Genomic DNA, 55,790 nt, shown 5'->3' on the forward strand with positions numbered 1-55,790 from the left:
GCTGCTGCCGCTGGTCGCACCGCTGATCTCCGGCCACTCGGACATCGCCATCGGCACCCGGCTGGCGCGCGGGTCGCGGGTGGTGCGCGGACCGAAGCGGGAGATCATCTCCCGCTGCTACAACGGTCTGCTGCGCTCCACGCTCGCCGTGCGTTTCTCCGACGCGCAGTGCGGGTTCAAGGCGGTGCGGCGGGACGTCGCCGAGCGGCTGCTGCCGCTGGTGGAGGACCGCGAGTGGTTCTTCGACACCGAGTTGCTGGTCATCGCCGAGCGCGCGGGGCTGCGGATCCACGAGGTGCCCGTGGACTGGGTGGACGACCCGGACAGCCGGGTGCACCTCCTGTCCACGGCCCTGGCCGATCTGCGCGGCATGGCCCGGCTCGGGCGGGCCCTGGCGGGCGGCCGGCTGCCGCTGTCCGCGCTGCGCCGCAGCGGCGGCGATCTCGCCGGAGAGCTGCCGGCGGGCCTGGCCCGGCAGGTGGTGCGCTTCGCCGCCGTCGGAGTCGCCAGCACCCTGTGCTACCTGCTGCTCTACACCGCGTTCCGGCCGGCGGCGGGAGCGCAGGCCGCCAACGCGCTGGCCCTGCTGGCCAGCGCGGTCGCCAACACCGCCGCCAACCGGCGGCTCACCTTCGGGGTGCGGGGCCGCGGCGGCGCGCTGCGCCACCACCTCAAGGGCCTCGCGACCTTCCTGGTCGGGCTGGCGCTCACCAGTGGCGCGCTGGCCGCCCTCCACCACGCCGCCCCCGGGGCCGGCCACCGGGTCGAACTCCTGACACTCGTCGCCGCCAACCTGGCCGCGACACTGCTGCGCTTCCTCCTCTTCCGGGCCTGGGTGTTCCCCGCCCGCCACGACGCCCGCCCCACTCGCCGTACAACGGGATCCTCATGAGCACCGTCGAGCTGCGCCGGCCGCCGTCCGGACTCGACGAGGCCCCCGAAGTCCCGCGCGGCTCCCGGGAGTTCCGCCGACGGCTGCGCGGGGCCGCCGTGCGCCACGGACCCGTGCTGCTGACGTACGGGGTGCTGAAGCTGGCCGGATTCGCCGTCTTCCTGTACCTGCTGGACTCCGCGGGCGACTTCCGGAAGAAGCACCCGCGATTCGGCGGCGGCGAGCATGCCTGGGACGTCCTGGCCAGCTGGGACGGCTGGTGGTACCAGCAGATCGCCCAGCACGGGTACGACCCCGCCCTGAAACCGGTGCCGGGCGCGACGGGCCTGATCACCCTGGAGGGCAACTCGGCGGCGTTCTTCCCGCTGTACCCGGCGCTGATGCGGCTGGTCTCGGAGTGCACCGGACTCGGCCTGTACGGCGCCGGCATGACGGTCTCCGTCGTCGCCTCGTTCGTCGCCGCCCTCGGCATCCACGCCGTGACGCGACGGCTGGGCGGTCACCGGGCGGGGCTGGTCGCGGCCGGGCTGTGGGCCGTCTGGCCCGGTTCGGGCACGGAGTGGTCGGGCTACTCGGAGTCCCTCTACACGGCCCTCGCCGCCTGGGCCTGTCATGCCGTCATGTCCCGCCGCTGGCTCACCGCCGGGCTGCTGACCTGCGCGGCCGGGCTCTGCAGGCCCACCGCCGCCGCGCTGGTCGCCGCCCTCGCGGTCGCCGCTCTACTGTCCCTGCGCCGGCGTGAGGACGGCGTCGTGCGTCCGCTGGGCGCGGTGGCGATCGCGCCGCTGGGCCTCTTCGGCTACCTGGCGTGGGTCAACTACCGCCTGGGTGACGTCAACGGCTACTCCAAGCTCCAGGACGGCGCCTGGGCCCACAAATTCGACTGGGGAGTCCATTCGTTCCACGTGCTGACGTCCGTTCCCGTCGGGCACTTCGGCTATCTCTTCGCGATGCCCTTCGAGGACGTCATCGGTGTCTGCGTGGTGCTGACGGTGCCGGTGCTGACCGTGCTGCTGCTGCGGCTGAGACCGCCCGCCGTGCTCGTCGTCTACACGGTGCTCTCGTACCTGATGGTGATGGCCACCCAGCAGTACTTCGGCAACGTCTCGCGCTATCTGCTCCCGCTCTTCCCGCTGTTCGCTCCGCTCGCCCTGGCCATGCGCCGGCTCAGATGGCCGTCCCTGGCCGCGGTGCTCGGCACGGCCGCGCTGGCCTCCGGGTCGTACGCGGGGTACGTACTGTTCGAACTCGGGGTGCCGTAGAACGGACTTCGGCCCTCGCGCGATGCCTCCGAAACATTCCCTTCACGCAGGAAGTATTTAGGGGTAACGACCGCTGCCTACCGTGCCTGCCTTGTCAGTCCCCAACCCGCAGCAAGGAGGCGTGGCATGAGTACCGAGCCACGACTGGCCGAGGTCACCGAGCCGGAACCGGCGCAGAAGGCAGCACCGGGCGCCGACCAGGCCGTCAAGGAGACCCTCGAGGACTACACGCTCCGCTTCGCGCCGCGCAGTTACCGGCGCTGGACCCCGATGGTGGTGGCGACGACCGCGCTCGGCGGCATCGCCTACATGGCCGACTTCTCCATCGGCGCCGGTATCGGTCTGGCCCACGGGACGGGCAACGCGCTGCTGGCGATCGCCGTCGCCGCCGTCGTCATCTTCGTGACCGGTTTCCCGCTGGCCTACTACGGGGCCCGCTACAACATCGACCTGGACCTGATCACGCGCGGCTCGGGCTTCGGCTACTTCGGCTCGGTCCTCACCAGCGTCATCTTCGCCAGCTTCACCTTCATCTTCTTCGCCCTCGAAGGCTCGATCATGGCCCAGGGCCTGAAGCTGGGCCTCGGACTGCCGCTGTGGCTGGGCTACTTGGTGTCCACGCTCATGGTGATCCCGCTGGTCGTCTACGGCATGACGGCGCTGAGCAAGCTCCAGGTGTGGACCACCCCGGTCTGGCTGCTGCTGATGGTCGGCCCGCTGGTCTACCTGGTCGCCACCGACCCGGGGACCGTCGACCGCTTCCTCGCCTACGCGGGTACCGACGGGGACGGCGGCGTCAACACCGCCTCCGTGCTGCTGGGCGCGGGCGTGTGTCTGTCGCTGATCGCGCAGATCGGCGAGCAGATCGACTACCTGCGTTTCATGCCGCCCAAGACCGAGGCGAACAAGCGCGGTTGGTGGACGGCCGTGGTGATGGCCGGCCCGGGCTGGGTGGTGCTGGGCGCGCTGAAGCAGGCGATCGGCGTGTTCCTCGCGGTCTACATCATCGCCGAGGTCGGCCCCACCGCGGCGCCGGAGCCGATCCAGCAGTTCAAGCACGCCTTCGACGCGATGATGCCGTCCTGGCTCGTCCTGCCGCTGGCCGTGGCCCTGGTCGTGATCAGCCAGATCAAGATCAACGTCACGAACGCGTACTCCGGCTCCCTCGCCTGGACCAACTCCTTCACCCGCCTCACGCGGCGCTACCCGGGCCGGCTGGTCTTCGTCCTGGTCAACCTGGGCTTCGCGCTCGCCCTGATGGAGGCCGACATGTTCAGCTTCCTCAACAGCATCCTGGGCTTCTACTCGAACTGCGCGATCGCCTGGGTGGTCACCGTGGCCACCGACATCGGCATCAACAAGTACGTGCTGAAGCTGTCCCCGCACGCCCCCGAGTTCCGCCGCGGCATGCTCTACGCCGTCAACCCGGTCGGGGTCGTCGCCTTCGTCGCCGCCTCCGCGCTGTCCATCGCCATGTACTTCCACGCGCTGGGCGACACGCTCCAGCCGTACTCCCCCGTCGCCGCCGCCGTGATCGCGTTCGTCCTCACCCCGCTGATGGCCGTGGTCACCAAGGGCAGGTACTACCTGCGCCGCACCGACGACGGCATCGCCGAGCCGCTGCTCGACGAGGACGGCAACCCCAGCGCCGTCACCTACGAGTGCCATGTGTGCCGGCAGCAGTTCGAGCGGCCGGACGTGGCCGCCTGCCGGACGCACGACGCCGTGGTCTGCTCGCTCTGCCTGAGCACCGACAAGGTCGGCGACCACGTCCTGCCGGAGGCACCCGCCGTCGTCTGACTCCCGAGGGGGCGGAGGTCGCGAGGCCCTCCGCCCCGGCGGCCCGCGTCACCGGCACGCCGGGACCCCGGTCGACGACGGCCTCACCCCGCACGGCGGTACCAAGTCGGTCTCGGGCTCCCTTCGCCGACCCCCGTGAAGGGGCGCTCTCGCGCACCGGACGGCATACTGATCTTGCGTTGCGCAGCTGTGGGCCGATGGTCGGAGAGGAGATGACGGGACGTGACCAGCGAAGGACCGGGCGGCGGAAGGGGAACGCCCGGCGAGCCGGACGGCACTCCCCCGATCCCGGACGACGTGTGGCTGAGGTTCCTCACGGACAGCGAGCACGCCATACGCGCCTCCGCGCCCCGGGAGCCTTCCGCGCGGGAGCGGGCGGCGGGACGGCGGCTCCAACCCCCGTACGCCGTCGGTGACCTGTGGCAGCCGGAGGACCTGTGGATCCGCGTGTCCTGGGGCGATCTGGACCGCCGTGCCAAGGTCCGGCGCGTGGGACGGATCGCCGCCACCGCCGCGGCGGTGGCTCTGGCGCTGGGAGCCTGGGCCCAGTTGTCCGCCGGCGCGGGCACGGACACCCGGCCGGGGACGGGTACCGTGCGGCAGGTGGAAGGGGCGACCGCGAGGCTGCCCACGGCCACTCCCTTCCCGTCGGGATCCCCCGTCCCGGCACCCTCCAGGTAGCGCACGCGGGACGGCTACGGTCCCGCACGGCCGACCAGCCCAGGATGAGCTCACAGGCCTGATCCGGGCGTTCGTCCGGGCGCGGCCCGCGCAGGCGAGTCATCAGGAACGCGCACGCCGACGAAAGGGGGACGGACATGAGCGCGCCCCGCCTCAGCAGTACGCCGTTGCCGGGCATAGGTGTCCGTTACGACCTGACGACCGGGGACAGCCGCCGGCTGTCCGTGGTAGCCCATCGCGACGGCCACCGGACCATCAGCGCCTATCGCGAGGACGACCCGGACGCCTGCGACCTGTCGGTGCGTCTGACGGCGGAGGAGGCCGCGATGGTCATCGACGCGCTGATGCCCGCGCACCACACGCCGAACCTGCTGTCCACCACCGACCTGGGGCTCGTCGCCGAGCGGATCGAACTGTCCGGCACCTCGCACTGGAACGGCCGGCTGCTGGGCGAGTCCCGGATCCGCACCGACACCGGCGCGTCCGTCGTGGCGGTGCTGCGCCGGGCCGAGGCGATCCCCTCCCCCGCGCCGGACTTCCGGCTCGCCGGCGGTGACACGCTGATCGTCATCGGGACCCGCGAGGGCGTGGAGGCCGCCGCCGCGATACTCGGGCGGGAGTGACCCGCCATGCACTCCTCCGCGGTCTTCCTGATCGAGTTCGGCTGCCTCATCCTGGGGCTCGGGCTGCTCGGCCGCCTCGCCGGGCGCTTCGGCTTCTCGCCGATCCCTCTCTATCTGCTGGCCGGGCTGGCCTTCGGCGAGGGCGGACTGCTGCCGCTCGTCGCCAGCGAGGACTTCGTCGCCATCGGAGCCGAGATCGGTGTCATCCTGCTGCTGCTCATGCTGGGCCTGGAGTACACGGCCGCCGACCTCGTCTCCAACCTCAGGACCCACTACCCGGCCGGGATCGTCGACGCCGCCCTCAACGCCCTGCCCGGTGCGGTGCTCGCCCTGCTGCTCGGCTGGGGACCGGTGGCGGCCGTCGTACTGGCCGGGGTCACCTGGGTTTCCTCCTCCGGCGTCATCGCCAGGGTCCTGGGCGAGCTGGGGCGGCTCGGCAACCGCGAGACCCCGGCCATCCTGAGCATCCTGGTCCTGGAGGACCTCTCCATGGCGGTCTACCTGCCGATCGTCACCGCCCTGCTGGCCGGGGTCGGCCTGGCCGCGGGCGCCGTCACGCCGGCCATCGCCCTGGGCGTGGCCACGCTCGTGCTCGTCCTCGCCGTGCGCTACGGCCGCCATGTCTCCCGCTTCGTCTCCAGCGACGACCCCGAGAAACTGCTGCTGGTGGTGCTCGGCGTGACCCTGGTGGTCGCCGGGCTCGCGCAGCGACTCCAGGTGTCCGCGGCGGTGGGCGCCTTCCTGGTGGGCATCGCCCTGTCCGGTGAGGTCGCCGAGGGCGCGTCGAGCCTGCTCGCGCCGCTGCGGGACCTGTTCGCCGCGGTGTTCTTCGTCTTCTTCGGCCTGCACACCGACCCCGCCGGCATCCCGCCCGTGCTGGTGCCGGCCCTCGCCCTGGCGGCCGTCACCACCGCGACGAAGATCGCCACCGGCTACTGGGCCGCGCGCCGCGCCGGGATCGGGCCCAAGGGCCGCTGGCGCGCCGGCGGCACGCTCGTCGCCCGCGGAGAGTTCTCCATCGTCATCGCCGGGCTCGCCGTCACGTCCGGCATCGAGCCCGCCCTCGGCCCGCTGGCCACGGCGTACGTCCTCATCCTGGTCCTGCTCGGCCCCCTCACCGCGCGCTGCACCGAACCCGTGGCGACCGGCCTGACCGGCCGGCTGCGCCGGAGGAGGACCACGTCCGGCGCACTGTCGGCACCTGCTCCGCCGGGCGCCCACGAGACCATCGACGACCAGGACATCGTCGGGCGCACGTGACCGACCCGGCCGGGACAGTCCCGCTCAGGCCCCCTGCGGGGCGACGGGGTACGGCGGTGTTCCCGTGCCTGGGTCAGCCCGTCTTCCAGCCGCGGCGTGTGTCGATCCGTTCCCATTCCGCGGCCCACTGGGCCATACGCCGCCGGTCCAGGGACAGCCGGGTCAGCCAGGCGGCGCCCAGGACCATCCCGCCCGCGAGGACTCCTGCCAGACCGCCGCCCACGGCCGTGTGGAGCCACGCCTCGCCGCCGGACACCGGTGGGATCGTGATGTCACCGCTCCTGTTCACCCACAGGGGGATCGTGCTCCCGGCGGGAGTCCTGGGCGGCACCCGCGCCTGCTCCGTGTGCGTCGAGCCGTCCGGCGCGGTCCACCGCACCTTGGCCCACACCCGGTGGTCGCTCGCCGCGCGGGCCGGTGACGGGCCCGGCGCGTCCTCGACGGCGACCGCGGAGACCTGACGGCTCTCCGCCCGCTGGTGTTCGACGGCCCGCTCGACCGCGCCCGCCGCCATCAGCCCCACGCACACTCCCGCGAGCAGGGCCAACACCCAGCCGACGAGCACGACCCAGGCTTCGACGACGTCGATACGCCGTTTGAGCGCGTTGCGCCGCCACCGCCACCACCGCACGGTCACACGCTCTGAGGTTTCCATCGGCCGACACCCCCTCGTGAGCACCGGCAGCACCCTTCCAGTGTGCGCCTGAATGCTCCTGTCGGCGTATCGCTCAGCCGGAGGACGCGGCGATCCGTGCCCGGTCGCTCTCGCCACCGGAGAGGAAGGACGCCACTGCCCGCCCTTCCTCGGCGACGGACTCGCGCTCGGCCCGGGAGAAGCGGCGCAGCGGGGTGACCAGGACGGTGTCCGCCTCGGCCCTCCAGGTCGCGGCGACCCGGCCGTCGACCAGGACGACGCGGGCGCCGTCGACCGACAGGCCGCGGTGGGCGTCGTCGATGATCCGGCCGCGGTCGTGGTAGCCGAGGATCGCGTTGTCGAACGCCGGCAGGAACCGCACCGGCGCGGGGGTGCCGGGGTCGGGGCGCGGCGCGTCGGGGAGGTCCAGCAGTTCCCGGCCGCGCTCGTCGCGGAAGGCGACCAGTTCCTCGCGCAGGGCGGAGACCGCGGCCGGCAGTCCCGCCAGTCCGCACCAGGCGCGCAGATCGGCCGACGCGGCGGGTCCGAACGCGGCCAGGTATCGCCGTACCAGTGTCTGTCCCACGGGATCGGAGTCGTCCGGGACCGGTGGGTCGATCTCGCGCCCCAGCCAGGAGGAGACCAGGGCGTAGCGCACTCCCGCCGTCGTGCGCCACAGGCCGCGCGGTGGCAGCTGCACCATCGGGAGCAGGCCGGCGACCAGCATCTCGCCCAGTGGCCGGAGCCCCGTTGCCGGCCAGCGGCCTGCGACGGCTCGCGCGAGGTCGCCCAGGGAGCGGGGTTCGCCGTCGGCCATGACCTGCCGCCCCGCCGCCGCGAGTTCGCCGAGGTCCACGCCCTCCAGTTCGCGGCGGTACGTGCCGAGTACCCGCTGGCGCAGCATCGCGTCGTGGCGGGCCCGCCAGGCCACGAGGTCGTCGGCGGTGACGAGGTGGACGGTGCGGCGCATGAGATGGGTCCGCACGACGCGCCGCCCGGTCAGCAGGTCCGACAGCACCGCCGGGTCGAACGCCCGCAGCCGGGACCAGAGCCCGATGAACGGTTCCTGCGGTTCCTGCGCCTGGAGACCGCCCAGGTGCGCGACGGCGTCGAGGACCGGCAGGTCGGCGCGGTCGAGGAGCAACTGCCGCGCGAGGGTGGCGCGGTTGAGCGCCCGGGCGTCGAGAACGGTCAACGGAGCACCTCGGCCTTCGAGTCGTGTGCCGACCCGTGGTTCGAGAGGCCCGGGCGGCTTGCCCGGCCACCGTCGCAGGCGATGCGGTCAGGCTGTGACCGCATCCGCCCTCAGCCACGCGGCCCGGCCCCCGTTGACCGCCGTGGTGAGCGGCTCAGCGGCGTTACGTGTGGCGGGGCAGGCGCGGTTGGCCGGATATCGCCGCGCTCCGCGCCCCTACCTTCCCTACCTTCCCTATAGAATTACTAGGAAAGTATTGACGGCCCCCTGCGGCGCTGCACAGGATGATGTTGCGTGCCTCAGACATCGACTTGAGGAGACCTCTGCCATGGGCGTTGCCCCTGCTCCGTCGGACTCCGACGCGGAGTCGGACCGGACCGGGCCCGGGAGTGCTCACTGGCTGCGCGTGGCCCGCGAGACCGCGGACGACCTGGCCACGGACGCGGTGGCCAGGGACCAGGCGGGCAAGGCCCCGTTCGACGAGGTGTCGCGGCTGCGCGAGTCGGGACTGCTGACACTCCTCGTACCGGCCGGGCTCAACGGAGGCGGCGCGGACTGGCCGACGGCGTACGCGGTGGTCCGGGAGATCGCCGCGGCCGACGGTGCGATAGGCCAACTGCTCGGCTGTCACTACTTCATGTCGTGGAGCGCCGGGTTCTTCGCCGAGCCCGCTCTCGCCGCCCGGCTGGAGCAGCGGTCCGCGGCTCAGGAATGGTGTTGGGGTGGTGGTCTGGCGCGTCAGGAACCGGCTCTGACGCTGGTCAGGGACGGGCAGGGGTATGTGCTGACCGGCCGGCAGAGCTTTGCCGCCGGCGTCCTGGTCGCCGACCGCCTCGCCGTGCGGGCGGTGCGGGCCGACACCGGCGAACCACTCGCCGTCGTGGTCGATCCCGCTCTGCCGGGCGTGGTGATCGACGGCGACGCCGACCCCTTCGGGCAACGGCTCGCGGCCGGCGGAAGCGTGGAGTTCGACGCCGTGCCGATCGCCGGCGACGACGTCCTGGGCTCGCTGGCCGCGGACGAGGACGTGCTGTCGCCCCCGACCGCTCTGGTGTCGCCGGTCGGGCGGCTCCTCTCGGTGCAACTGCGGCTCGGCATGGCGGAGGGAGTGCTCGCGGAGGCCCGCGAGTACAGCAGGACCGGCCGGTCCCTCTGGCACCCGGACTGGCCGGTCGGCTCACCTCAGGACCCGCAGGTGCTGACCGTGTACGGGGAGCTCACCGTGCTCACCCGCTCCGCGTCCGCCCTCGCCGACCAGGCGCGGGACGTCGTGCACGGCGGGCTGGCCCGTGGTGAGGACCTCGGCTACGACGAGTACGCGGAGATCTCCGTCCTCGTCGCCATGGCCGAAGCGGCCGCGTCCAGGGCCGTGCAGGAGTCCACCGCCCGTGCCCTCGACATCATCGGTGCCCGTTCCGCGTCCTCACGGCTGGGCTTCGACCGCTTCTGGCGCAATGCCCGGACCCACACGCTGTACGAACCCGTGGCCCACCGGCTCCGCGATGTCGGGGACTACTTCCTCAACGGTGCGCACCCTCCGTTCGTGCTCCCCGTCTGAAAGGCGTGCCCCCGCCTGAAGGCGTGCCTCCCGTCTGAAAGGACTGCGCACATGACCACCAGCACCGGCTTCGACGTCCGCCGGATCGGAGGCCGTATCGGCGCCGAGATCCTCGGCGTGGATCTCTCCGGCGACCTCGACCCCGCCCTCGTCTCCGAGATCAACTCCGCGCTCCTGGAGCACAAGGCGCTCCTCTTCCGCGATCAGCATCTCGACGACGCGGGCCAGCTCCGCTTCGCCTCCCTCTTCGGCGAGCTCACCACCGCCCACCCCACCGTGCCCTCCGTCGAAGGACAGCCCCAGGTCCTGCCCGTCGACGCCGACGAGGGCATCCGCTCCAACGTGTGGCACACGGACGTCACGTTCGTCCGTACGCCCCCGAAGGCGTCCACGCTGCGCGGCATCGTCGTCCCGCCCTACGGCGGCAACACCCTCATCGCCAACTCGGCCGCGGCGTACCGGGATCTGCCCGAGCCGCTGCGCGAGCTGGCGGACCGGCTGTGGGCCGTGCACACCAATGACTACGACTACGCGGCCCCGAAGAGCGAAAAGGCGGCCGAGTACCGCAAGCGGTTCGTCTCCCGCCCGTACCGCACCGTCCACCCGGTCGTCCGGGTCCACCCCGAGACCGGGGAGCGGGGCCTGTTCATCGGCGGCTTCGCCCAGAGCATCGTCGGTCTCGGCACGTCCGACTCCCGTGACCTGCTGCGCATCTTCCAGTCGTACGTCACCCGCCCGGAGAACATCGTGCGGGTGGCCTGGACGCCGGGCGACGTCGTCCTGTTCGACAACCGCATCACCCAGCACTACGCCCCCGACGACTACGGCGACCTGCCGCGCCTGCTGCACCGGGTGACCGTCGCGGGCGACGTCCCCGCCGGCGTCGACGGCACCCTCAGCCACGTCCTCGAAGGTGACGACGCCTCCCACTACACCCCTACCGTGGCCTGAGCCGCCGGCCGGGGACATGTCTCCCTGCCGGCGGCTCCGGCGCTCCGTCAGGCGTCGGCGTCGACGCGCGGGAGCGGGCCGCCCGCGGTGGTCCTGCCGGCGTTCGCCGACTCCTCGGAGAGCCGCTCCATGCCGCTGGTGTTCTTCAGCGGCTTCTCCCTGATGAACAGCACGGCGATCAGCGCGAGCGCCGCGAAGGGCGTGGCGACGAGGAAGAGTTCGGCGGTGGCGACCCCGTAGGCGTGCTCCACGATCTCCCGCATCGGCTCCGGCAGGGCGGTCATGTCGGGCACTCCCCCGTGCCCGGCCTGGCCTCCGCCCTCGACGGCACCGCCCGCGTCCTTCAGGCTCCTGGTCATCTCGGAGGCGACGCGGTGGGCCAGGATCGCGCCGAGCACGCTGGTGCCGATGGTGCCGCCCATGCTGCGGAAGAAGGACAACACCGAGGTCGCCGCGCCCAGTTCGGCCGCCGGTACGTCGTTCTGCGCGGCCAGCACCAGGTTCTGCATCAGCATGCCGACACCGATGCCCATGACCGCCATGTAGACGCTGAGGAGACCGAAGGGGGTGTCCCTCCCGATGGTGGACAGCAGTCCGAGACCGACGGTCATGGTGACGGCGCCCCCGACGAGGTACACCTTCCACCGGCCGGTCGCGCTGATGACCTGCCCCGCGACGGTGGAGGAGACCAGCAGGCCCAGGATCATGGGCAGGCTCATCAGACCCGCCATCGTGGGGGACTTGCCGAGCGATACCTGGAAGTACTGCGACAGGAAGACCGTGCCGCCGAACATGGCCACGCCGACGAAGAGGCTGGCGAGGGTGGTCAGCGCCACCGTCCGGTTGCGGAAGATGCCGAGCGGAATGACCGGCTCGGCGACCTTCGCCTCGACGGCGACCGCGAGGGCCAGCAGCACCACTCCCCCGCCGGTCAGAGCGGCGGTCTGCCACGACGCCCAGTCGAACTCGTTCCCGGCGAGCGTGACCCAGATCAGCAGCGCGCAGACACCCGCGACGATCAGGGAGGCGCCCAGGTAGTCGATCTTCGCCTCGCGGCGGACGGTGGGCAGGTGCAGCGTGCGCTGGAGCAGGGCGATGGCGAGCAGGGCGAAGGGCACGCCGATGAAGAAGCACCAGCGCCAGCCGAGCCACGAGGTGTCCACCAGGACGCCCCCGATCAGCGGACCGGCCACGGTGCCCACGGCGAAGACGGCGCCGAAGATGCCCGCGTACTTGCCCAGCCTGCGGGGCGGGATGATCGCCGCCATCACGACCTGCGCGAGCGCCGTGAGACCGCCGGCGCCGATGCCCTGGGCCACCCGGCTGAAGATGAGCAGCCCCACGTCGTGGGAGAAGCCCGCCAGCAGCGAGCCCACGACGAACAGGCCGAGGGAGAGCTGGAGCAGCAGTTTCTTGTTGTAGAGGTCGGACAGCTTGCCCCACAGCGGCACGGTCGCCGTCATGGCCAGCAGTTCGGCGGTGACGACCCAGGTGTAGGAGGACTGGCTGGCCCCGAGGTCGGCGATGATCCGGGGCAGCGCGTTGGACACCACGGTGCCGGCCAGGATGGCGACGAACATGCCCGCCATCAGTCCCGACATGGCCTGGAGTATCTGCCGGTTGGACATGGCGGACGGTGACGCCTCCACGGGCGCCGCTGAAGAATTCACATCATCTCTTTCACGCGGTCTTGGACAAGGACCGGGACGGGCCCGGGTCCCGGAGCGATGAACGGCTGCCTACCGGTCCGCGGGACCGGCCGGTCCCGCCGGAGCCGGAAGCCCCGCCGCCAGGTGGTCGAACGTCTCCCGGAAGACGTCCGCGAAGGCGAGTTCGTCCTGCCGGACGCACCAGTGCTCGACGGCGACCCGGACGGCCGCGATGCCGACGGCGGCCAGCAGACGGGGGTGGAGACCCAGCGCCCGCCTCCTGCGTTCGTCGTCCGGCGAACCGAGCCCGGCCCGGTCCCCGGCGAAGAGCGGCGAACCGGCACCCATGCGCTCGGCGAGCGTCTCGGCCAGGGCGAGTTCGTCGGCCATGTGGGCGCCGAGACTGCGTGCGAGCAGGTGCGGTGAGTGCCGTAGCACCTCGGCGTGCAGGCGCCACAGTTCCTGCTGCTGCTCGATCTCCGCCAGCTCGATGGCCACGGCGTCGCGCAGCGCCTCCAGCGGGGACAGTTCAGCGGGCGCCGCCAGTACGGCCTGCCGGACCCTCGCACTGGCGTCCGCACCGATCATGACGAAGACGTCGTCCCGGGCGTCGAAGTAGTTGAAGAACGTCCGCGCGGACACCCCGGCTGCCTCGCTGATCGCGTCGACGGTGACGTGCTCCGCGCCGTGCTCCGCGGCGAGCCGCACCGCGGCCGCCACCAGGGCGGCGCGGGTCGCCCGCTTCTTGCGCTCACGCAGCCCGACGCCCGCCGGGTTCCCCTCCGTCATGATTGCATGGTACGCAAAGATGCAGAGTCTGCAAAAAGTGCCCTCGGTGCCGACGGCGGACGGAGCCCGGATGGTTATGGCCGGGCAGGCCGGGAACGCGGTGCGCTGAACCAACCCGAAGCGAGGCCGGTGCCGCGATGACCGAGTACGAACGTTCACGCACGATGCCCGCACAGCCCGAGCAGGTCTTCGACCAGGCCGCGAACATCGGCCAGTTGGACAGCTGGCTGCCGGCGGCCCTGCACGTCGAGGCCGAGGAGCTGCCCGCCGTCACCGTGCACGAGGACCGCACGGACGAGGACACCTCCGCCCTGCTGCGTGCCCAGCGCGACCAGATGCGGCTCGAATGGGGCACCCGCGACCAGGGCAGCTACACGGGCTGGCTCCAGGTCGCCGGGATCGACGGCGGGGCCAGTGAGGTGACGGTGCACCTGTCGTTCTTCGACGGCAGCCACGACCCCGGCGAGACGACGGTCCGCGACGCCCTGGACAGCAGCCTTCGGCGCCTGGAGGAACAGGTGCGGCTGCGCGTCGACCACGCGGCCGGCTGATCCGGGGCCGCACCATGGCACGCGTCAAGCAGTACGCCGTCGCGGCGTCCGGGCAGTGGACCGACGAGGAGGAGGGCCGGCGCCGCCTGCCGTCCGGGGAGGTGCACGCCTGGGAGCCGGGGCTGAACCAGACCGTCTGCGGACTGTCCCTCAGCCGCTCCCGGCTGGCCCGCTTCCCTCATGTCACCTGGCTGGACACCTTCCCGGAGTCCGGCGGTGCGGCGGACCGGGTACGGCGCCAGTGCCCGCGCTGCGCCTCGGTCGCCGGGCGGCGTGGCCAGGACGCACGCCCCCGGTGGCAGCGCACCAACCCGAGGCCGTGACCGCCGTACAGGCACAGACGTGAACCTGCCGAAGGAGCGGGGCGGCGTTTCCCGCCGGGGCCGACGGGCACTCGCCGCGCCATGAATCAGAGTCGTCGTCCACCGATCGCCGACAGCTCTCTCGCCCTCCTGGCCAAGGGGTACACCTGGCTGCCCGACCGAAGGCGCCGCACCACCGCTCCGCTCGTGCGCACCCGGCTGATGGGACGGCACGCCGTCGCCCTGTACGGGCTGGAGGCGGTGCGGTTCTTCTACGACGAGCGGCATGTGGAGCGCAGGACCGCTCTGCCCGGCCCGGTGCTGAGCACGCTGTTCGGGCACGGAGCCGTGCACACGCTGGACGGGCGGGACCACCGCGTACGCAAGGAGATGTTCCTGTCCCTGCTCACCGGGGCGGAGGCGGTCGCCGGGCTGGTGGACCACGTCACCGCGGTGTGGGACGAGGCGGTGGGGTCCTGGTCCGGCCGCCGGGTCGTGCTGTTCGACGAAACGAGCCGCGTGCTCACCCGGGGCGTGTGCCGGTGGGCCGGAATCCCCCTCGCGGACGCCGACCCGGTGGCGCGGGACCTGATCGCCATGGTCGACGGTTTCGCCACGCCGGGGCCGCGCCACTGGCGGGCCCGGCGCGCCCGCGCCCGCAGTGAGGCGTGGCTGGGGCGCCTGGTCGAGGACGTGCGCTCGGGGTCCGTCACCGCGCCGGCCGAGTCGGCGCTGGACGTGGTGGCCCGGCACCGGGACGCCGACGGCCGGCTCCTCGACGCGCACACCGCCGCGGTCGAGCTGCTCAATGTCATCCGCCCGACCGTCGCCGTGTCCTGGTTCGTCGCCTACGCCGGTCACGCGCTGCGTCTGCGGCCCGGCCTCCGGGAACGACTGGGGCAGGACGACCCCGCCTACGCCGTGGCGTTCGCCCACGAGCTGCGCCGCTTCTACCCCTTCGCGCCCTTCGTCGGCGGCCGGGCCGTCACCGACCTGGAGTGGCGGGGAGAACCGATTCCGTCCGGCACGCTGGTCCTGCTTGACCTGTACGGGCAGAACCACGATCCCGCCCTCTGGGACGATCCGTACACCTTCGCACCGCAGCGCTTCCTCGACCGGCCGCCCGGGCGCGACGAACTGATCCCCCAGGGCGGTGGCGACCGCGCCGCCGGTCACCGCTGCCCTGGTGAGGACGTCACGGTCGCCCTGCTGCGGGGCCTCGGACCACGGCTGGCCCGGCTGGAGTACGACGTGCCCGACCAGGACCTGCGCATCCCGCTGACCCGCGTTCCGGCCCGTGTGCGCAGCGGGTTCGTCGTCGAATCCGTCCGCGCTCCGGCGCCTTCGGCCGGGGCCCGGGCGGACGGCATGGCGAGGACGGCGTCCTGAGGACGACCGGGGCCGGCCCGGGACGAGACGGCTGAGAACGGCCACGCCGCGCGATCCGCCGGGTGGGCGCGCAACGCGGCGCTGCGAGGTGCCGCTGCGCCCACCCGTGCCGCCCCCAGCGGCACGACTGCCCGCAGCTCTGGCCGGAGAACGTCCGAGCGCACCCGGGCACACCCACCCGCACCTCGCAGCACGTCCGTCCCAGCGGCACGACTGCCCGCAGCTCCAGCCGACTACATCGCGCCGTGCGTCGCACGCCGCCCGGCGGCCACGGCCGCGCCCGCCAGCGCTGCGGCGACGGCCGTCCTGCGCAGTGCGGTGCGCCGTCGGCCGCCCCAGCCGCCGTGCACCGACCCCTCCCCCTCGGCCGGTACGTGCAGCGTTCCGTGCGTGGCCGGGGCCTCCTCGTCGTGGGACAGGTGGGTTTTGTCCGTCTGCCGAGCCATGGCACGCTCCGCGAGTCCGGGTGCCACCCGGGCCTGGCGTACCAGTGCGCGGCCCGCGGGGCCGACCACCACTTCGCGACGCGGCCGGCCGGCGAGTCGCACGACGGCCCGGGCGACGCGCTCGGGGCTGTACACGGGCGGCATGGCCACGACCTTGCGCCCGGTGTAGTTGGCCGCCTGCTGGAAATGCGGCGTGTCGATGGTCGCGGGCAGCACCGTGCACACCTCGATGCCCTGCACACCCTCCACCCGGAGCTGCTGCCGAAGGCTGGAGCCGAGCCCGCGGACGGCGTGCTTGGACATGCCGTACGGGTGGCTGTAGGGCTGCGCCACGGCACCCACGATGGACGCGATGTTGATCAGCGTGCCCGTGCCCTGCTCCCGCATCACCCGCAGAGCCGACCGGGCCCCGTGCACGTAGCCCATGATGTTGACGTCCAGGACCTTGCGGAAGTCCTCAAGAGGTACGTCCTCGAAGCGACCGAAGGCGTTGACGGCCGCGTTGTTGACCCAGACGTCGATGCGGCCGAACTCCTCCACGGCACGCCGCGCCAGGTCCTCCACCGCCTTGGCGTCCGTCGTGTCGGTCGGCACGACCAGTGTCCGTGCCCCGCGGTGCTTCGCGCACGCGCGGGCCGCCGCCTCAAGCGCCTCCTCGCGTCGCGCGGCCAGCACCACGGCACACCCCTTGCGTGCGAATGCCTCGGCCGTGGCGCGTCCGATCCCGCTGGACGCTCCGGTCACCACCACCACGTGATTGCGCAGACCCATCCCGTACCTCCTCACGTCCGCCCGAGCCGGCGCTTCGTGCCCGGCTCCGCAGCGGGACGAGTACCCGGCACCGCCGAGTCCCCCCAGCATCCCGCTTTGCCATGGTTTGTCCTGCCGTGGCCGCGGCACTCGGGGCACGCGCGAGCGTCGAGGCGACAGCGTCCGGCCGACGCCGCGCGAGCCGGCCCCGGCGACGGGGCAGAACAGAGGGTGACCGATGACGACGATCGGTGTGGAAGAGGAGTACCTGCTCCTCGACCCGGTGACCGGGCTGCCGGTACCCCTGGCCGACAAGGTGCGTGCGGCGGCGGGTCTGGCGCATCTCGTGGCCGACCAGGAGGTGCAGTGCGAGCTGCTCCAGGCGCAGGTCGAGGTGGCCACGCCGGTGTGCGGCACGCTGGAGGAGGCAGGGGGACATCTGCTGCGGCTGCGGCACGCCATCGGGGCGGCGGCCGAAGAGCACGGCTGCCGGATCGCGGCCTGTGGAACGCCCCCGCTGCGCCATCGTCACCCGGTGGCCGTCACCGACCAGGCCCGCTACCGGGCCATGCTCACCCAGGCGCCCCAGCTGGTGGCGGAGCAGCTGGTCAACGGCATGCACGTGCACGTGGCCGTGCCCGACCGGGAGACCGGGGTGCAGGTCCTGAACCGGCTCCGGGTCTGGCTGCCGACCCTGACGGCCATGTCGGCGAACTCCCCGCTCTGGGACGGCCACGACACCGGCTTCGCCAGCTGGCGCACCGTGATCTTCGGCCGCTGGCCGGTCAGCGGAGCGCCCCCGTTCTTCCGTGACGTGGCCGACTACGACCGGCGCGTGACGCGACTGCTGGAGACCGGTGTGATCTCGGACATCGGGCAGCTGTACTGGCAGGCCCGCCTGTCGGCCCGGTACCCCACCGTCGAGGTGCGCTGTCTGGACGTTCAACTGCGCGCGGACGACGCGGTCATGCTCGCCGGCATGACCCACGCTCTCGTGGACACGGCCATCAGGGAAACGGCCGCCGGGGCGCCGCTGCCCGACTGCGAACCGGAGCTTCTCCAGATCGCTCTGTGGCATGCCGCCCGCCACGGTCTGAGCGACACCTTGATCTGCCCGGGCGGCCGGCCGCGCCGCGCCGGGGACGTGCTGTACCAGCTGCTGCGGCACGTCGCTCCGGCCCTCGAGGCGTCCGGCGCGACCCGGCAGGTGACGGCCCTGGTCCACCGGCTCCTGCAGAACGGGACCGGAGCGGACAGACAGCGCGCCGCTCTCGCCGAGGGGGGCATACGGGCCGTCACCGACCTGATCGGCGCGGAAAGCAGCATGTCCTGACTCCCCGCGGCCCGTCAGACCGCGGCGATGCCCTCCATGCCGGACTCGCCGAAGGCGGGCAGGCCCTCGGCCGTGGTGACCTTGGTGAGGGCGCCGTTCGCCTCGACGCGGAAGCCGTCGACGGTGCCCGAGACGGCGTTCTGGACGTAGACGAACCTCTCGTCGTCCGTCACCGCGAGGTCGATCACGCCCTGCGACCTGGCGGAGGGCGGGGTGGCGATGCCCACCTCGTTGGTCAGGCTCAGTGTGCCGTGCTGGTCCATGCGGTAGCCGGTGACGGTGGAGTTGCCGGTGTTGCCGCCGTAGAAGTAGTCGCCCGCGCGCTCCAGCCAGCACAGGGTCTCCTGGCCGCTCGGGAGGGGCTCTTGGAGCACCTTCAGCTTTCCGTCGCGCTTCACCCGGTACGAGGTGACCGTGGACTTCTCCGCCTCCGCGACCAGCATCCGCTTCCCGCTCCGGTCGAAGCTGATCGCGAACGGAACACCGCCCGCGGAGTCGTTGACGACGGGCTCCGCGACGGCCGGCAGACCGTCGCGCCGCATCGGGAAGACCTCGACGGTGTTGTTGCCCTTCGTGGTGACGACCAGGTTGCGTCCGTCCGGGGTGAACTCGACCTCGCCCGGCGAGGTGTCGAAGCGCGGAGTCGCCTCGTTGTCCAGGCCCAGCGAACGGTGCGACCCCTTCAGCGGCCTGAGCCCCTCACCGGTGATCCTGAAGCCCTGCACGCTGCCCTCGCCGCCCGCGTTCATGACGTACGCGACGTCGCCGTGCACGGCGATACCGGCGGGGAAATCCCCGCCGGATCGGACGACGTGCCGGTCCTTGAGCCGCTGTCCCTCGACACGGAACGACGTCACCGTGCCGCTGCCCGCGTTGACCGCCAGCAGCATCCCCGAGGCGTCGTCGTAGACGAGCGAGCCCTGCGAGGCCAGCGAGTCGGTGGGGGCGTCGACCTGGTCACCGCCCCTGCCGCCGGTCCCGTAGGTCGCCGCGGGTCGCAGCGTGCCGTCGTCACCGCGCGCGAACACGTGGATGGTGTTGCCGTCCAACTCGTTGCCCTGGACGAAGACGGCGTGGTCGGCCCCGGCAGCGGTACGGGAGTTCTGGCCGGCCGAGGCCAGCGAGACGGCCACCGTGGCCGCCGCGGCGACGGCGAGGGCTCCGCCGCCGAACAGGATGCGCCGTGTCCTGGACTTGGCCCGGTGACCCCTGCGGCTGCTGTGCATGTTCACGTCCGTTTCCTCAGTCTCTCCGCGCCGCCCGCGCGGCGCTGTCCGCGACCGCGGACGTGACCAGAGTGGCCAGAGGGAGGGGTGGGCCGATGCGGAACGGCGGTCGCGTCAGACTCTCGTAAGAGTCCCGCGGACCGTTCGTATCTGACGGCCCGTCATCCAGGTCGGCGTCGCGTGAGGATCCGTACCGCCGCGGCCCGCTGCCGACGGCCGCGAACCGCCAAGATCGACAACTGGTCAAGCCCGAGAGGGCCTGCGAGGATGAAGGCAGAGGCGCAAGGGCTAGTCTCACCAGGAGGTACCCGTGAAGATGCTGATCAACGTCCCGGAGACCGTGGTCGCGGACGCGCTGCGTGGTCTGGCGGCCGCCCACCCGGAGCTGACCGTGGACGTGGAGAACCGGGTGATCGTGCGGCGGGACGCTCCCGTCGCCGGAAAAGTGGGGCTGGTCTCGGGCGGAGGCTCGGGGCACGAGCCGCTGCACGGGGGTTTCGTAGGGCCCGGCATGCTGTCGGCCGCCTGTCCGGGCGAGGTGTTCACCTCCCCGGTGCCCGACCAGATGCTGCGCGCGGCCGCCGCCGTGGACAGCGGGGCCGGGGTCCTGTTCATCGTGAAGAACTACACCGGTGACGTGCTCAACTTCGACATGGCCGCCGAGCTGGCCGAGGACGAGGGCATTCAGGTCGCGAAGGTGCTGGTCAACGACGATGTGGCGGTGACCGACAGCCTCTACACGGCCGGGCGGCGCGGTACCGGCGCGACCCTGTTCGTGGAGAAGATCGCGGGCGCCGCCGCCGACGAGGGCATGCCGCTGGAGCGGGTGGAGGCCATCGCCCGGCAGGTCAACGAGAACTCCCGCAGTTTCGGTGTCGCGCTGAGCGCGTGCAGCACACCGGCCAAGGGCAGCCCCACCTTCGATCTGCCGCCGGGCGAGCTGGAGTTGGGCATCGGCATCCACGGCGAACCCGGCCGGGAGCGGCGGGCGATGATGACCTCCGGCGAGATCGCCGAGGCCGCTGTCGAGGCGGTGGTGGAGGACCTGAAGCCGCGCAATCCGGTGCTGGTCCTGGTCAACGGCATGGGGGCGACGCCCCTGCTGGAGCTGTACGGCTTCAACGCCGAGGTGCACCGCGTGCTGGCCGCCCGCGGGGTTCCCGTCGCCCGCGTGCTCGTGGGCAACTACGTCACCTCCCTGGACATGGCGGGCGCCTCCCTCACCCTGTGCCAGGCCGACGAGGACATGCTGCGGCTGTGGGACGCGCCGGTGAAGACGCCGGGTCTGCGCTGGGGCATGTGACGCGGAAGGGGTAGAGGACCACCACGTACCTACCAGGCAAGGAGACCCAGTGCTCGACGCCCATTTCTTCCGCCGTTGGATGACGGCGACCGCCGCGTCCGTCGACCGGGAGGCGGAGCGGCTCACCGCCCTCGACTCGCCCATCGGGGACGCCGACCACGGCAGCAACCTCCAACGCGGCTTCACGGCCGTGACGGCGGCCCTGGAGAAGGAGGCTCCCGGCACGCCCGGCGGCGTCCTGACGCTGGCCGGGCGCCAGCTGATCTCGACGGTCGGCGGTGCCTCGGGGCCGCTGTACGGCACGCTGCTGCGCCGTACCGGCAAGGCGCTCGGGGACGCCGCCGAGGTCAGCCCGGAGCAGCTGGCCGAGGCGCTGCGGGCCGGGGTGGACGCGGTCAGGACGCTGGGCGGTGCCGCGCCGGGCGACAAGACCATGATCGACGCCCTGGTGCCCGCGGTGGACGCGCTGGGCGACTCGTTCACGGCGGCCCGGACCGCCGCGGAGGAGGGTGCCGTGGCGACGACGCCCTTGCAGGCGCGCAAGGGCCGGGCGAGCTATCTGGGCGAGCGCAGCATCGGGCACCAGGACCCGGGTGCCACCTCGGCGGCGCTGCTCGTCGCCGGACTCGCGGAGGCCGCCGGTGAGTGACGAGCGGCTCGTGGGAATCGTGCTGGTGTCGCACAGCGCGGAGGTGGCCGCGTCGGTCGCCGAGCTGGCGAAGGGGCTCGCGGGCGGCGGCCCGGCGGTGCCCGTCGCCCCGGCGGGCGGGACCGAGAGCGGCGGGCTCGGCACCAGCGCCGAACTGATCGCCGCGGCGGCCGCGTCCGTCGACCGGGGTGCCGGCGTCGCCGTGCTGACCGATCTGGGCAGTGCGGTGCTGACCGTGAAGGCGCTGCTCGCGGAGGGTGACGAACTCCCGGAGCAGACACGGCTGGTGGACGCTCCGTTCGTGGAGGGAGCCGTCGCCGCGGTCGTCACGGCGGCCACCGGGGCCGACCTGGCGGCGGTGGAGTCGGCCGCCGCGGAGGCGTACACGTACCGGAAGGTGTGAGACCGGGCCGGGCGCGCCGGAGCACGGCGTGCCCGGCGGTTCACTCGGGTTTTCCGTGACGCTCCGTCAACTGCTCAAGGCCGATGAACCGCCTCGCCAGCCGCTCCCCCGTCGCCTCGGCCTCCGCCCGGTCCTCGATGGGCGACACGCGGGCGTTCTTGAAGACGATGTAGGTGACGCCGGACGGTGTGCCGCCGCCGTGCGGGTCGGCGCGGATACCGAGGGCCTTGGCGGTCGCGTAGGACGCCTCTCCGATGATGTCCCGCGGGCCCTTGTCCCCGACGACCGCGTACTGCACACGGTCGCGGTGGACGACGGCCACGACGGAACCGCCGCCTACGCCGTGCTCCCGGTGGTCCCAGATGCGGCTCGGGGCGGGCACGACGATGAAGGGGAGGCGTTCGGCGCTCAGGGGGCGGCCGTCGGACTGCACGTAGGCGGTGCTGCCGGAGAAGTGGGGGTCCGTGCGGCGGTTGCAGCGGGGTCCTGGACGGCCGTCGCAGTCGATGTCCATGTCGGCCTTCCAGAACACGGCCTCCCGGGTGTCGCAGACCGGGATGTCCGCGGGAGCACCGCTGTCGCTGCGGTACCGGCCGCGGGAGACCGGAGTGCAGTCCCGCACCTTGGCCAGCAGGTCGGCGGCGCTGACGGGGGCCTCGCGCCACGCCACCGGCCGGGGCGGAACGGCGGCGGGTGTCGTCGGGGCGAGCAGAGCGGCGCTGGCCGCGGCCAGGGTGAGCGACTGGACACGCACGATAGTGAAGCCTCTCGGAGGGAACCTGACGGGCACTCAGTCAATCTGACCCCGGGGCGATCATCCGGCCACCGCTGGGGGCCGGACGGTGCATGGCCCCAACCTCCGACAGGGGCCGGGGGCCTGAGTCCCTGTAAGAACTCGGGCCGGCCCGGCCACCCGCGCCGGCGCGGGATCTGCGACGACAGCGGTCCGCGCGACAGGCCCGAACTGCCCGGTGTCCGCCAGGAGTTCGGCCGTAAGGACCTTCAGCATACGTAACTCTCCCGGGTGGTCACGAACGGCGGGAGGTGACGCCCCCACAGAGGGCTCCCCGCACCCGCCCTCTTGATGTGGCCACGCCAGCCGCGCCATATTGGTCCGGACCATTCCCGCGTGCCGGCCCCGGGAGGCAGTGTCGTGCGAGGCCTTTCCTTCCGCCCCTCCCACCTCCTCCGCCTCGCGCTGTGCGCGGCCCTCGTCCCGGTCGCCTCCTGCGGCCGGACCGGCACGGGCGAAGGGGACGGCGGCTCTCCGCCCGGCGCGCCGACAGGCGTCACCGCGACAGCGGGCACGGCGACGAGCGTGCACGTCATGTGGAACACGACCGCCCGGGCCGAGGCCTACGAGGTGTATCGCGGCACCACGAAGGTCAGGGAAGTGCCGGGCTCGAAGCACATGGTGGACGTCACCAGGCTTCGGCCCTCCACCCTGTATGTCTTCACCGTGCGGGCCCGGGACGCCGAGGGTCGGCCGGGACCGAGCAGCCGGGAGGTCCGGGCGAGGACACCCGCGGCCGTCGCTGACGACCGCTCCGCACCCACCCGCCCGTCGGCGCCGCACGGCCGGGCGGTCGGCGACCGGGCAGTCCAGCTGTCCTGGTCCGCCTCGACGGACGATCGGGGCGTGGCGTCGTACGACATCCACCAGGGGGACGCGAAGATCCACAGCGTGAGCGGGTCACAGACGGCCGCCGTGGTCACGGGGCTGCGGCCCGGCACGGCCTACTCCTTCACCGTCCGGGCCAGGGACGCGGCCGGGAACGTCTCCCCCGCCGCTCCGGCCGTCCGCGTCACCACGCCAGGCACGGACGACGGCCGTGCGACGGCCCCCACCGGCTTCCGGGCGAGAAGCCACCGCGCGGACGGGGCGTACTACATCGACCTGAGCTGGGTGCCGCCGCGCGTGGACGGCGACGTCGCCGAGTACCAGATCCAGCTGGACGGCCGGCCCGCCACCTCAGTGGTGTACGGCGGGGACGCACCGCGCGACCGGGCCGCGTACAGCTTCTACGCGGGACGGGACGCCGGTGTCAGTCACCGGGTCCGGGTCCGGGCGGTGCTGCCGGACGGCACCTGGGGAGGGTTCTCGACGGAGCGGACGGTGACGACGGGGGCGGGGCGCTGACGCGCTCGCCGGCATGGTCCGGCCGTGGGAACCCGTCACCTGCATGGGGGCGCCCCGCGTGCGGCCGGGGCCGGGGGCGCCTTGGCTGACCCTGAGGCAGCACGGGCGTTCCCCGACCCCTCGGCGGCGCAAGGGATGTACCGCCAACCGTGCCGCCGGAGGGCAGTCCACATGCGCAACTCATCGCCGCTTCTCCGCTCCGGCCTGACCGTGGCAGCCGCTGCCGCGCTGCCCCTCGCCCTGGCCGCGGTGCCCGCTGCCGCCGGCCCTGGCATCTCCGTGAGCACCACGGGTTCCACGGTCTCGGTCACGACCAGCGCGTGCACCCAGATCAACGGCAGCTGGGGCACCGCCTCACTCCTCACCAGCAGTCAGGGCAGCTTCGCCCAGGGCCGCCAGGTGACCCTCTCGGGGACGTCGACCAGTCAGTCCGCCGCCTGGTCGAACGTCTCCGCGGGGACGTTCACCGTCATCGTCATCTGCTCGGACGGCACCACCGCCGGCACGCAGTCGGTCGTCGTGACCCCCGCTCCGTCCCCCACGAGGTCGCCGTCCCCGTCGGCCTCGCCGTCCCGCGGTGTCATGGGCGGGGCCGGCGGGACGGCCAGGGACTACGGCACCGTCACGCTCGTCGCGGGCGGCACGCTGGTCGGGATCGGCCTCCTCGCGACGGGCTGGTACCTGCGCCGGCGCAACAGGCCGTACCGGCTCTGATCCGGTACGAACGGCGGCCCGCCCTGCCGAAGCGCTCCGGTCGGGCGGGCCGCCGGCCCATCCCGGTTCAGGCCGGGCGGGCCGGCTCGTCGTCCGGGAGAGCGGCGACGTCCGCCAGGGCGCGCCGCAGCCACTGAGTCCAGAACGTCTCCAGGTCGATGCCGGCCTGGAGCACCAGATGCCGCAGCCGGTCCTCGGTGGTGTCCCGCCCGGGCGGGAAGTCGCGCCTGTCGATCTCCTGATACTCCGCCAGCTGCCGTTCGTGCAGCTCCAGGTGGCGCCGCAGGTCGGCCTCCAGGCCCGCGGTGCCGACCACGGCCGCCGCCCTCAGCCGCAGCAGCAGCGCGTCGCGGTGCGGCTTGGGGTCCTGCGAGGCGGCCGTCCAGCGGGCCAGTTCGGCACGGCCCGCCGGCAGGACCTCGTAGCTCTTCTTCTGCCCGCGCGTCGGCTGCTCGGCGGGCAGGGCCCGGATCAGGCCGTCGGCCTCCAGCTTTCCCAGCTCGCGATAGATCTGCTGGTGCGTCGCGGACCAGAAGTACCCGATCGACCGGTCGAACCGTCGGGTCAGCTCCAGCCCGGACGACGGCTTCTCGAGCAGGGCGGTGAGGATCGCGTGCGGGAGTGACATGGCCTCATCCTAGGGACGCGTATCCGCACTACAGGGCGGCCGCCAGCTCGGTGCCCTGCTTGATGGCGCGCTTGGCGTCCAGTTCCGCGGCCACGTCGGCGCCGCCGATGAGGTGGGCGCTGCGCCCGGCCGCGATCAGTTCCTCGTACAGTCCGCGGCGCGGCTCCTGGCCCGTGCACAGCACGATCGTGTCGACCTCCAGGACCGTGCTCTCCTCGCCGACGGTGATGTGCAGTCCGGCGTCGTCGATCCGGTCGTAGCGCACGCCCGGGACCATGGTGACACCGCGGTGCTTGAGTTCGGTGCGGTGGATCCAGCCGGTGGTCTTGCCGAGGCCGGCGCCGACCTTGGAGGTCTTGCGCTGGAGCAGGTGGACGGTGCGCGGCGGGGCGGGCCGCTCGGGCGCGGCGAGGCCGCCGGGGGCGCGGTAGTCCAGGTCGACACCCCACTGGCGGAAGTACGTCCGCGGGTCCTCGTGCGCCTTGTCGCCGCCGTCCGTGAGGTACTCGGCGACGTCGAAGCCGATGCCGCCCGCGCCGAGGATCGCGACCCGGTCGCCGACGGGGGCGCCGTCGCGCAGGACGTCGAGGTAGCCGAGGACGCTCGGGTGGTCGACGCCGGGGATGTCGGGGGTGCGCGGGGTGACGCCGGTGGCGACGACGACCTCGTCGAAGTCGTCGAGGTCGCCGGCCGTGACGGGGGTGTTCAGCCGTATGCCGACGCCGTGCCAGTCGAGCTGGGTGCGGAAGTAGCGGAGTGTCTCGTCGAACTCCTGCTTGCCGGGGACCTTGCGGGCGACGTTGAGCTGGCCGCCGATCTCGCTCGCCGCGTCGAACAGCGTCACCTCGTGCCCGCGTTCGGCGGTGGAGACCGCGCACGCCAGTCCCGCCGGACCGGCTCCGACGACCGCGACGCGCTTGCGCAGCCGGGTCGGCGAGAGCACCAGTTCGGTCTCGTGGCAGGCGCGCGGGTTGACCAGGCAGGAGGTGATGAGGCCGCTGAAGGTGTGGTCGAGGCAGGCCTGGTTGCAGCCGATGCAGGTGTTGATCGCCTCGGGCCGGCCGGCGGCGGCCTTGATGACGAAGTCCGGGTCGGCGAGCATCGGGCGGGCCATCGACACCATGTCGGCCGCGCCCTCGGCGAGCAACTCCTCGGCGAGTTCGGGGGTGTTGATGCGGTTGGTGGTGACGAGCGGGACGGACACCTCGCCCATCAGCCGCTTGGTCACCCAGGTGTAGGCGCCGCGCGGCACGGAGGTCGCGATGGTGGGGATGCGGGCCTCGTGCCAGCCGATGCCCGTGTTGATGATGGTGGCGCCGGCGGCCTCGACGGCCTTGGCGAGGGTGATCACCTCGTCGAGCGTGGAGCCGCCCGGGACGAGGTCGAGCATGGACAGCCGGTAGACGACGATGAAGTCCTCGCCGACCGCCTCGCGCACCCGGCGCACGATCTCCAGGGGGAAGCGCGTGCGGTTCTCGTACGAGCCGCCCCAGCGGTCGGTGCGCTGGTTGGTCTGCCGTGCGATGAACTCGTTGATGAGGTAGCCCTCGGAGCCCATGATCTCGACCCCGTCGTAACCGGCCTGCCGGGCGAGGCGGGCGGTGCGGGCGTAGTCGTCGATGGTCCGCTCGATGTCGGCGTCGGTGAGCTCGCGGGGCGTGTGGGGGCTGATCGGGGCCTGGAGCGGGCTGGGCGCGACCAGGTCCCGGTGGTAGGCGTAGCGGCCGAAGTGCAGGATCTGCATCGCGATCCGCCCGCCCTCGCGGTGCACGGCGTCGGTGATGACCCGGTGCTGCTCGGCCTCCGCCTCGGTGGTGAGCTTCGCGCCGCCCTCGTAGGGGCGTCCCTCGTCGTTGGGTGCGATGCCGCCGGTGACGATCAGGCCCACTCCGCCGCGGGCACGGGCGGCGTAGAAGGCGGCCATGCGGGCGAACCCGCCCTCGGCCTCCTCCAGACCGACGTGCATGGAGCCCATGAGGACCCGGTTGGGCAGGGTCGTGAAGCCCAGGTCGAGGGGGGTCAGCAGGTGCGGGTAACGGCTCATCGGGCCCTCCGTGCGCGGTGTCGTGTCTGTAGTTGTAGAGGACCGCGGACGGTTTATGCAACTAGTTGCACAAGGTGATGGAGGGCACAGTGGGCCCATGACCAGGGGCTCCAGGGCGCGCACGCCTAACGGCAGGCCGTCCTCGGCCTGCCGGAAGGGTGAAGGGCGGTCACCGGCTTTCGAGACGCACGTGCAGTTCCGTCTCCTGGTCGCCGGAGACCGTGCTGAGGTCCCGCACGTCGAACAGCGAGTCCAGCCTCATGCGGAACTGCTCGATCGCCCAGTAACCGCCGTGCAGGTCGGCGTCGACGGAGGACGACAGCCGGGCCGGTCGCGCCCCCTCGTGCGTGTCGGCGACGTCGAACGTGCCGAGCCACACGGTCGGGCGGGTCACGTGCAGATCCTCGGGTACGTCGTCGGCGCACCGGTCGGACTCGAAGCAGGCGCACAGCGTGTCGAACACGATCCGGGCGTCCTGCTTGCTGCACCCGCTGATCTCCACCGAGACGGAGTGGGGGTGCGGTCGCTCCTCGTCCATCGTGATCGCTCCTCTCGTGGCGTATCCGCCCCTACCCCAGCAAAGCACCACCTTCTGCCGAGCACTACCGGCGGCGCACCTGCCGTGATGACGGGTTTACGGAGCGGGCGGCTCCGTGTTGGGAGATGGTGGAAGGTGACCGAAGGGGCCTCGGATCGACGGCTCCGCGCGGTAGAACAGCGGTAGAACAAGGGGTGTCGGCACGTGACGGCGTGCCGCGAGATCCGAGATCGGCGAAGGCGGGGCGTGGGATGAGTGCAGCCGGGTCTCCCCTGGCCGAGGGCGACGAGCCGGCGCGCGCGCCGGTGCGGCCGAGCGGGCTGCTCGACGTGCTGCGCGTGGCCTCCGTGGTCCTGGACGCCGAGGGCCGCATCGTGCTGTGGAGCCCGCAGGCCGAGGAGCTGTTCGGGTACGAGGCGCGGGAGGCGCTCGGGGAGTACGCCGCCCGGATCATGGTCCACGAGCAGCACGTCGACCTCGTGGTCAAGCTGTTCGCGGACGTCATGGGTACGGGACAGAGCTGGGCCGGGGCCTTCCCCGTCCGCCGCAAGGACGGCACCACGCGGCTCGTGGAGTTCCGCAACATGCGGCTCCTGGACGACCAGGGGGACGTCTACGCGCTCGGGCTGTGCGCCGACCAGTCGACCGTGCACCGGCTGGAGCGCGAGGTGGCGCTGTCGACGCGGATGATCGCCCAGTCCCCGATCGGGCTGGCCGTGCTGGACACCGGCCTGCGGTACGTCTCGGTCAACCCGGCGCTGGAGGAGCTGAACGGCGTGCCGGCCGAGGAGCACCTGGGCCGGACGGTCCGCGAGGTGGTGCCGCGGATGGACGTCGACGCCCTGGAGGCCGCGGCGCGCCGGGTGCTGGACACCGGGCAGCCGGTCGTCGACCAGTCCACGATCGGCCGCACCCCGGCCGACCCGCACCAGGACCACGCCTGGTCGATCTCGCTGTACCGGCTGGAGAACGCCTTCGGGACCGTGCTGGGCGTGGCCCTGTCGGTCGTGGACGTCACCGAGCAGTACCGCGCCGGCATCGAGGCCGAGGCCGCACGGCGCCGCCTGGCCATGATCGCCGACGCCTCCGGCCGCATCGGCACCACGCTGGACCTGGACCGCACGGCCCGCGAGCTCGCCGACGTGGCCGTGCCGGAACTCGCCGACATCGCGGCCGTCGACCTGCTGGACGCGGTGGTGCAGGGCCGGCGCACCCGCCTCGGCCCGGCCGAGGCGGCCGTGATCCGCGCGCTGGCGGTGCAGGGCTACGACTCCGCCGAGGCGCTTGAGGCGGCGGACCCGCCCGGGCAGGTGGCCTCGTACGCGTCCGACCGGCTCGTCACCCAGTGCGTACGCACGGGCAGTCCCGTGATGCTTCCGGAGGTCACGGACGAGGACCTGCCGCGCATCGCCCGGTCCCCGGAGGCGGCCGGGCTGCTGGGCCGGGCCGGGGTGCACTCGTATCTGGCGGTGCCGCTGATCGCGCGCGGCGAGGTGCTGGGCGCCCTGGACCTCAAGCGCACCCGCAATCCGCTGCCGTTCACCGAGGACGACCTGCTGCTGGCCCGCGAGCTGGCCGCGCGGGCCGCGGTGCAGATCGACAACGCCCGCTGGTACCAGAGCGCCCGCGAGACCGCGCTCACCCTCCAGCGCAGCCTGCTGCCCAGCCATCCGCCCGTGACGGGCGGGCTGGAGGTCGCCTCCCGCTACCAGCCGGCCGGCGCCACGAGCGAGGTGGGCGGCGACTGGTTCGACGTGATCGGCCTGGAGGGCGGCAAGACCGCGCTCGTCGTGGGCGATGTGATGGGCAGCGGCATCCCCGCGGCGGCGGCCATGGGGCGGCTGCGGACGGCGACCAACACGCTGGCCTCCCTCGACCTCGACCCCGCCCGGCTCCTGGCACACCTCGACAAGATCACCGCAGGACTGGAACAGGCCATCGCCACCTGCGTCTACGCCGTCCACGACCCGCATCTGCGCCAGTGCCGGATCGCCAACGCCGGGCATCTGCCGCCGGTGCGCCTCCGGGCCGGGCGGTCTCCCGAACTGCTCGACCTGCCGACCGGGGTGCCGCTCGGGGTCGGCGGTGTCGCCTTCGCCACGACGACCGTCGACCTCGAGCCGGGCGACCGGCTGGTGTTCTACACCGACGGCCTCGTCGAGACCCGGCGCGACTCGCTCGACGACCGTCTCGACACGCTGCTGTCCCTGCTCGACGGGCCCGACCGCCCGCTGGAGGAGGTCTGCGACCTGCTGCTGCGCACCCTGCACGAGCCGGACAACTTCGACGACGTGGCGCTGCTCATCGCGCGGGCGACGACACCGGACTGACGGGGCGCACCGGCGTTCGCCCGCCCGCGCGGCCCCTACGGTGCGACGCCGGTCACGACATGGGCGTACAACTCCTCCGAGACGGCCAGGTGCGCCGTCAGGCCGGCGCGTTCGAAGGCGTCGAGGGCGGTCGGTGCCTGGTGGCGGCTCGTCTCCACCAGGACGCAGCCGCCGGGGGCGAGCCAGCGGGGCGCCTCGGCCGCGACCCGGCGCAGGACGTCGAGGCCGTCCGCGCCGCCGTTGAGGGCGACGAGCGGCTCGTGCGCGCGAGCCTCCGGCGGCAGCAGGCCGATCTCGTCGCTCGGGACGTACGGCACGTTGGCCGCGAGGATGCCGACGCGGCCCCGCAGGGCGCCGGGCAGCGCCTCGAACAGGTCGCCCTGGTGGACGTGCCCGCCGAGGGCGGCGACGTTGCCGCGGGCGCAGCGCACGGCAGCGGGGTCGATGTCGGCGGCGTGCAGTTCGACGCGGCCGAGTCCGGCGGCCAGCGCCGCGCCGACGGCGCCCGAGCCGCAGCACAGGTCCACGACGACGTCGGCGCCGGGCGCCCGGGCCAGGGCCTGTTCGACCAGGAACTCGGTGCGGCGGCGCGGCACGAAGACGCCCGGGTCGACGGTGATGCGCAGGCCCCGGAACTCAGCCCAGCCGACGACGAGTTCGAGGGGCAGGCCCGCGACGCGGCGTTCGACCATGGCGGCGGCTTCGGCCGGGGTGCGGGCGGTGGTGAGGATCAACTCGGCTTCGTCCTCGGCGAAGACGCAGCCCGCGGCGCGCAGGGCGACGACGACGGAGTCACGGGAGGACGGCGGAACGGGAGACACGGAGGGCATGGAGCCAGGAGCCTTTCGAGATGCGAAGGGCGCTCCTGCGGTCGCCTACGGCCGGCGATCCGCGCGACATCGAGGAGAGAGCACCCGGGCTGACACAGCGGTAATGGGTCTCACCTCCTCGGTTTCCGACGGCTGGGGTCCGTCCACAGCCGGACGGCAACACTACCCGACGGCCCGGCCGGCCGGTACGGCACCTGATCCGCCGCCCCGTCTGCGGGTGGTTGGGTTATGCAACCATGGAAGAAGTCATGGAAGACCGGAGGGCGACGTGGTGAGGGAGGTCCGATGAAGCCTGCCGATGCCGTGGAGACGATCCAGAGGGAGATGACGGTCTTCGCCCGCCGTGCCCGCGCCGCAGCGGGACGGATGCACCCGGAGCTGTCGCTGGTGTCGTACACGCTGCTCGGGCACCTGGAGGAGAGCGGCGGGTGCCGTGCCACGGACCTGGCCGCCCACTACGCCCTGGACAAGTCCACGGTCAGCCGCCAGGTGGCCGCGCTGGAACGCGCCGGTCTGATCGAACGCCGCCCTGACACGGAGGACCAGCGTGTCCTGGTGCTGCATCTGACGGAGGCCGGCCGGCGCATCCTGGCCCAGGTCACCGAGAGCCGCCGGGCGGCCTTCCGCGAGCGGCTGGCGGACTGGCCGGCCGAGGACCTGGCGCGATTCGCCGACTACCTCGTGCGCTACAACGCGGGCCCTGGTCCCGGCCGGCACGACCAGGGGCGCACCGCACGTACGGTTGATTAGGCAACTACTCAGTACGCCGGTCCGGTGGGGCACCGTCGGCCGGCCCGGAGGCACACCGCATGCACATCACCCGAGGCTTCACCGGGCGCCCACGCGGGGACGACCCCGGTCTGCCGCCCGGCCAGTACGACGCGGGCGACGACTGGCCCGTGCTGTCCGCGGAGGTCACGCCCGACCTCGCACCCGCCGACTGGACATTCCGTATCGACGGTCTGGTGGACGAGCCGCGCATCTGGGACTGGGAGGAGGCGCACCGGCTGCCGCCGTCGGCGTACGAGGGCGCCATCCACTGTGTGACGAGCTGGTCGAAGTTCGGGGTGCGGTTCTCGGGGGTGTCCCTGGACGCCTTCTGGGATGTGGTCCGGCCCCATGGGTCGGCGACCCATGCCATCGCCTACTCGCACACCGGCTACACCACGAACCTCCCGCTCGCCGACCTGACCGGCGGGCGCGCCTGGATCGCGTGGGAGTACGACGGCAGGCCGCTCGCCCCGGAGCACGGCGGCCCGGCGCGGCTGCTGGTGCCGCACCTGTACTTCTGGAAGAGCGCCAAGTGGATCGCCGGCCTGCGGGTCCTCGATCACGACGAGCCGGGTTTCTGGGAGCGGAACGGCTATCACGAGCGGGGCAACCCCTGGGAGGAGCAGAGGTACTCCGGTGACTGAGACGTTCGTGCCTCCCACGCGCTTCGCGGTGCCCGGGCGCATCGCCGTGAACGAGCAGGCCGCCTCCGTGTGGCAGACCGCGACGCTCACCGAGATCCGCCGCGAGACCGCGCGCGCCGCCACCTACCGGTTCGCCGTGCCCGGCTGGCGGGGTCATCTGCCCGGCCAGCACCTGCTGCTGCGGCTGACCGCCGAGGACGGCTACGCGGCCCAGCGCCACTACTCGATCGCGTCCGCGCCCGACGACTCCGGGCACGTCGAACTGACCCTGGACCACGTCGAGGGCGGCGAGGTCTCGGGCTGGTTCCACACCGTCGCCCGGCCCGGCGACCAGGTCGAGGTGCGGGGCCCGGTCAGCGGCTTCTTCGCCTGGCCGGGCGACCGGCCCGCGCTGCTGATCGGCGCCGGCTCCGGCGTCGTACCGCTGATGTCGATGGTCCGGCACCACCGGGCGCGGAACCTGGCCGTGCCGCTGCGCCTGCTGGTGTCCGCGCGCAGCCCCGAGGAGCTCATCTACGCCAGGGAGTTCGGACCCGAGACGACGCCCGTGTTCACGCGGAGCGCGCCGGAGGGTGTGGCGGTGGGACGTATGGCGGCCGCACATGTGGCGCCGCTTCTGGCCGAGCAGCCTTCCAGTGGGTGGGAGGCCTATGTGTGCGGCTCCAACTCCTTCGCCGAGCACGCCTCCCGGCTGCTCGTGACGGCGGGTCAGCCGGTGGACCGTATCCGGATCGAACGGTTCGGCTGATCTGGTCGGCGGCTCCTCCCCGGTGGCGCCGGCAGGCCCTTCCCCCGGTGGTGTCAGCAGCCCCTCCCCCGGCGGTGTCATCCGCGTGGCGTGCGACGCGCCACCGGGGCCGGCCCCGGTGTTTCACCGCGGTGGGCCCGGGCACTCCGGCCGAAGGGCTCCGGCATGCGGCGACCCGGGCCGTGCCGAGCGATCGATGTGTGTCGGAGGGGGTACTCGACCCGTGTGGGCACTCGCACGTGTGACGTGACGTGGAGGGAGCGGCGGCGCCGCCACCGCACGGCCGGTCCGGCCCTCCGGCCGCGACGGCGAGGAGGTCGACATGCGAACCCGGGTGCGCGGCTGGCGTTGGCGGCGCAGTCCGCTGCGGCGCCGGTCGGATGTCGTCGAGGCGTGGACGCTGCTGGTGGTCGCCGTCCTGATACTGGTGGGCGCGCCGCTGGCGGGGGCGACCGCCGCCTGGTGGGCCCATGACGAGGCGCGGTCGGTCGCGGCGGAGCAACAGGCCGAGCGTCACCGCATCCGCGCCGAGGTCGTCGGCGAGAGGGGCGACTCGCTGCCGTCGGTGCAGGCCGACGGGCGGCACGCGTACCGGGCCACCGTGCGCTGGACCGAGCCGGGCGAGGGCACGCGCACCGCGACGGCACGGGTCCCCGGCGGCACCCGGCCGGGTGAGGCCGTGGACGTGTGGTTCGACTCCCGGGGGCGGAGTGTGACCCCGCCGATGGACGGCACGGCGATCTGGCAGCACACCCTCACCATGGGCACGTGCGCCGCGGGCGGTGTGGTGCTCGTGGTGCTCCTCGGCCACTCCGCCGTACGCCGGGTCGCGCTGCGCCGCCGGCTGGCCGAATGGGAGCGGGAGTGGGCCCGTACGGAGCCGGAGTGGACCCATCGCGGCGCCTGACGGGGCCGGCGCACGGCAGGTGAACGGGCTGCGGCACAAGGCCTGGCGGGTCCTGCGAACCCACACGTAGTGTGATCATCCGCACTGTCTCCGCAGCCGTTCCTCACCCAAGGCGGTCTTACATGGCCCAGTTCGACCTTCCTCTCGACGAACTCCGCGAGTACCGCAGCGCGTCCACCGAGCCCGAGGACTTCGACGCGTTCTGGTCCAAGACGCTCCAGGAGGCGCGTGAGCACGACCTGGACGCCCGCTTCGAACCGGTCGACACGGGGCTGTCCACTGTGCAGGTGTTCGACGTGACGTTCGCCGGGTTCGGCGGCCATCCGGTCAAGGGCTGGCTGACACTCCCGGCGGGGGCGGACGGCCCGCTGCCGCTGGTGGTGGAGTTCATCGGCTACGGCGGAGGACGCGGGCTGCCGCACGAGCATCTGCTGTGGGCGTCCACGGGCCGGGCGCACTTCGTGATGGACACCCGCGGGCAGGGCAGCGCCTGGGGCGGGGGCGGCGGCACGGCGGACCCGGTGGGCGGCGCGCCCGCGTACCCCGGTTTCATGACGCGCGGTATCGACGCCCCGGAGAACTACTACTACCGCCGGGTGTTCACGGACGCCGTGCGTGCCGTGGAGGCGGCCCGCTCGCACCCGCTCACCGACCCGGCGCGCACGGTCGCCGTCGGCGGCAGTCAGGGCGGCGGTATCACGATCGCGGTGGGCGGTCTGCTCCCGGACCTGGCGGGCATAGCGCCGGACGTGCCGTTCCTGTGCGACTACCCGCGCGCGGCGACCCTCACGGACCGCCACCCGTACCGGGAGATCGGCCTGTACCTCAAGACGCACCGGGGTCGCAGCGAGCAGGCCCTGCGCACGCTCTCCTACTTCGACGGCGTCCACTTCGCCGCCCGCGGCCGGGCCCCCGCGCTCTTCTCGGCCGCCCTCGAGGACCAGACCTGCCCGCCCTCGACCGTCTTCGCGGCCTTCAACGCCTGGAACCACGAGGACAAGACGATCGAGGTGTACGACTTCAACGACCACGAGGGCGGCGGCCCCTTCCAGGAGGAGGCCAAGCTGCGCTGGATGCGCTCGTACCTCTGATCCCGCCGCCGGCCGGCGACTGATCCCGGCCGTTTCGACGGTGGCGGGCTACCACCGAGTCCGACCAGTCGGTACGTTCTTCGCGCCCGGGCCGCACCTCGGCGGCCCGGCCCGGCGAGGTGGTGGAGGGGCCCATGTCAGAGGACCAGGCACAGGTGCGCGGTCACTGCGACGCGCGTTTCACGGCGGTGCGCAGGGCGTTCGAGGAGAACTTCCGGGAGCGGGGCGAGCTGGGGGCAGCGGTGGCCGTCACCGTCGGCGGCGCGACGGTGGTGGACCTGTGGGGCGGCTGGGCCGACGCGGCACACACCCGGCCATGGGAACAGGACACGCTGGTCAACGTGTGGTCCACGACCAAGGGGCCGGTGGCGCTGTGCGCGCACATCCTGGCCGACCGGGGGCTGCTCGATCTCGACGCGCCGGTGGCCGCGTACTGGCCGGAGTTCGCCGCGGCGGGCAAGGAGAAGGTCCTCGTGCGGCACCTGCTGTCCCACCGCGCCGGCCTGGCCGGACTGCGCGAACCGCACTCCCTGGAGCAGCTCTGCGACTGGGAGCTGACCACCCAGCGGCTCGCGGCGACGCAGCCCTGGTGGGAACCGGGAACCACGTCCGGCTATCACGCGCTGACCTACGGCCATCTGGTCGGCGAGGTCGTCCGGCGGGTGTCGGGGCTGCTGCCGGGGGACTTCCTGGAGCGGGAGGTGACCGGGCCGCTCGGCATCGACTTCCGCATCGGCCTGCCGGAGAAGGACTACGGGCGGGCGGCCGAGCTGGTCCAGCCGCCGATCACGGCGAGCAGTGAACAGGCCGCCGTCTTCGCCCAGTTGGCGCCCGCGGCGATCGCCGCGCTGACCAACCCCGCGGTGTCCGCCGCCGGGGCCCTCACGCCCGGCTGGCGGGCCGCCGAGATCCCGGCGGCGAACGGGCACGGCACCGCCCGTGCGGTCGCCGGCCTGTACGGCGTCTTCGCGGGGCGCGGCTCGTACGGGGGCAAGCGCATCCTGTCCCCCGAGGCCGCCGAGCGGGTGCGGGAGGGACAGGGCAGCTGCCGGGATCTGGTGATCGGTGCCGGGTTCGAGGGCGAGACCGAGGCGGGGCTCGGCCTGTGGCTCAGCGGATCCGACGGCTCCTACGGGCCCAACCCGCGCGCTTTCGGTCATGACGGCTTCGGCGGCTCCTGCGGGCTCGCCGACCCGGAGGCGGACGTGTCGCTGGGCTACGTGATGAACCGGATGGGGCCTCATATCGCGAACGACCCGCGCAAGACGGCGCTGGTCGACGCCGTGTACAGCGCTCTGTGACGGCCGGTGCGGGCGGTCCGGTTTCGGCCGAACCGCCCGGCCGCCCTTCCGGGCTGGTTTAGACCAATGCTAGACCTGGTGGCGCACCGAGCCCGCACGGCTACCGAACGTCACCAACAGGAGGCGCGGCATGGCCCGCACCACCCCGCACGACCACTCGCCGACCGAAGGAGAGCCGCTGTACCGGCGGATCGCCCTGGAGTTGCTCGGCGAACTGCGCGACGGCACCGTGCCCCCCGGCGAACGACTGCCCGGCGAGCGGCGGCTGGCCGGGCACTTCGGGGTCAGCCGGGAAACCGTACGGCAGGCGCTGGAACTGCTGCGCCGCGACGGTCTCGTCGCCACCGACAGGCGCGGCAGCCACGCCACCCTGCCCGGCCTGCCGGTCGAGACCCCGGCCTCGCTCACCTTCCCGGTCGGCGCCCGGGCCGCGGCCCCGGGCACGGTCGCCCGCGCCACCGTGACCTGGGAGCCGCCCCCGCAGGACCACGCGGAGGCCCTGGGACTGGCCCCGGGCCGGCCGACCCTGATCCACCGCTACCGGTGCGCGACGGCCGACGGACGCGGGCTGCGTACCGCCGTGACGTCCTTCTCCGCCGTGGCGCTCGCCGAAGTGGCGGAGCTGGCCCGCTACCGCGACCGCGCCGACGGCACCGCCACCGCGCATCTGCGGCGGGCCTACGACTGGATGCGGCGGGCCGGTCTGACCCTGCACCACCGGGACGCCATCACCCGCCTGGAAGGCACACCGTCGGTACGGGTCACGCGCCACGTGCACGATCAGTATGCGCGCCCGCTGGAGATGACCGACTTGGTGGTGGATGCCCAACAGGACGCCCTGGTCTACGAGTTCACCCTGCCGGGCCGGACGCCGACGCCGAGCGGCGCGTGAAGCGGCCGGGGCCGCCCAGGACCTGTCCGCCCCAGGCGTCCGCGTTGAGGGGCCAGCCGTGGCGCCGCCGGTGCCGGCGGTGTCCCCGGGCGCTCCGCACGGTCTGGTGGGTGACTACGAGCAGGCGTTCAACGACGATCTGCTGAACTTCCTGCGCGGCTGACTAGCCCGGAGTCCGGGCGACGACCAGCCGCACCCGCGGGCTGCCGTCCCGTCGCCGCCCGAACTCCGGCAGCGCGTGGAGATCCACCCGGAAGCCGGCCCGGGCGAGCTCACGCCGTACGTCCCCGAAGCGGAACGCGCGGTAGTACATGACGAACGGAGGCCGCCACAGCGCGTTGCGCACCCGCATCACCGCGTCGAAGCCGAGCAGCATCCAGTAGCCGAGCGAGCCCGGGCGGGGCGGGGCGACCAGCGGAAACGCGAAGCAGCCGCCCGGCCGCAGGACGGAGCGGACCTGCGCGAACAGTCCGGGCAGCTCGCGGGGCAGGAAGTGCCCGAAGGCCCCGAAGCTCACCACCAGGTCGAAGTCGGGCCCGAAGGGCAGGGCACGGGCGTCCGCACGGACGAAGGAGACCGGCGGCCCCGCCGGCCGGACCCGCTCCCGGGCCACGTCGAGCATGCCCGCACTGAAGTCGACCCCGACGACCCGCTCCCGGCACACCCCCGCCAGCACGCCGACGCCCGCACCGGTGCCGCAGCACAGGTCGAGCCCGGCCGCGAAGGGCCCGGTCCGCCGCAAGGCCGACTCGACCGCGCCGAGGACCGCGTCGGGCGTCCGGAAGGGGGTGCGATCGAACTTCGGCGCGAGGAGGTCGTAGCCGCGTTCGACGGACGACAGCGCCTGAACGGCGAGTTCGCGCAGACTGGGGCCTTCGGGGCTGAACATCGGCTCAGCCTAGGGCAGCCCGTTGCTTCAGGATCGTGAGGACGCGTGCGCACCAGCGGAGGTTCCCCTCCTCGTAGGCGATGCCTCCCATCAGCGTGAGGTACGGGCCGATGCGGTCGGCCTCCCGCAGGTACTCCTCCTCACCGCGGCCGGCCAGGAGGCGTTCGCGGACGCGCTCGTAGCGGGCGAGCTTGCCGCGCGACCACGCCTCGCGCTCCTCGACCAGCGCGCGGGTCGCCTCGGGGTCCGCTCCGTCCATGGCCTGGATCTTGATGAGGAGTTCGTCCCGGATGGCGGTGGGCCGGCGGGGCGGTGTGACGGCGAAGGCACGCAGGTCCTGACGGCCCGCCTCGGTGAGCGTGAACATCCGCTTGTCGGGCCGCCGTTCCTGGCGTACGACCCTGGCCTCGATCAGCCCGTCCTGCGCGAGCCGCTCCAGTTCCCGGTAGAGCTGCTGCGGGGTCGCGGCCCAGAAGTTCGCGAGCGACACGTCGAACACCTTGGAGAGCTCGTAGCCCGAGGCCTCGCCCTCCAGGAGGGCGGCCAGCACGGCGTACTTGAGAGACATATGGACACCGTATCAACCGTTGACTAATCTACTCCGCACCTACTCAATTAATTGACTAAGGCGGATTCGATGCGTGCATTCCGTGAGGCGGTCGAGGCACTCGACCTCGACGCCGCCGAGGCGCTGCTGGCGCCGGACGTCGTCTTCACCAGCCCGGTCGTGTTCAAGCCGTACACCGGCAAGCCGATCACGGCGGCGATCCTGCGCGCCGTCTCCGGGGTCTTCGAGGACTTCCGCTACGTGCGCGAGATCAACGACGTGGACGGCCGGGACCACGCCCTGGTCTTCACCGCCCGCGTGGGCGACCGGGAGCTGAACGGCTGCGACTTCATCCACGTCGACGAGAACGGGCTCATCGACGAACTGACCGTCATGGTGCGCCCGTTGTCGGCGGCGCAGGCCCTGGCGGCGGCCATGGGCGCACAGTTCGAGCGGATCGCCGAGGAGGCGCGGGCGCGCTCGATGTGAGCGACACATACGGGGCTCGTTTCCCGCGTTCTGCCACCGCTCGCGGCCCGCCGGCGGTTGGATGTCCTCATGACGTCCGTCGATCACGACCGGCTGATGCGGGCCAACCAGGCGAACTGGGACGCCCGTACGCCCGTCCATCTCGCCAGCCGGTTCTACGGTCTCGACCAGGACCCCGACCCCGAGCGCTGGTTCGCGCCCTGGGAGTGGGAGGACCTCGGCGAGCTGGCCGGCCGTGACGTGCTGCACCTCCAGTGCCACCTCGGCACGGAGACGATCGCCTTCGCGCGGCGCGGCGCCCGGGCCGTCGGCCTCGACTTCTCCGAGGCGTCCGTGGCGGCGGCGACCGGCATCGCCGCGAAGGCCGGCGCGGACGTGTCGTACGTCCGGGCCAACGTGTACGACGCCGACGAGGCCCTGGACGGGCGGCGGTTCGACGTCGTCTACACCGGCAAGGGCGCCCTGTGTTACCTGCCGGACCTGGACCGGTGGGCGGAGGTCGTCGGCCGGCTCCTGCGTCCCGGCGGCCGGTTGTACGTCGTCGAGTTCCACCCCCTGCTCAACTCCCTCGGGCCGAAACCCGCTCCGGGCGAGGGCCCCGAGCTGCTCCTGCGCCACGACTACCTGGGCGGCGGCGGTCCCGTGCACCGGGACGCGACCCACACGTACACGGACGGCCCGGCCGTCGAGGGCGCCACGGACAGTTACGAGTGGATGCACGGAATGGGCGAGGTCGTCAACGCGTTGACGACCTCGGGACTTGCCGTCCGGCGGCTGCGGGAAAGCGACGAACTTCCCTGGCCGCGCTGGCCGCGGATGGTCCGCACGGAGTCCGGCTGGTGGCGGCTGCCCGAGCCGCGCATTCCCCTGCTGTACGGGCTGCTGGCCACCCGCTGACGCATCTCTCTCTCCCCCACCGCCCCATCGGGTGGTAGCCTGCAGACAGCACTCGTGCACGCCCCTCTCTGTGTGGGCGCCGGTGCGGTTCTTCCTTTCTCTCCCTCATTTCCGGCATCTCGTCGGGCTCTGTCGTACCCGAGGTGCTGTTCCCCCGCCGCCGGAGGCGTGCCCCAGGCCCTCCCCTCGCGGCTCTCTCCCCTTCCCTTCGCATGTCCCATGCCTGCCGTCCGTGAAAGGACACATCACCATGACCACCACGCTCGACACCCCACCCGTCCAGCGCCGGTCCGAGCCCCGGACCGCCCTCGGCGTCCTCGACATCGACGCGAGCGGGAAGGGGCATCTGCGCGGCGCGCACTGCCTGCCCGCGCCCACCGACCCCGCCGTCTCCCCCGCCCTGATCCGCCGCCACGGCCTGCGCAAGGGCGACCTCGTCGAGGGCCCTTTGGGCGACCGGCACGCTCTCAGCGACGTCGCACGGGCCGACGGCCGTACGCCCGTGGAACTGCGCGGCCGCCGGCACTTCCGGGATCTGACGCCCCTGCATCCGCACGAGCGCCTGCGTCTCGAACACCCGGCCGCCGGACTGGCCGGCCGGGTCGTCGACCTGATCGCACCGGTCGGCAAGGGCCAGCGCGGGCTTCTCGTGGCCCCGCCCAAGACCGGCAAGACCGTCCTCCTCCAGCAGCTCGCCGCCGCCGTCACCGGCAACCATCCCGAGTGCCGGCTGATGATGCTGCTGCTCGACGAGCGGCCCGAGGAGGTCACCGACATGCGGCGCAGCGTGCGCGGCGAGGTGTACGCCTCGACCTTCGACCGGAGCGCCCGGCAGCACATCGCGCTCGCCGACCTCGTGATCGAGCGGGCCAAGCGGCTCGTCGAGGCCGGTGAGGACGTCGTGATCCTCCTCGACTCCCTCACCCGGCTGTGCCGGGCGCACAACAACGCGGCCGCCTCCGGGGGCCGCATCCTCACCGGGGGCGTCGACGCGTCCGCGCTGACCGGCCCCAAGCGGTTCTTCGGCGCCGCCCGGTCGGCCGAGGAGGGCGGTTCCCTCACGATCCTCGCGACGGCGCTGGTGGAGACCGGTTCCCGGGCCGACGACTTCTACTTCGAGGAGCTGAAGAGCACGGGCAACATGGAGCTCCGCCTGAGCCGCGAACCGGCGTCCCGGCGCGTGTTCCCGGCCGTCGACATCATTCCCTCCGGCACCCGCCGCGAGGAACTCCTGCTGCCGCCGGCCGAGTTGGCGGCGGTACACGGCCTGCGGCGCGTGCTGCAGAACCGGGACGGGCAGGGTGCCCTGGAGACCCTCCTGGAACGGATGCGCGAGACCCCGGACAACGCGACGTTCCTGCGGCGCATCCAGCCGACGCTGCCCTAGTGAGCATCTTGACTGGTCGAGCCAGATGAGGAACACGCCTCCGGGCCCACGGTCCCGGACCGCGCCCGGATCTGTGCCGTCAGGAGATGCGGATGTCCGACCAGTCGGTGGTCTTGCCGACCTGGGACCGGTTGTCGAATCCGCCCTTGCCGTTGCCCCGGTTCAGCCAGGCGCGGCCGTCCTTGTCGAGTGAGGCCAGGTCGGCCCGGCCGTCGCCGGACAGGTCGAGTCCGCCGACCACGTCCTTGTAGGAAATGCCCCAGTCCTTGAAGACCAGCGACCGGGGCTTGAAGGTGCCGGCGCCGGTCCCGTCGAACCGCCACAGCTCGTTCGACGCGTCGATGGCCAGCAGGTCGTTCTTGCCGTCACCGCCCAGGTCTCCCGCGGCGATCAGCCTCTTGTAGCCGCCGAAGCCGGACCCGGCGAGCGCTCGGGCCCTGAAGCCGCCCGCGCCGTTGTTCGCGTACACGTACAGCTTCCCGGTCGAGGCGGACCGGGTCAGCAGGTCGGCCCTGCCGTCGCCCGTCACGTCGCCGGGCGAGACGACCGCGTTGTACGCGCTCCAGTCCGAGGAGACCTTCACGGAGAACGACTGCTGGTCGGGCAGCCCGCCGCCGCAGATCGTCGGGTGGACGCGGGCCTCGCCCTTCGGGGAGCGGACGAACACGTCGTTGCAGCGGTCGCCGTCGAGGTCGCCGAAGGGCAGGACGAGCGTGCCCGTCGGCCAGCCGGTCGCGCGCTGCCCCGCGGTCAGCTTCGTCGCGTCACCCGCGTACACCTTGAGCCCGGCGCTGCCCCGGCCGAACAGGTCGGCCTTGCCGTCGTCCGTGTAGTCACGCCACTTGGGCAGCGCGCGGCCGGTGGTCGTGGCCTGGTACACGCCGTCCAGGACGGTGTTGTTCGTCTCGCCCCGCAGGTATTCGTCCCACAGCACGACGGGCCGGCCGAGCGCGTCGGCGGCCACCTGCGGCGGCCCGGCGAACTGGGCGCTCTTCGCACTCAGCCGCCGCGGGGTGGACCAGGTGCCGCCCTTGAAGACGGCGGCCATCGTGTACTCCTCATACGAGTAGCCCTCCCGCCACGTCACCGTGACCGTGCCGCCGGAGGTGGCGACGGCGGCGACATCGCGCACCTTCTGGTGGCCGGAGAAGCGTTGCGCGTACGACCGCCAGAGGCCGGTGGCCGCCGAACGCACCGCGTACCAGGGGGTGGTGGGCCCGCCGGCCACGAAGAGGTCGCCGTTGGGCAAGTGGACGGGCGCCGTCATCCTGTACGTGCTGCCATGGCTGTCGGCGGACTGCGGGGTGCTCCACTGCGTGGCGCCGGCGGGCCGGCGGGAGTACATGAGGTGCGCGAGGTCGTCGTAGAAGACGTCGAAGCCGCCCTGCGGATCGGCGAACACCTTCGGGCGCGCGAGATCCTTGTCCGGGACCGGGAAGCCCTGGACCGCGGTCCAGGCGGACGCGCCGGGGGCCTTCTCCAGGGCGACGACGGCCTTGCTCGCCTGCCACTGCCACACCAGTAGGGCGGTGCCGTCCGTGCCGACCGCGAGGTCCATGTTGGCGATGTCGCGGCTGCCGGACGGCGGCTGCGCGTTGAGGTCGGCGGGAGCGGTCCACGCGGCCTGCGGACCCGCCTTCTCTGCGGCCCTCACGACACCGGAGACCGACCACACGGCGACCAGCCGGCCGTCGGGGGCCGCCGCCAGGTGGTGGTAGCCCTTCTCGGGGACCGCGGCGACGTATTCGGGCTCGGAGAACGCGGTCGCGCCGGGCGTGAGGGTGGCGACCTTCAGCCAGTGGTTGCCCTGATCGTCGGCGCGCTTGGCCCGCCAGGCCAGGCGCACCGAGCCGTCGCCGAGCGAGACCAGCTCGGTGCTGTACAGGCCGGCGTCCGGCCACGTCTGCGGGGTGAGCCAGCGGGTGCTGCCGGCGGGCCGGATCCGGGTGGAACGCCCGTCGCGGGTGAGGGAGACGAGGGCGCCGTCCCCGGCCGACACCAGGGCGGTCAGCCCGCCCGCGGCGTCACCCGGGTCGGGGGCCGGGGCGTGCAGGGCGCGGGTACCCCACGGGCCCGGCGCACGCGTCTCGACGGCAGCCGTGGCGGTGCCGGCGGCCGTGGCGGTGGTGACGGCGGTCGTATCGGTGGTGTGGGCGGCGGCCGGGTCGGCGGCCGCCAGAGCGAAGACGGGAGTGAGCGCGATGCCGAGCACCGCGCGGGACTGCGAAGTCATGGGAATGCCCCCCCGGGCAGGACGAATCGGTTGGCACGGATTCGCCGAACTGTTCGAACAAGTCAGACGCAGCGTATATCAACCAAGATCGCCCCGCCTGGGGGAATTCCGTCCCCGTGCCCGGTGGAGTTCGGCGCCGTACGTGCGGCATCCGGGTGCTCGCGCGCGGTGTCCGGCCCGGTCGTCGCGGCACGGAGGACATCCGTTTCTACGTTGATCATATGATCAACGGATTCTCTTCCCGGGTGGCCGCGTCGACCTGTGCGCTCTGTGCGGCGGGGCTGCTGGCCCTGATGCCCGCCGCGGCGGCCCGTTCCGCCGGGCCGGAGCCCAGCCCGGCCGGTCCGAGGGCGGCCCCGCACGCTTCGCTGCTGCACCGTCCGGGCACTCAGGTCCGTCCGCGCGCCGGGGCGCCCCGCCTCCCGAAGACCTCCGCGCTGTCCTGGCTGGTGGCCGACGCCCGCACCGGCGACGTGCTCGCCGCCCACAACGCGCACCGCAGGCTGCCCCCGGCCAGCACCCTGAAGACCTTGTTCGCCCTCACCCTGCTGCCCACGCTGCCGGCCGGCACCCGGCACATGGTGCGCGCGGAGGAACTCCGGGGCATCGGCGCCGGCAGCAGCATGGTCGGGGTCACCGAGGGCCGTACCTACCGGGTCGCCGACCTGTGGCGGGGCGTCTTCCTCAACTCCGGCAACGACGCCGTCCATGTCCTGGCCGAACTCAACGGCGGCTGGCGCGCCACGGCTCAGCGCATGCAGGCCAAGGCACGGTCGCTCGGCGCCCGCGACACCCATGTGGTCTCCCCGGACGGCTACGACGCGCCGGGCCAGGTGTCGTCGGCGTTCGATCTGGCGGTCTTCGGCCGGGCCGGGCTGCGCAACCCCGACTTCGCCCGGTACTGCGCCACCGTCGAGGCCAGGTTCCCGGGCGGCGGACGCTGGTCGTACCCGATCCGCAACACCAACCGGCTGCTGAGCGGCGCCGGCGGTGTGAAGCCGTACCCGGGACTGATCGGCATCAAGAACGGCTACACCAGCAAGGCGGGCAACACGCTCGTCGCGGCCGCGCGACGCGACGGCCGCACCCTCGTCGTGACGGTGATGAACCCTCAGGAGGGCGGCTCCGCGGTGTACGAGGAAACCCGCTCACTGCTCGACTGGGGTTTCGAGGCGGGCAGCCGGGTCGAGCCGGTGGGTTCGCTGGAGGCGTCGAAGCCTGCCGCGCGACCGGCCGCGGCGACTCCGCCCGCCGCGGCGGCCGCCGTGCCGGAGGAGGCCGGCTCCGTCTGGACGAAAGCGGGGCTGATCGCGGGTGCCGCCGGACTGGGCGCGGCGGCCGTGGTGCTGGTGCTGCAGCTGCCGGTCCGCCGTTCCGGAGACCGCTGACCGGCCGGCAGCCACAGCAGCAGGCCCAGGGTGATCCAGGCGTAGGTGTTGCTGCCCAGGAAGCCGTCGACGCCGGACGCGTCGTCGAACCACAGCCACACCACGCTGGTGCACAGCACCGCGTACAGGGCGCCCGCGATCCGGGCGTGCCCGGTGCGGATCAGCACGGCGAAGGACGGCAGCAGCCACACGAGGTGGTGCACCCAGGTGATCGGGCTGACGAGACAGGCGGCCAGGCCGGTCAGGGCGAACGCCGCCACCCAGTCCCCCGTGGCGGCCGCCCGGCGGGCCCGCAGCACCCACACGCCGAGGACCAGCAAAGCCGCCGCCGCCCACACCGTCCGGTCCGCCTCGCCCAGCCGGGCCAGGATGCCCTGCACCGACTGGTTCGAGACGTAGCCGAGGCGGCCCACCCGGTCGGTGTCCCACAGCGCCTCGGTCCAGTAGAAGCGTGAGGCGTCGGGATCCACCGACGCCGCGAGCGCCGTGGCACCGAGGGCGACGGCCGTGGCGACCGCCGCCGCACGCCACCGCCTGGCCACCAGCAGCAGACCGATGAACAACGCCGGCGTGAGCTTGATCGCGGCCGCCAGCCCGATGCCGATGCCCGCCCAGCGGGTGCGCCCGGTGGCGAGCAGCGCCGCGTCGGTGAGCACGAGCGCCAGCAGCAGAAGGTTCACCTGGCCGAAGCTGAAGGTGTCGCGCAGCGGTTCGAACAGCGCGAGGACGCAGGCGGTCAGGGCCCAGCCGTACCAGCCGTGGCGCCGCCAGGCCGGGCCGGCGAGCAGCCGCAGGATCAGGGCCAGGGCCGCCGCATTGAGCAGCAGGGCGGCGGCGATCGCGGTGCGCAGGTCCAGCAGGGCCATCGGCAGCATGACGACGGCGGCGAACGGCGGGTAGGTGAAGCCGTACGGCGTGCCGGGGACCCGGTAGTCGTAGATCCGGCCGCCGTGGTGGACCCAGCTGTCGATGGTTCCGTAGTAGACGCGCAGGTCGAACCAGTCGCGAAGCAGCGGCACGGTCGCGGTGAAGGCCGTCACCACCGTGGCGAGGGCGAGCACGAGCAGCAGGCGTCCGCGGTCGGTGCGCGGCAGGCCCGGGGTCATGCCGTGCGTCCCAGCGCCGGTGCCAACTGGGCCTGGTGGGCCTGCCACAGCACGACGACCGCGAGGGCGCCTCCGGAGACGGCCAGCACGAGTTGCCCGGTGTCGGCCGGGCCGCCGCCGGGCAGGACGCAGAGCGCCAGCACGCCGGTCACGGCCGCCATGCGGTGGCGTACGGAGGTGCTGGGCGCGGCGGCGGCGATGAGGAACAGGCCCCACAGGGCGTACCAGGGCCGGATCGCCGGACCGAGCGCGGCGACCGCCGCCAGGCTCAGGCCCAGCGCGTACAGCGGTCGTGGGCGTAGCCGGAGCCATATCAGGACGATCGCGGCCCCGGCCGCCACGACACCCAGGGCGTGCCAGGCGGGGATCGCCAGGGGCGCGAGATCGCTGCCGAGGTGTTCCAGCAGGGCGCGGGTGGCGCGGCCGAGCAGGGTGGTCAGGGCCCAGTTCTGGGGCGAGACGGGGGTGTTCAGGGCGCCGATCCAGCCGTATCCGGTGCCCGCCGCGGCCGTGGCCGTGACGGTCGTCCCCGCGGCCGCGACGGCGGTCGTCACGAGAGCCTTGGCCGTACCGCGTCCCGCACGCACCTGGAGGACGACGACGGCGGCAAGACCGAGCGCGGCGGGCGCCTTGACCAGCGCGGCGAGGGTGACGAGGACGGCGCCGAGGATCGGCCACCGGCCGAGCGCCGCCACCAGGCCGGTGCCGAGCAGGCCCAGCATGACGGCGTCGTTGTGCGCGCCCGCGACCAGGTGCAGCAGGACGAGCGGGTTGAGGGCGCCCAGCCACAGCGCGGCGGCCGGGTCGGCGCCGCTGTGGCGGGCGAGGCGGGGCAGCGCGGCGGCCATCAGGGCCACGCCGGCGAGCGCGACGAGCCGCATCCCGAACAGTCCGGCGGGCAGTTCTCCGCGCGTCAGCGCCGACAGGGCCGCCGCGACGGCCAGGAACACCGGGCCGTACGGGGCGCCGGTGTGCCGCCAGAGCGGGGCGACCTCGCCGGCGAGGGGGCCGCCGAGCTGGGACGGGCCGTGCGCGTAGACGTCCATGTGCGCATCGACCATCGCCCCTTGGGCGAGGTAGCTGTAGACGTCCCGGCTGAACAGTGGCGGGGCGAGCAGCAGCGGGGCGGCCCAGACGGCGAGCACGAGCAGCAGGGCGCGGGGGGCGGGCGGGCGCGGTCCCCGGACCAGCCGGCCCAGCAGTGCCCAGGCCGCGATCAGCAGGACGAGTCCGAAGTACACCGCCACCAGGCCGAGGGCGGCGCCTGCGGAGGCCGGATGCAGGAGGTCGCGTACGGGCAGGGCTCCGGCCGTCTCACCGCCTGCCGCGAGGAAGGCGGTACCGGCCAGACCGAGTATCTGGCAGCGGCGGAGATCGACGGGGAAAGCCATGGCCAACACTCGGGCAGCGTGTCAACGTGGGGTGGCTTCGCGGCGACGTGGAGCCCTCTGGAGGGGAGCGGGAGTGTGACCGGCCGGTGATCAGGTGTGGGGCGATGGGACCGGCGGGCATCTGCCGGGTGCGGTGGTGTGCCGAGTGCCGGCTCGTCGTGGCTTGTCGCGCAGTTCCCCGCGCCCCTGAAGGCATGACCCCGAGGCCCGCCGAGTTGTGAAGGCATCACCCCGACGGCCCCGCCGGGAGGTTCCGTCAGAACACCGACAGGCCCGTCAGCGTCGTGAATCTGTCCAGGGCCGCCACGCCCGCCACCGAGTTGCCCCGCTCGTCCAGGCCCGGGCTCCACACGCACAGCGTGCAGCGGCCCGGGACGACCGCGATGATGCCCCCGCCCACGCCGCTCTTGCCGGGCAGGCCCACGCGGTAGGCGAAGTCGCCCGCCGCGTCGTACGTGCCGCAGGTCAGCATGATCGCGTTGATCTGCTTGGCCTGGCTGCGGGTGAGCAGACGGGTGCCGTCGGCGCGTATGCCGTGCCGGGCGAGGAAGGTGGTGGCAAGCGCGAGGTCGGCGCAGGACGCCGCGATCGAGCACTGCCGGAAGTACTGGTCGAGCAGGACCGGCACCGGGTTGTCGATGTTGCCGTAGGACGCCATGAAGTGGCCGAGGGCGGCGTTGCGGTCGCCGTGGGCGGACTCGGACGCCGCGACCTCCTGGTCGAAGGTCAGGTCCGTGTTGCCGCTCTCCGCCCGCAGGAACTCCAGCAGTTCGCCCGACGCGTCGCCGGTACGGGTGTGCAGCCGGTCGGTGACGACGAGGGCGCCCGCGTTGATGAACGGGTTGCGCGGGATGCCGTTCTCGTACTCCAGCTGGACCAGGGAGTTGAAGGGGTTTCCGGACGGCTCGCGGCCTACGTGTTCCCACAGGGCGTCGCCCTCGCGGGCCAGGACGAGGGCGAGGGTGAAGAGCTTGGTGATGGACTGTGCGGAGAAGGGCCGCCGCCAGTCCCCCACGCCGTACACCGTGCCGTCCGGCTCGGCGACGGCCATGCCGAAGCTGCGCGGGTCGCGGGCGGCGAGCGCCGGGATGTAGTCGGCGGGCCGGCCCCGCCCGGGCGTGCGCTCGATCTCCTCGGCGATGCGCTCCAGGACCGGCTGGAAGGTCGTCGACGACGTCATGATCCGATTGTCCCTCCGTGCCGGTCCCGGTGCGCTCGTGTCGGTCAGGCCGCCGGGGCCGGGCCGCTGCCGGCCAGGACCTCCGGGCGCAGCAGGCCGGCGAGCGTCTCGGCGGGCAGCAGACCCTTCTCCAGGACGAGTTCCGCCACGCCCCGGCCGCTGGCGAGGGCCTCCTTGGCGATGTCGGTGGCGGCCGTGTAGCCGATGTGCGGGTTGAGGGCGGTGACGAGGCCGATGGAGTTCTCGACGGTCGCGCGCAGCGCCTCGGTGTTGGCGGTGATGCCGGCCACGCAGCGTTCGGCGAGCGTGAGGCAGGCCGCGCGCAGGTGCGTGATGCTCTCCGACAGGGAGTGCAGGATGATCGGCTCGAAGGCGTTGAGCTGGAGCTGTCCGGCCTCGGCGGCCATGGTGATGGTGACGTCGTTGCCGATCACCTCGAAGGCGACCTGGTTGACGACCTCGGGGATCACCGGGTTGACCTTGCCGGGCATGATGGACGAACCGGCCTGCACCGGCGGCAGGTTGATCTCGCCCAGCCCGGCGCGCGGGCCGGAGGACAGCAGCCTGAGGTCGTTGCAGCTCTTGGAGAGCTTGACCGCGATGCGCTTGAGCACGCCGGACATCTGGACGAAGGCGCCGCAGTCCTGGGTCGCCTCGACGAGGTTGGCCGCCGTCACCAGGGGCAGCCCGGTGATGGCCGCGAGGTGGCGGCGGGCCGACTCGGCGTATCCGGCGGGGGCGTTGAGGCCGGTGCCGATCGCCGTGGCGCCGAGGTTGATCTCATGGATCAGCTCGACGGCCTCGGCAAGACGTGACCGGTCCTCGTCCATCATGACGGCGTACGCGGAGAACTCCTGGCCGAGCGTCATCGGCACCGCGTCCTGCAACTGTGTACGGCCCATCTTGAGCACGTCGCGGAACTCGACGGCCTTGCGGGCGAAGGTGTCCTGGAGGACGGACATCGCGTCGAGCAGCCCGCGCACCGCGAACACCGTCGCGATCTTGACGGCGGTCGGGTAGACGTCGTTGGTGGACTGGCCGAGGTTGACGTCCTCGTTGGGGTGCAGGTACCGGTACTCGCCCTTGGCGTGGCCCAGCAGTTCCAGCGCCCGGTTCGCCACGACCTCGTTGGCGTTCATGTTGGTGGAGGTTCCGGCGCCGCCCTGGACGACGTCGACGACGAACTGGTCGTGCAGCTTGCCGTCGCGGATCTCCCGGCAGGCGGCGACGATGGCGGCGGCCTTCTCCGGCTCCAGCAGGCCGAGTTCCTCGTTGGCGAGGGCGGCGGCCTCCTTGACGGCGGCCAGCGCGTCGATCAGGTGCGGGTAGGCGGAGATGGGCATGCCCGTGATGGGAAAGTTCTCCGTGGCACGCAGGGTGTGCACGCCCCAGTAGGCCTCGGCGGGAACATCCCGGTCCCCGAGCAGATCGTGTTCGGAACGGGTGGCGGCGGTCATGAGGTGAGGGTCCTCTTTTACTCAGGGGTGAGGGTGAATTGCCCTTAAGGGGCGCGGGGAACTGCGCGAACAACCACGGACGGCCCGCAGTCGCAGACGGCGAGATCCGGCACATCGTCAGGCGTGAGCCGATCCGACAACGGGCTCCAGCGAACGAACGGGCCGCACACGCCCGACCTCCCGGCCACCCCCGAGCAGCGGCTCCCCCGCGAACTCGGAAAGCAGCTCCGGGTCGACACCCGCCCGCGCCAACGCCGCGGCAGCAACCGGCACACGCGCCCGATTCGCCCCGTCCGCGATCTTCACCGCCACAGCCCGCCCATCAGGCAGCGCAGCGACCTGCACCCCCTCGAAGCCGTCCTTGGACAACAACCCCGGCACGGCCCGCATCAGCGCGGCGACGTCCCGGCCGGAGCCGGAGGCCATCTCGGCGTGCTCGCGCATCGCGTCGGCGACCCGGGCCTCGGGCGTGCCCGGAGCGGCGGTGACGATCCGGGCGGTGGCCCGGGCGAGGCCGTGCAGGGAGATGGAGAACAGGGGCGCCCCGCAGCCGTCGACGGTGACCCGGGCGATGCGCTGCCCGGTGAGGTCCTCGACGATCTCGGCGATGGCCTGCTGGAGCGGGTGGCCGGGGTCAAGGTAGTTCTCCAGCGGCCAGCCGTTGAGGGTGCAGGTGTAGAGCATGGCCGCGTGCTTGCCGGAGCAGTTCTGCGCGAGCCGCGAGGGCAGCCGGCCCTCGCGCACCCAGGCGTCCCGGACGACCGGGTCGAACGGCAGGTCCGGGACGTTGCGCAGGTGGTCCTCGGTGAGCCCGGCGAGTTCGAGGATGCGCCGGGTACCGGCGAGGTGGCGTTCCTCGCCGGAGTGGCTGGCCGCGGTCAGCGACAGCAGGTCGCCGTCGAGCGGGAGCCCGGCCCGGGCCATGGCCACGGCCTGGACGGGCTTGATCGCGGAGCGGGGGTAGAAGGCGGCCTCGATGTCTCCGATCTGGAGCTGGACCTCTGCGTCGGCGCCGAGGACGACGACGGAGCCGTAGTGGATGCCTTCGACGATTCCGCCGCGGACGAGGTGGGCGACGGGGGCGTGGACGGGTTCACGGACCAGGGGTGCGTCCGCGAGGGAACTGCTGTACATCACTGCCTGCTTCTCGTGGAGCGGCGCGTGCGTCACGCGTCGGCTCCGGTGGTGGACTTGCGCGTGACACGGCCGCGGACGGCGAACCATCCGGCGACCAGTGCCCCGACGATCAGCGGCAGGCACAGCACGGTGGTGCGTCCCGCGCCGCCGTCGGCGTACATGAGGACCAGGACGGAGGCGAGGAACGCCAGCGTCACGATCTCGGTCCAGGGGGAGCCCGGCAGCCGGTAGCCCGGGCGGGTCAGCTCGCCCTTCTGGGTCTTCTGCCAGAAGAGGAGGTGACAGAGCATGATCATGCCCCAGGTGGAGAGGATGCCGATCGCCGCGAAGTTCAGCACGATCTCGAAGGCCTCGGCGGGCACGACGAAGTTGAGGCCGACGCCCAGGACGCAGATGCCGCTGGTGAGCAGGATGCCGCCGTAGGGGACCTGGCTGCGGCTCATCACGGAGGTGAACTTGGGCGCGGACCCGGCCATGGCCATGGAGCGCAGGATGCGGCCGGTGGAGTAGAGGCCGGAGTTGAGGGAGGACATCGCGGCGGTGAGGACGACGAGATTCATCACGCCGCCGGCCGCCGGGACGCCGATGTTGGACAGCACCGTGACGAAGGGGCTCTCCCCCGCCGTGTACTTGTTCCACGGCAGCAGCATCGACAGCAGGACGACGGAGCCGACGTAGAACAGCCCCACGCGCCACATGATCGAGTTGATCGCCTTCGGCATGATCTTCTCGGGGTTCTGGGTCTCACCTGCGGCGACGCCGACGAGCTCGACCGAGGCGTAGGCGAAGACGACGCCCTGGATGATCAGCAGCATCGGCAGCAGGCCGTGCGGGAAGATGCCGCCGCTGTCGCTGATGAGGGACGGGCCGGGGCTGTGGCCGTCGACGGGGTGCTGGGTGACCAGCAGGAAGATGCCGATGCACATGAAGACGACGAGCGCGCCGACCTTGACGATCGCGAACCAGAACTCCAGTTCGCCGAAGATCTTCACCGAGATCAGGTTCACGGTGAGCACGACCGCCAGCGCGATGAGCGCGATCACCCACTGCGGGATGTCGGAGAACATGCCCCAGTAGTGGGTGTAGGTGGCCACGGCGGTGATGTCGGCGATGCCGGTGGTCGCCCAGTTGAGGAAGTACATCCAGCCGGCGGTGTAGGCGCCCTTCTCCCCCATGAACTCGCGGGCGTACGACACGAAGGCGCCGGAGGAGGGCCGGTAGAGGACGAGTTCGCCGAGGGCGCGCACGACGAGGAAGGCGAAGAGGCCGCAGACCGCGTACGCGATGAAGAGGGACGGGCCGGCGTCGGCGAGGCGGCCGCCGGCGCCGAGGAAGAGGCCGGTGCCGATGGCACCGCCGATGGCGATCATGTTCACGTGCCGGGACTTCAGGGACTTGCTGTAGCCGGCGTCTCCGGCGTCGACATGGCCGGAACGTTTCTGCACGCCTTCGTGCAGGGACTGCTCGCTCACGCCTCGGGTCCGCCTTCCGTGGGGGTGTCCGTGCGCGCGGGGCGCACGATGTCGGTGAGGGTGGTCTCGACGCGGTCGAGGTGGTGGGCCATGGCCTCCACCGCGTCGTTCTCGGAACCGTCGATCAGCGCCTCGACGATCGCCCGGTGCTCGCGGTTGGACTGCTCGCGGCGGCCGCCCAGCTCGTTGAGGAAGGCGGACTGGCGGGCCAGCGCGTCCCGGATCTCCTCGATGACCCGGCGGAAGACCGGGTTCTGGGCGGCCTCGGCCACGGCGAGGTGGAACAGCGTGTCCATCGCGACCCAGGCGGTGGTGTCCGTCTCCCGTTCCATCCGGTCCAGGAGGTGGGCCAGGTGGTCGAGGTTCTCCGGGGTGCGGCGCCGGGCCGCGTACCCGGCGACCGGGATCTCGACGTGGCGGCGCACCTCCAGCAGGTCACTGGCCGAGTAGTCGCCGAACGTGGGGTCCTCGACGGTGCTGGCGACGACGAAGGTGCCCTTGCCGGTCCTGGAGACGGTCAGGCCCATGGTCTGCAGGGCGCGCAGCGCCTCGCGCAGCACGGGCCGGGAGACCTCCAGGGTGCGGCACAGCTCCGCCTCGGAGGGGAGCTTGTCGCCGATCGCGTAGTCGCCGCGCTCGATGGCGCCGCGCAGATACTCCAGCACCGCTTCCATGGCGCTGACGCGCCGCACGGGCTGTCCGGCTGTCCGGCTGTCTGACAGGTTCACGTTGGCGATCCTGGGGGTCGCGGCAGGCGCCTGTCAAGGGGTCGCAACAAAACGTTCAGGGGGCCAGAAGCCCGCGTTCACGCTTCCGGCGCCCTGGGCCTCGCGACCGGTCAGCTGCTGAGCACACCCGCCCCGAGCAGGCCGAACAGCAGCACTCCCACGACGATCCGGTAGATCACGAAGGCGTTGAAGGAGTGCTTGGCGACGAACTTCAGCAGCCAGGCGATGGAGCCGTAGGCCACCGCGAAGGACACGATCGTGCCGACGGCGAGCGGGGCCGCGCCCACGCCGGTGCCCAGGGCGTCCTTGAGCTCGTAGAGGCCGGCGCCGGTCAGGGCGGGGATGCCGAGGAAGAAGGAGAGCCGGGTGGCGGCGACCCGGTCCAGGTCGAGGATCAGCGCCGTGGACATGGTGGCGCCGGAGCGGGAGAAGCCGGGGAAGAGCAGGGCGAGGATCTGGGAGCTGCCGACGAGCATGGCGTCCTTGAACGACGTGTCGTCCTCGCCGCGCTTGTGCCGGCCCATCTGGTCCGCCGCCCACATCACCCCGCTGCCGGCGATCAACGAGCCGGCCACCACCCACAGCGAGGCGAGCGGGCCCTGGATGAGCGGCTTGGCGGCGAGTCCGACGGCGACGATCGGGATGGTGGCGTAGATGACCCACCAGGCGAACTTGTAGTCGTGGTGGTACCGCTCCTCGCGGTCGCGCAGACCCCGCCCCCACGCGGAGACGATCCGCACGATGTCCTTGAAGAAGTACACGAGCACCGCGGCGATCGCGCCGACCTGGATGACGGCCGAGAACCCGACCACGGCGTGATCGTCGACGGGGATGCCCATGAGCCCTTCGGCGATCTTCAGATGGCCGGTGGAGGAGACGGGCAGGAACTCGGTCACCCCCTCGACGGCTCCGAGGACGACGGCCTGTCCGACGTTGATGACGCTCATGGGATCCAGTTCTGTGCGGGGTGAGACGGGAGCGGAGAGGACCGTCTTACTACACGCGGGCGAGAACCGGGCTCACAGACGCGCGAGTGCCACCCCCGTGAACGCCGCCCCGAGACCGGCCGCCAGGCTCGCCGTCACATTGAGGACGGCGTAGCCGCGGGCCCCCGTCTCCACCAGCCGCAGGGTCTCGTAGGAGAACGTCGAGTACGTCGTCAGGGCCCCGCACAGTCCCGTGCCGAGCAGCAGTTGGACGTGTCCGGCGACGCCGGTGAGCAGGCCGAGGATCAGACAGCCGGTGACGTTCACCGCGAAGGTGCCCCAGGGGAAGACGGAGTCGTGCCGGGACTGCACCGCACGGTCGGTGAGGTAGCGCAGCGGGGCACCGACCATCGCGCCGCCGACGACCAGCAGCCAGTTCACAACGACTTCTTACCCTTCGCGTCCGTTTCGCCCGCTATGTCAACATGGCCGCTATACCGGATGACCTCGCATTCGTCGAGGGTCACCAGGCCCTCGGTGACGAGTTCGTCGAGCTGGGGCAGGAAGGCCCGGACACGTGGCTCGGTGTCGACGATCACCACGGCGACCGGCAGGTCCTCGCTCAGGGACAGCAGTCGCGAGGTGTGGATCAGCGAGGAGGCGCCGAAACCCTCCACGCCCCGGAAGACGCTGGCGCCCGCGAGGCCCGCCGCGTGGGCCCGGTGGACGATCTCCGAGTAGAGGGGCTTGTGGTGCCAGGTGTCGTTCTCGCCGACGAAGACGGTCAGGCGCAGGGCCCTGCCGGTCAGCCGTGTCATGACTGCCTCCACTTCAGGGCACGGCGGGTCGACCAGGCCGCGAGCCACACTGCCGTGAGCGCCGCGAGCGGGGTCGCGGCGAGGTAGGCCAGGCCGGTGCGGAGGTGGCCGCCGTCGGCCAGCCTCTGGATGTCGACGGCGTAGGTCGAGAAGGTCGTGAACCCCCCGAGCACGCCGGTGCCGAAGAAGGGGCGGACCAGGCGGTGGGCGGCCCGGACCTCGGTGATGACCACCATGAACACGCCGATCACGGCACAGCCGGCGACGTTGACCCAGAAGATCGTCCAGGGGAAGCCGCCCGTGTGCGCGGGCCACCACAGGGACGCCGCGTAGCGGGCGGCGGCCCCCGCTCCCCCGCCGAGCGCCACCGCCGCGACGACCGGCGCCTGGGCGCGCCAGGCGGGCGGGTGCGGGGCGGCGGGCCGGATGCGCAGGCTTTCCGTCTCGGGGGCCGTCATGGTCGTACGTCTCCTACTCGCCGGGGCCCGGGATCGTGCGGGCGCGTGCCGTCGCAAGTAGGG

The 55,790-nt window shown here is 72.6% G+C and carries 53 protein-coding genes and 1 pseudogene; 29 read left to right on the forward strand and 25 right to left on the reverse strand.

Features of this window, described 5'->3' with window-relative positions; genetic code table 11:
* The 6 genes from CCL05_RS00505 to CCL05_RS00530 form a co-directional block, all read left to right on the forward strand.
* A partial coding sequence (locus CCL05_RS00505; protein WP_244204107.1) for a GtrA family protein occupies window positions 1-892 on the forward strand: 892 nt, incomplete at its 5' end.
* Window positions 889-2,154: a glycosyltransferase family 39 protein gene (locus CCL05_RS00510; RefSeq protein ID WP_107400399.1), complete on the forward strand. Its 1,266-nt coding sequence runs from the start codon at window positions 889-891 to the stop codon at window positions 2,152-2,154. The genes CCL05_RS00505 and CCL05_RS00510, both read left to right, overlap by 4 nt.
* Before the next feature lie 126 nt (window positions 2,155-2,280).
* The gene (locus CCL05_RS00515; RefSeq protein ID WP_086558452.1) at window positions 2,281-3,954 is read left to right on the forward strand and encodes a purine-cytosine permease family protein; all 1,674 of its coding nucleotides are present in this window, start codon (window positions 2,281-2,283) and stop codon (window positions 3,952-3,954) included.
* Between the two features lie 222 nt (window positions 3,955-4,176).
* Window positions 4,177-4,635 (forward strand): hypothetical protein, encoded by a 459-nt coding sequence (locus CCL05_RS00520; RefSeq protein ID WP_086558453.1) that lies wholly within the window; start codon window positions 4,177-4,179, stop codon window positions 4,633-4,635.
* A gap of 137 nt (window positions 4,636-4,772) precedes the next feature.
* Window positions 4,773-5,258 carry a cation:proton antiporter regulatory subunit gene (locus tag CCL05_RS00525; RefSeq protein ID WP_086558454.1) on the forward strand — a complete coding sequence of 162 codons (486 nt, stop codon included), beginning with the start codon at window positions 4,773-4,775 and terminating at the stop codon, window positions 5,256-5,258.
* A gap of 6 nt (window positions 5,259-5,264) precedes the next feature.
* Window positions 5,265-6,518 (forward strand): cation:proton antiporter, encoded by a 1,254-nt coding sequence (locus tag CCL05_RS00530; protein ID WP_086558455.1) that lies wholly within the window; start codon window positions 5,265-5,267, stop codon window positions 6,516-6,518.
* A gap of 73 nt (window positions 6,519-6,591) precedes the next feature.
* Here CCL05_RS00530 and CCL05_RS00535 read toward each other — a convergent pair whose 3' ends face one another.
* Together CCL05_RS00535 and CCL05_RS00540 are read right to left on the reverse strand one after the other, a co-directional pair.
* Entirely contained in the window at window positions 6,592-7,173 is a 582-nt protein-coding gene (locus CCL05_RS00535) for an Rv1733c family protein (protein WP_167409484.1), read from the reverse strand.
* Between the two features lie 73 nt (window positions 7,174-7,246).
* Complete coding sequence (locus CCL05_RS00540; protein ID WP_086558457.1) at window positions 7,247-8,347, reverse strand: winged helix DNA-binding domain-containing protein; 1,101 nt, start codon at window positions 8,345-8,347, stop codon at window positions 7,247-7,249.
* 328 nt (window positions 8,348-8,675) lie between these two features.
* On the opposite strand from CCL05_RS00540, the gene CCL05_RS00545 reads away from it, so the two are divergent.
* The gene (locus CCL05_RS00545; protein WP_086558458.1) at window positions 8,676-9,905 is read left to right on the forward strand and encodes an acyl-CoA dehydrogenase family protein; all 1,230 of its coding nucleotides are present in this window, start codon (window positions 8,676-8,678) and stop codon (window positions 9,903-9,905) included.
* Between the two features lie 51 nt (window positions 9,906-9,956).
* Window positions 9,957-10,856: a TauD/TfdA dioxygenase family protein gene (locus CCL05_RS00550; RefSeq protein WP_086558459.1), complete on the forward strand. Its 900-nt coding sequence runs from the start codon at window positions 9,957-9,959 to the stop codon at window positions 10,854-10,856.
* 47 nt (window positions 10,857-10,903) lie between these two features.
* On the opposite strand, the gene CCL05_RS00555 is transcribed toward CCL05_RS00550, so the two are convergent.
* Window positions 10,904-12,484: an MDR family MFS transporter gene (locus CCL05_RS00555; RefSeq protein ID WP_208641286.1), complete on the reverse strand. Its 1,581-nt coding sequence runs from the start codon at window positions 12,482-12,484 to the stop codon at window positions 10,904-10,906.
* A gap of 111 nt (window positions 12,485-12,595) precedes the next feature.
* Window positions 12,596-13,294, reverse strand: a complete 699-nt coding sequence (locus CCL05_RS00560) for a TetR/AcrR family transcriptional regulator (RefSeq protein WP_086558461.1) — start codon at window positions 13,292-13,294, stop codon at window positions 12,596-12,598.
* Between the two features lie 137 nt (window positions 13,295-13,431).
* Here CCL05_RS00560 and CCL05_RS00565 point away from each other — a divergent pair, with 137 nt between their 5' ends.
* The 3 genes from CCL05_RS00565 (at window position 13,432) to CCL05_RS00575 (ending at window position 15,536) form a co-directional block, all read left to right on the forward strand.
* Window positions 13,432-13,845 (forward strand): SRPBCC family protein, encoded by a 414-nt coding sequence (locus CCL05_RS00565; RefSeq protein WP_086558462.1) that lies wholly within the window; start codon window positions 13,432-13,434, stop codon window positions 13,843-13,845.
* A 14-nt stretch (window positions 13,846-13,859) separates the two neighbouring features.
* The gene (locus CCL05_RS00570; RefSeq protein WP_086558463.1) at window positions 13,860-14,168 is read left to right on the forward strand and encodes a hypothetical protein; all 309 of its coding nucleotides are present in this window, start codon (window positions 13,860-13,862) and stop codon (window positions 14,166-14,168) included.
* 81 nt (window positions 14,169-14,249) lie between these two features.
* The gene (locus CCL05_RS00575) at window positions 14,250-15,536 is read left to right on the forward strand and encodes a cytochrome P450 (RefSeq protein WP_086558464.1); all 1,287 of its coding nucleotides are present in this window, start codon (window positions 14,250-14,252) and stop codon (window positions 15,534-15,536) included.
* Between the two features lie 233 nt (window positions 15,537-15,769).
* On the opposite strand, the gene CCL05_RS00580 is transcribed toward CCL05_RS00575, so the two are convergent.
* Complete coding sequence (locus CCL05_RS00580; RefSeq protein WP_086558465.1) at window positions 15,770-16,753, reverse strand: SDR family oxidoreductase; 984 nt, start codon at window positions 16,751-16,753, stop codon at window positions 15,770-15,772.
* A gap of 217 nt (window positions 16,754-16,970) precedes the next feature.
* On the opposite strand from CCL05_RS00580, the gene CCL05_RS00585 reads away from it, so the two are divergent.
* Entirely contained in the window at window positions 16,971-18,065 is a 1,095-nt protein-coding gene (locus CCL05_RS00585) for a carboxylate-amine ligase (protein WP_086558466.1), read from the forward strand.
* A 14-nt stretch (window positions 18,066-18,079) separates the two neighbouring features.
* Here the strand turns inward: CCL05_RS00585 and CCL05_RS00590 are convergent, their stop codons facing one another.
* Window positions 18,080-19,291, reverse strand: coding sequence for a lactonase family protein (locus tag CCL05_RS00590; protein WP_086558513.1), 1,212 nt, complete (start codon window positions 19,289-19,291; stop codon window positions 18,080-18,082).
* Window positions 19,292-19,601: 310 nt separating this feature from the next.
* Here CCL05_RS00590 and dhaK point away from each other — a divergent pair, with 310 nt between their 5' ends.
* The 3 genes from dhaK to CCL05_RS00605 are packed head-to-tail and all read left to right on the forward strand — an operon-like array spanning window position 19,602 to window position 21,646.
* Window positions 19,602-20,594, forward strand: a complete 993-nt coding sequence (gene dhaK / locus CCL05_RS00595) for a dihydroxyacetone kinase subunit DhaK (protein WP_086558467.1) — start codon at window positions 19,602-19,604, stop codon at window positions 20,592-20,594.
* Between the two features lie 49 nt (window positions 20,595-20,643).
* Entirely contained in the window at window positions 20,644-21,243 is a 600-nt protein-coding gene (gene dhaL, locus CCL05_RS00600) for a dihydroxyacetone kinase subunit DhaL (protein ID WP_086558468.1), read from the forward strand.
* Window positions 21,236-21,646 carry a PTS-dependent dihydroxyacetone kinase phosphotransferase subunit DhaM gene (locus tag CCL05_RS00605; RefSeq protein ID WP_086558469.1) on the forward strand — a complete coding sequence of 137 codons (411 nt, stop codon included), beginning with the start codon at window positions 21,236-21,238 and terminating at the stop codon, window positions 21,644-21,646. Before dhaL ends, CCL05_RS00605 begins: the two co-directional genes overlap by 8 nt.
* Window positions 21,647-21,686: 40 nt before the next feature.
* Here the strand turns inward: CCL05_RS00605 and CCL05_RS00610 are convergent, their stop codons facing one another.
* Window positions 21,687-22,400, reverse strand: coding sequence for a glycoside hydrolase family 75 protein (locus CCL05_RS00610; protein WP_086558470.1), 714 nt, complete (start codon window positions 22,398-22,400; stop codon window positions 21,687-21,689).
* 399 nt (window positions 22,401-22,799) lie between these two features.
* On the opposite strand from CCL05_RS00610, the gene CCL05_RS00615 reads away from it, so the two are divergent.
* Window positions 22,800-23,786 carry a fibronectin type III domain-containing protein gene (locus CCL05_RS00615; RefSeq protein ID WP_244204108.1) on the forward strand — a complete coding sequence of 329 codons (987 nt, stop codon included), beginning with the start codon at window positions 22,800-22,802 and terminating at the stop codon, window positions 23,784-23,786.
* Window positions 23,787-23,957: 171 nt separating this feature from the next.
* Window positions 23,958-24,500, forward strand: coding sequence for a hypothetical protein (locus CCL05_RS00620; RefSeq protein WP_086558471.1), 543 nt, complete (start codon window positions 23,958-23,960; stop codon window positions 24,498-24,500).
* A 67-nt stretch (window positions 24,501-24,567) separates the two neighbouring features.
* On the opposite strand, the gene CCL05_RS00625 is transcribed toward CCL05_RS00620, so the two are convergent.
* The 3 genes from CCL05_RS00625 to CCL05_RS00635 form a co-directional block, all read right to left on the reverse strand.
* Entirely contained in the window at window positions 24,568-25,128 is a 561-nt protein-coding gene (locus tag CCL05_RS00625) for a PadR family transcriptional regulator (protein ID WP_086558472.1), read from the reverse strand.
* A 28-nt stretch (window positions 25,129-25,156) separates the two neighbouring features.
* A complete protein-coding gene (locus tag CCL05_RS00630; protein WP_086558473.1) occupies window positions 25,157-27,172 on the reverse strand; it encodes an NADPH-dependent 2,4-dienoyl-CoA reductase in 2,016 nt (671 codons plus the stop codon).
* A 169-nt stretch (window positions 27,173-27,341) separates the two neighbouring features.
* A complete protein-coding gene (locus CCL05_RS00635) occupies window positions 27,342-27,710 on the reverse strand; it encodes a hypothetical protein (protein WP_086558474.1) in 369 nt (122 codons plus the stop codon).
* A gap of 251 nt (window positions 27,711-27,961) precedes the next feature.
* On the opposite strand from CCL05_RS00635, the gene CCL05_RS00640 reads away from it, so the two are divergent.
* Window positions 27,962-30,040 (forward strand): SpoIIE family protein phosphatase, encoded by a 2,079-nt coding sequence (locus CCL05_RS00640; RefSeq protein WP_086558475.1) that lies wholly within the window; start codon window positions 27,962-27,964, stop codon window positions 30,038-30,040.
* Between the two features lie 35 nt (window positions 30,041-30,075).
* Here CCL05_RS00640 and CCL05_RS00645 read toward each other — a convergent pair whose 3' ends face one another.
* Complete coding sequence (locus tag CCL05_RS00645) at window positions 30,076-30,870, reverse strand: putative protein N(5)-glutamine methyltransferase (protein WP_086558476.1); 795 nt, start codon at window positions 30,868-30,870, stop codon at window positions 30,076-30,078.
* Window positions 30,871-31,155: 285 nt separating this feature from the next.
* Here CCL05_RS00645 and CCL05_RS00650 point away from each other — a divergent pair, with 285 nt between their 5' ends.
* The 7 genes from CCL05_RS00650 to CCL05_RS00680 all read left to right on the forward strand — a co-directional run bounded on the left by CCL05_RS00650 (window position 31,156) and on the right by CCL05_RS00680 (window position 37,224).
* Entirely contained in the window at window positions 31,156-31,620 is a 465-nt protein-coding gene (locus CCL05_RS00650) for a MarR family winged helix-turn-helix transcriptional regulator (protein WP_086558477.1), read from the forward strand.
* A gap of 59 nt (window positions 31,621-31,679) precedes the next feature.
* Complete coding sequence (locus tag CCL05_RS00655; RefSeq protein WP_086558478.1) at window positions 31,680-32,285, forward strand: sulfite oxidase-like oxidoreductase; 606 nt, start codon at window positions 31,680-31,682, stop codon at window positions 32,283-32,285.
* Window positions 32,278-33,033, forward strand: a complete 756-nt coding sequence (locus CCL05_RS00660) for a ferredoxin reductase (RefSeq protein ID WP_086558479.1) — start codon at window positions 32,278-32,280, stop codon at window positions 33,031-33,033. Before CCL05_RS00655 ends, CCL05_RS00660 begins: the two co-directional genes overlap by 8 nt.
* A 322-nt stretch (window positions 33,034-33,355) precedes the next feature.
* Window positions 33,356-33,940, forward strand: coding sequence for an Rv1733c family protein (locus tag CCL05_RS00665; RefSeq protein WP_086558480.1), 585 nt, complete (start codon window positions 33,356-33,358; stop codon window positions 33,938-33,940).
* A gap of 122 nt (window positions 33,941-34,062) precedes the next feature.
* The gene (locus CCL05_RS00670) at window positions 34,063-35,031 is read left to right on the forward strand and encodes an acetylxylan esterase (protein ID WP_086558481.1); all 969 of its coding nucleotides are present in this window, start codon (window positions 34,063-34,065) and stop codon (window positions 35,029-35,031) included.
* A gap of 134 nt (window positions 35,032-35,165) precedes the next feature.
* Window positions 35,166-36,332, forward strand: coding sequence for a serine hydrolase domain-containing protein (locus tag CCL05_RS00675; RefSeq protein ID WP_086558482.1), 1,167 nt, complete (start codon window positions 35,166-35,168; stop codon window positions 36,330-36,332).
* Between the two features lie 130 nt (window positions 36,333-36,462).
* A complete protein-coding gene (locus tag CCL05_RS00680) occupies window positions 36,463-37,224 on the forward strand; it encodes a GntR family transcriptional regulator (RefSeq protein WP_086558483.1) in 762 nt (253 codons plus the stop codon).
* A 163-nt stretch (window positions 37,225-37,387) separates the two neighbouring features.
* Here CCL05_RS00680 and CCL05_RS00685 read toward each other — a convergent pair whose 3' ends face one another.
* Complete coding sequence (locus CCL05_RS00685; RefSeq protein ID WP_086558484.1) at window positions 37,388-38,113, reverse strand: class I SAM-dependent methyltransferase; 726 nt, start codon at window positions 38,111-38,113, stop codon at window positions 37,388-37,390.
* 4 nt (window positions 38,114-38,117) lie between these two features.
* Window positions 38,118-38,681 carry a PadR family transcriptional regulator gene (locus CCL05_RS00690; protein ID WP_086558485.1) on the reverse strand — a complete coding sequence of 188 codons (564 nt, stop codon included), beginning with the start codon at window positions 38,679-38,681 and terminating at the stop codon, window positions 38,118-38,120.
* Between the two features lie 69 nt (window positions 38,682-38,750).
* Between CCL05_RS00690 and CCL05_RS00695 the strand changes: the two genes are divergently transcribed.
* From CCL05_RS00695 to rho, 3 genes are all read left to right on the forward strand, one after another.
* Window positions 38,751-39,149: a nuclear transport factor 2 family protein gene (locus CCL05_RS00695; protein ID WP_086558486.1), complete on the forward strand. Its 399-nt coding sequence runs from the start codon at window positions 38,751-38,753 to the stop codon at window positions 39,147-39,149.
* 69 nt (window positions 39,150-39,218) lie between these two features.
* On the forward strand, window positions 39,219-40,046 hold the full coding sequence (locus CCL05_RS00700) for a class I SAM-dependent methyltransferase (RefSeq protein WP_086558487.1): 828 nt from the start codon (window positions 39,219-39,221) through the stop codon (window positions 40,044-40,046).
* Between the two features lie 250 nt (window positions 40,047-40,296).
* The gene (gene rho / locus CCL05_RS00705) at window positions 40,297-41,433 is read left to right on the forward strand and encodes a transcription termination factor Rho (RefSeq protein ID WP_086558488.1); all 1,137 of its coding nucleotides are present in this window, start codon (window positions 40,297-40,299) and stop codon (window positions 41,431-41,433) included.
* A 79-nt stretch (window positions 41,434-41,512) separates the two neighbouring features.
* Here the strand turns inward: rho and CCL05_RS00710 are convergent, their stop codons facing one another.
* Window positions 41,513-43,666: an FG-GAP repeat domain-containing protein gene (locus CCL05_RS00710; RefSeq protein ID WP_143589792.1), complete on the reverse strand. Its 2,154-nt coding sequence runs from the start codon at window positions 43,664-43,666 to the stop codon at window positions 41,513-41,515.
* Window positions 43,667-43,959: 293 nt separating this feature from the next.
* Between CCL05_RS00710 and CCL05_RS00715 the strand changes: the two are divergent.
* Window positions 43,960-44,718 (forward strand): annotated as a pseudogene (locus tag CCL05_RS00715) (D-alanyl-D-alanine carboxypeptidase family protein); the annotation flags it as partial.
* 59 nt (window positions 44,719-44,777) lie between these two features.
* Here CCL05_RS00715 and CCL05_RS47230 read toward each other — a convergent pair.
* From CCL05_RS47230 to crcB (CCL05_RS00770), 11 genes are all read right to left on the reverse strand, one after another.
* Window positions 44,778-46,160, reverse strand: coding sequence for a glycosyltransferase 87 family protein (locus tag CCL05_RS47230; protein ID WP_086558490.1), 1,383 nt, complete (start codon window positions 46,158-46,160; stop codon window positions 44,778-44,780).
* Window positions 46,157-47,551: a polyprenol phosphomannose-dependent alpha 1,6 mannosyltransferase MptB gene (mptB, locus tag CCL05_RS00725; protein ID WP_086558491.1), complete on the reverse strand. Its 1,395-nt coding sequence runs from the start codon at window positions 47,549-47,551 to the stop codon at window positions 46,157-46,159. The genes CCL05_RS47230 and mptB overlap by 4 nt, the downstream gene beginning before the upstream one ends.
* Before the next feature lie 256 nt (window positions 47,552-47,807).
* Window positions 47,808-48,731 carry a glutaminase gene (locus CCL05_RS00730; RefSeq protein ID WP_086558492.1) on the reverse strand — a complete coding sequence of 308 codons (924 nt, stop codon included), beginning with the start codon at window positions 48,729-48,731 and terminating at the stop codon, window positions 47,808-47,810.
* Between the two features lie 44 nt (window positions 48,732-48,775).
* Window positions 48,776-50,188, reverse strand: coding sequence for an aspartate ammonia-lyase (aspA, locus tag CCL05_RS00735; RefSeq protein WP_086558493.1), 1,413 nt, complete (start codon window positions 50,186-50,188; stop codon window positions 48,776-48,778).
* A 117-nt stretch (window positions 50,189-50,305) separates the two neighbouring features.
* Window positions 50,306-51,322, reverse strand: coding sequence for an asparaginase (locus CCL05_RS00740; protein WP_086558515.1), 1,017 nt, complete (start codon window positions 51,320-51,322; stop codon window positions 50,306-50,308).
* Window positions 51,323-51,354: 32 nt separating this feature from the next.
* Window positions 51,355-52,797, reverse strand: coding sequence for an amino acid permease (locus CCL05_RS00745; RefSeq protein ID WP_086558494.1), 1,443 nt, complete (start codon window positions 52,795-52,797; stop codon window positions 51,355-51,357).
* Entirely contained in the window at window positions 52,794-53,471 is a 678-nt protein-coding gene (locus tag CCL05_RS00750; protein ID WP_086558516.1) for a FadR/GntR family transcriptional regulator, read from the reverse strand. The genes CCL05_RS00745 and CCL05_RS00750 overlap by 4 nt, the downstream gene beginning before the upstream one ends.
* A 164-nt stretch (window positions 53,472-53,635) precedes the next feature.
* Window positions 53,636-54,472 carry an undecaprenyl-diphosphate phosphatase gene (locus tag CCL05_RS00755; RefSeq protein ID WP_086558495.1) on the reverse strand — a complete coding sequence of 279 codons (837 nt, stop codon included), beginning with the start codon at window positions 54,470-54,472 and terminating at the stop codon, window positions 53,636-53,638.
* Window positions 54,473-54,544: 72 nt separating this feature from the next.
* Entirely contained in the window at window positions 54,545-54,892 is a 348-nt protein-coding gene (crcB, locus tag CCL05_RS00760; RefSeq protein WP_086558496.1) for a fluoride efflux transporter CrcB, read from the reverse strand.
* On the reverse strand, window positions 54,889-55,269 hold the full coding sequence (locus CCL05_RS00765; protein ID WP_086558497.1) for a DUF190 domain-containing protein: 381 nt from the start codon (window positions 55,267-55,269) through the stop codon (window positions 54,889-54,891). Before CCL05_RS00765 ends, crcB (CCL05_RS00760) begins: the two co-directional genes overlap by 4 nt.
* Window positions 55,266-55,727, reverse strand: coding sequence for a fluoride efflux transporter CrcB (gene crcB / locus CCL05_RS00770; protein WP_086558498.1), 462 nt, complete (start codon window positions 55,725-55,727; stop codon window positions 55,266-55,268). The genes CCL05_RS00765 and crcB (CCL05_RS00770) overlap by 4 nt, the downstream gene beginning before the upstream one ends.
* Window positions 55,728-55,790: the final 63 nt, after the last annotated feature.

The sequence above is a fragment of the Streptomyces africanus genome, assembly GCF_002150735.1.
In the GTDB taxonomy this organism is placed as follows: Bacteria; Actinomycetota; Actinomycetes; order Streptomycetales; family Streptomycetaceae; genus Streptomyces; species Streptomyces africanus.

Bases quoted from the DNA above. Each gene is read 5' to 3' on its own strand.
- CCL05_RS00560 (WP_086558461.1), bottom strand. From the start codon at position 13,294: ATGACGGAGGGGAACCCGGCGGGCGTCGGGCTGCGTGAGCGCAAGAAG.
- CCL05_RS00575 (WP_086558464.1), top strand. From the start codon at position 14,250: ATGAATCAGAGTCGTCGTCCACCGATCGCCGACAGCTCTCTCGCCCTC.
- CCL05_RS47230 (WP_086558490.1), bottom strand. From the start codon at position 46,160: ATGACCCCGGGCCTGCCGCGCACCGACCGCGGACGCCTGCTGCTCGTG.
- CCL05_RS00585 (WP_086558466.1), top strand. From the start codon at position 16,971: ATGACGACGATCGGTGTGGAAGAGGAGTACCTGCTCCTCGACCCGGTG.
- CCL05_RS00765 (WP_086558497.1), bottom strand. From the start codon at position 55,269: ATGACACGGCTGACCGGCAGGGCCCTGCGCCTGACCGTCTTCGTCGGC.
- CCL05_RS00630 (WP_086558473.1), bottom strand. From the start codon at position 27,172: ATGAGCCGTTACCCGCACCTGCTGACCCCCCTCGACCTGGGCTTCACG.
- CCL05_RS00685 (WP_086558484.1), bottom strand. From the start codon at position 38,113: ATGTTCAGCCCCGAAGGCCCCAGTCTGCGCGAACTCGCCGTTCAGGCG.
- aspA (WP_086558493.1), bottom strand. From the start codon at position 50,188: ATGACCGCCGCCACCCGTTCCGAACACGATCTGCTCGGGGACCGGGAT.
- CCL05_RS00710 (WP_143589792.1), bottom strand. From the start codon at position 43,666: ATGACTTCGCAGTCCCGCGCGGTGCTCGGCATCGCGCTCACTCCCGTC.
- CCL05_RS00590 (WP_086558513.1), bottom strand. From the start codon at position 19,291: ATGCACAGCAGCCGCAGGGGTCACCGGGCCAAGTCCAGGACACGGCGC.
- CCL05_RS00620 (WP_086558471.1), top strand. From the start codon at position 23,958: ATGCGCAACTCATCGCCGCTTCTCCGCTCCGGCCTGACCGTGGCAGCC.
- CCL05_RS00695 (WP_086558486.1), top strand. From the start codon at position 38,751: ATGCGTGCATTCCGTGAGGCGGTCGAGGCACTCGACCTCGACGCCGCC.
- CCL05_RS00640 (WP_086558475.1), top strand. From the start codon at position 27,962: ATGAGTGCAGCCGGGTCTCCCCTGGCCGAGGGCGACGAGCCGGCGCGC.
- CCL05_RS00675 (WP_086558482.1), top strand. From the start codon at position 35,166: ATGTCAGAGGACCAGGCACAGGTGCGCGGTCACTGCGACGCGCGTTTC.
- CCL05_RS00550 (WP_086558459.1), top strand. From the start codon at position 9,957: ATGACCACCAGCACCGGCTTCGACGTCCGCCGGATCGGAGGCCGTATC.
- CCL05_RS00755 (WP_086558495.1), bottom strand. From the start codon at position 54,472: ATGAGCGTCATCAACGTCGGACAGGCCGTCGTCCTCGGAGCCGTCGAG.
- CCL05_RS00535 (WP_167409484.1), bottom strand. From the start codon at position 7,173: ATGGAAACCTCAGAGCGTGTGACCGTGCGGTGGTGGCGGTGGCGGCGC.
- CCL05_RS00565 (WP_086558462.1), top strand. From the start codon at position 13,432: ATGACCGAGTACGAACGTTCACGCACGATGCCCGCACAGCCCGAGCAG.
- CCL05_RS00530 (WP_086558455.1), top strand. From the start codon at position 5,265: ATGCACTCCTCCGCGGTCTTCCTGATCGAGTTCGGCTGCCTCATCCTG.
- CCL05_RS00580 (WP_086558465.1), bottom strand. From the start codon at position 16,753: ATGGGTCTGCGCAATCACGTGGTGGTGGTGACCGGAGCGTCCAGCGGG.
- CCL05_RS00655 (WP_086558478.1), top strand. From the start codon at position 31,680: ATGCACATCACCCGAGGCTTCACCGGGCGCCCACGCGGGGACGACCCC.
- CCL05_RS00545 (WP_086558458.1), top strand. From the start codon at position 8,676: ATGGGCGTTGCCCCTGCTCCGTCGGACTCCGACGCGGAGTCGGACCGG.
- CCL05_RS00635 (WP_086558474.1), bottom strand. From the start codon at position 27,710: ATGGACGAGGAGCGACCGCACCCCCACTCCGTCTCGGTGGAGATCAGC.
- CCL05_RS00680 (WP_086558483.1), top strand. From the start codon at position 36,463: ATGGCCCGCACCACCCCGCACGACCACTCGCCGACCGAAGGAGAGCCG.
- mptB (WP_086558491.1), bottom strand. From the start codon at position 47,551: ATGGCTTTCCCCGTCGATCTCCGCCGCTGCCAGATACTCGGTCTGGCC.
- CCL05_RS00510 (WP_107400399.1), top strand. From the start codon at position 889: ATGAGCACCGTCGAGCTGCGCCGGCCGCCGTCCGGACTCGACGAGGCC.
- CCL05_RS00730 (WP_086558492.1), bottom strand. From the start codon at position 48,731: ATGACGTCGTCGACGACCTTCCAGCCGGTCCTGGAGCGCATCGCCGAG.
- crcB (WP_086558498.1), bottom strand. From the start codon at position 55,727: ATGACGGCCCCCGAGACGGAAAGCCTGCGCATCCGGCCCGCCGCCCCG.
- CCL05_RS00650 (WP_086558477.1), top strand. From the start codon at position 31,156: ATGAAGCCTGCCGATGCCGTGGAGACGATCCAGAGGGAGATGACGGTC.
- CCL05_RS00515 (WP_086558452.1), top strand. From the start codon at position 2,281: ATGAGTACCGAGCCACGACTGGCCGAGGTCACCGAGCCGGAACCGGCG.
- CCL05_RS00555 (WP_208641286.1), bottom strand. From the start codon at position 12,484: ATGTCCAACCGGCAGATACTCCAGGCCATGTCGGGACTGATGGCGGGC.
- CCL05_RS00750 (WP_086558516.1), bottom strand. From the start codon at position 53,471: ATGGAAGCGGTGCTGGAGTATCTGCGCGGCGCCATCGAGCGCGGCGAC.
- CCL05_RS00665 (WP_086558480.1), top strand. From the start codon at position 33,356: ATGCGAACCCGGGTGCGCGGCTGGCGTTGGCGGCGCAGTCCGCTGCGG.
- CCL05_RS00690 (WP_086558485.1), bottom strand. From the start codon at position 38,681: ATGTCTCTCAAGTACGCCGTGCTGGCCGCCCTCCTGGAGGGCGAGGCC.
- CCL05_RS00645 (WP_086558476.1), bottom strand. From the start codon at position 30,870: ATGCCCTCCGTGTCTCCCGTTCCGCCGTCCTCCCGTGACTCCGTCGTC.
- CCL05_RS00700 (WP_086558487.1), top strand. From the start codon at position 39,219: ATGACGTCCGTCGATCACGACCGGCTGATGCGGGCCAACCAGGCGAAC.
- CCL05_RS00740 (WP_086558515.1), bottom strand. From the start codon at position 51,322: ATGTACAGCAGTTCCCTCGCGGACGCACCCCTGGTCCGTGAACCCGTC.
- rho (WP_086558488.1), top strand. From the start codon at position 40,297: ATGACCACCACGCTCGACACCCCACCCGTCCAGCGCCGGTCCGAGCCC.
- CCL05_RS00670 (WP_086558481.1), top strand. From the start codon at position 34,063: ATGGCCCAGTTCGACCTTCCTCTCGACGAACTCCGCGAGTACCGCAGC.
- CCL05_RS00570 (WP_086558463.1), top strand. From the start codon at position 13,860: ATGGCACGCGTCAAGCAGTACGCCGTCGCGGCGTCCGGGCAGTGGACC.
- CCL05_RS00525 (WP_086558454.1), top strand. From the start codon at position 4,773: ATGAGCGCGCCCCGCCTCAGCAGTACGCCGTTGCCGGGCATAGGTGTC.
- CCL05_RS00625 (WP_086558472.1), bottom strand. From the start codon at position 25,128: ATGTCACTCCCGCACGCGATCCTCACCGCCCTGCTCGAGAAGCCGTCG.